The organism is Streptococcus oralis, assembly GCF_021497885.1.
Taxonomy (GTDB): Bacteria; Bacillota; Bacilli; order Lactobacillales; family Streptococcaceae; genus Streptococcus; species Streptococcus oralis_BQ.
This window is the reverse complement of record NZ_CP046523.1, coordinates 855,647-913,317: the sequence shown is the minus strand read 5'-3', so window position 1 is coordinate 913,317 and position 57,671 is coordinate 855,647. Positions and strand designations below refer to the sequence as shown.

The window sequence follows — 57,671 nt, the reverse complement described above, 5'->3', positions numbered from 1 at the left end:
GTTTCAGAAGGCTATCAATATCCTCATCACTTTGACTTGCTTGGCTATCGTCGCTACTGTTGTTAGCTGTGTTCGTGTTCGTATAGCCACTGCCGTGATTATTATAGGATGGGGTCCATCTATCTACATCGCTGCTGGTACTGTTGTTGTTGGTACGGCGATAAGTAGCAGTGTTTGATTGACCACTTCTACCAGATAGAAAGGCTTCTGCGGCAGCCAATTCGCTGGCTGATAACTCACTCTTAGGAATGTAATGGTAATGGTTGCCATGAGGAACGATATAAGCATCGCCAGTATCTTCAATGATATCAGAGGCATTAAAGATATAACCATCATCTGTGGTGTAGCGTCCCTGTGAACGTGCCAAGGCTACCGCACCATCGTTTGCTGAAGTTCCTCCTTCACGATGCTGACTATGCTCTTGTTTTTGCCGATTGATTTCTTCTTTTGTACGGACATTATCCGCATGGGCTGCATCCTTAAGGTAAACATAGTATTTTTCGTCCACCTTGATTACATAACCACCCTTGATTTCACTGACAATATCTTCGTCCTTGAGCTGGTAGTTTGGATCCTTCATCAGCAACTCTTCACTGATGATAGCATCATAAGGGACCTTCCCATTGTAATAATGATAGTGGTCTCCATGTGAAGTGACATAACCTTGATCAGTTATCTTGATGACGATTTGTTCGGCATTGATGCCTTCTTTTTTACTAACCTCATCAGGAGTTAGATTCTCCGTTTTTTGCGCTGCTTGTTTTCCATCAACGTAAGACACACGATTATTTTCCTTGACTATTCTAGCTTGATACAATCCCAACTCATAAGAACAAACACTTAAAATCAAGGCTGCCGCAGAACCTGCTAGATATTTTTTATTAATTTTCATCGAAACTCTCTTTCTTTTTGATATTTCTAGTTGCAATTCATTCCTAAATTGCAGAAACTCCTCTCTAGTGCTTAACTGGTTAATAGTTTACTCCTAAATTTGCAGCTTGTCAAGAATTTTATGAACCAGTTAAGTATTTTTTATTCTGCACCACTACTTTTTCTTTAAAAGGGGTCATATAATCCGTTTTCCTGAAACTTCTTTTAGAAATATCAAAAAAATCCCTACAACACAGTTGCAAGGACTTTTCGATTAATCAAAATTAACGTATTCTTTTTGAAGTTCAAGAACTTCTTCCATTGTTGAGCATTCTGTAAGGGCACGGTTTGCGTACTCTTCCATCTTAGCTGTGTCGAGTTTTTTCATCAGGCTACGTGTACGAAGGACAGATGTTGCTGACATAGAGAACTCATCCAAGCCCATTCCTACAAGAAGTGGAACAGCTTTTTGGTCACCAGCCATCTCACCACACATACCAGCCCATTTACCTTCAGCGTGAGCTGCTTTGATAACGTTGTTAATCAAACGAAGGATTGATGGGTTGTATGGTTGGTAAAGGTATGAAACTTGTTCGTTCATACGGTCTGCTGCCATTGTGTATTGGATCAAGTCGTTTGTACCAATTGAGAAGAAGTCAACTTCTTTAGCAAATTGGTCTGCAAGCATTGCTGCTGCTGGGATTTCGATCATGATACCAACTTGGATATTATCCGCAACTGCAACTCCTTCAGCAAGAAGGTTTGCTTTTTCTTCATCAAAGACTGCTTTCGCTGCACGGAATTCTTTCAAGAGCGCAACCATCGGGAACATGATACGCAATTGACCGTGTACAGACGCACGAAGAAGAGCACGGATTTGAGTGCGGAACATAGCATCTCCAGTTTCAGAAATAGAGATACGAAGGGCACGGAATCCAAGGAATGGGTTCATTTCATGAGGCATATCGAAGTAAGGAAGTTCCTTATCTCCACCGATATCCATTGTACGAACGACAACAGGTTTATCGTTCATTCCTTCAAGTACAGCCTTGTAAGCTTCATACTGCTCGTCTTCTGTTGGGAAGTCTTGAGAATCCATGTACAAGAACTCTGTACGATAAAGACCAACAGCTTCGGCACCGTTGGCATTGACACCTTCAACGTCTTTTGGAGTACCGATATTAGCAGCCAATTCAAAGTGTTTACCGTCAGCAGTTACTGTTTTAGCGTCTTTCAAGAGTGCCCATTCAGCTTTTTGCTTCGCATAAGCTTCACCAGCTGCCTTGAATTCTGCTGCTTGCTCATCAGTTGGGTTGATAATAACCTCACCAGTGATACCGTTAACGGCAAGGATGTCACCATCTTTAACGATTTCAGTGATGTTGTTTGTACCCAATACAGCAGCAATTTCAAGTGTACGTGCCATGATAGCTGAGTGGCTTGTACGTCCACCGATGTTGGTTACAAAAGCTTTAACAAAGTTTTTGTCCAATTGAGCTGTATCAGAAGGAGTCAAGTCGTGCGCAATCACGATCACTTCTTCATTGATAGAAGCTGGGTTTGGCAATTTTTTACCAAGGAGGTTTGCCAATACACGTTTTGTCACGTCGCGGATATCCGCTGCACGTTCTTGCATGTATGGGTTGTCTTCCATGCCCTCAAAGATAGTGATAAACATGTCTGTTACTTCTTTCAGACCTGCTTCTGCATTCACTTTCTTCGCACGGATTGTTTCCTTGATTTGGCTAATCATTTCTGGGTCAGCAAGAACCATTAAGTGAGCGTCAAAAACTTGAGCTGCTTCTTCACCGAGCGTACCTACTGCTTTCTCACGGATAACAGAAAGCTCGTCTTGTGATGCTTTTAGAGCGACATCAAGGCGAGCTTCTTCTGCGTTTGTATCTTCGACTGTAACAGTCTCAAATGACAAATCCGGTTGAACGAGTAGATATGCTTTTGCAACTGCAACACCATCAGATGCTGCGATTCCTTTAAGCATTTCTGTCATTTTCCTTATGCCAATCCTTCTTTTTCCATAGTTTCAGTGATAGCAGCGATTGCGTCGTCAGCATCTGCACCTTCAGCTGAAATTGTAACGTCAGCACCTTGGCCAACACCAAGACTCATAACACCCATGATAGATTTAAGGTTTACTGATTTACCTTTGTACTCAAGAGTGATATCTGAAGCAAATTTGCTAGCTGTTTGAACCAACAATGTTGCTGGACGTGCGTGAATACCTGTTTCTGCCACTACGTGGAAATCTTTAGAAGCCATAGTTTGACTCTCCTTTAAGTGTTTTCTTTTTGAGTTATATGTGATAACCCTTACAAGATTGTATTATATCATCTTCAAGATAATTTTTCAAGTATTTTATGGACTTTTACTGAAAATGAAATTACTTCTTTTTCTATTATAATGAGCACTCTAGCAATTAAATAGCATATCTAAACACTAATTGTTCAAAAATGTTATCATCAAAATTCAATTTTCAAAGCTATTTTCTCTTAATATCAATCAGAAGACAATCCTAGTAAATAATGAAAAAATAATACTATTTAGTTATAATTAATATAACTCAGCCAACCTATTATTTGAAAAGGCTTCATCAAATACTGAAATTCTAAAACCTACTCTTACCATCAACAGTAGAGAATTTATTCAATTTGCTACTTAAAGTAAAATAGGCTTGTAGCACCTAACAGTAAAAATGTAGATATATCTAAGTAGTATAAGTAGAACTAAAACTTTGATTGATTCCATTCAAATAAAGTATCCAACCAATCAAAAACGACATTATGGGCGAGTCTTAAATTATTGACTTGGCAATGAGCGTCCGCACCACTTTCCGCCTCAAATACTTGAAGTTTAGTTTGTTGATTTTTAGATTTAAGTGATTCATAAATTACCTTAGTTTGATGCTGCAGTTCAGCACCCTCACCCTTTCCCATGATAAACAGGCATGGGCATTGAATTTTTTTATAATCTACATTCTTTGCATAGTTAAATACATCATCAATAGCACTCTTAAAATCAGAAGTACCAAACTGCCATGCATACTTTTTAAGATTCAAATTTGCTGATTCATTCAAATTTCCAGCTAATTTTAAAATGGCATTTATTAACCAACTAGGTGCTTTCAAACTTGATCCGAATTCTTTTCTGAAGAGCTCTGCAACGTCGTAAATAGGGGTACTAGCAATCCAAGCATGAATTCTTGGATCCTTTTCGACAGCTTGTGCGGTAAAATATCCCCCTCCGCTGACACCATAAATGGCTAAATAATTTAGTTTAGGATTTCTATTTTCCAACCAGTCTATGCATAATGAAATTGGAATAGAGGCATCCACACCAAAGATTAGCCCTCTACTAGGATTGCTCCCTTGACCAGGAAGGTCAACCATTAAAACATTATAATTTCGTATCCATCCAGGATATCCTGCAAAATAAAATAAATCTTCGCGATAAGTATCACCTCCACCGATCATAATCAGCGTTGGGCAATTATCACCGCTATGAAGATAATAACCAGGCAAGTAGGAATCCTGATAAGCAATAGTTAGTTTTTCAATCGGTGTACCTAGTGAATGAATTGCACTAGAGAACGCCTTCTCCATTTGACAAACGATAGGTAAGTATTCGGCAGAAAATGGATCAGTAAACTGGATTGCCGATCGAAGTGAGTAGGTCTGTGCGAGATAATACTGCGCCTTTGTTTGTTCACTCAAACCTAAATTACTAACCTTTTGTTCAAGATAGTTCACATGTGATAAAAACTCATTTTTCCAGTCATCAGGTTTTGGTGAATTACCTAACTTTTGAGCAAGATAATACAGCTCTCCATGAGAGAAGCCAAAAACTTCACCGATTCCTAGCAACCAATTAAAGAAAAAATCCGTATCCCCATTCTTAAAAAATACACGAGTAGATTGCCGTTTTAAAATAACCTCGTTTTCTTTCACCACGCACCTCCTGATTTGCATTCTTTCATTTATTAATCTATTAATCCTATTTCCCTAACAACATTATACTATATATTTCCACAGTAAGTATAAGTTTCTAAAGTGAATAACTCTATTCTAATAGTTTTTGCATATTCAACATTTATCTAACTCATCTACTGTCTTTTATATTTTTTAAATAGTCTATATACCTAAATATCGTAATCGCTATAAACTCTTTTCATAGCTTCATTTTTAAATTTATTCCTATCTATAAGTTCTATGGTCACTACTAGTATACCACATAAAGCGAATACTTCCCAAAAATTACAGTTATATACTCTCTATCAAGAATACGAAATTCATAATCTATTTGGATGAATGCAGTATAATCTAACATCTTCATTTTAGTTATCTTTTAAATATTTTAATACAAAATATAGGGACATCTTGTGCAGAGACTTTCTTTTTTTCATTAATATTACAGTTTCAGTTTTGTTAAAGCATTGTCTCCGCTAAACTTATTCATGCTCTTACGATTTTTGCCATTTTCAACTTCTTTCAAAAACCACTATATCTTGTATTTTAATTTTAAAACTGTAACTTTTAGGCACAAGATTTAGTTTAAAAAGTTTGACAAAGTTTTTTTTTCTGATATACTAAGAAAGTAATCAAATTTTATGAGGAGTTACGAAATGGTAACGGTTTATTCTAAAAATAATTGTGTACAATGTAAAATGACCAAACGTTTCTTGGATAGCAACAATGTCGCTTATCGTGAGATCAATCTCGACGAGCAACCAGAGTATATCGACCAAGTTAAAGAGCTTGGTTTCAGCGCTGCTCCTGTTATCCAAACACCAACTGAAGTCTTTTCAGGTTTCCAACCAGGAAAACTGAAACAATTAGCATAATCTTAGTACATCATCCAGAAGAAATTGCTTCTAGGGCTAACTTAGAGGCCTTTCTTTTGTAATTAGATAAGGGAAATTTTATGGGATTAAAACATCTTGAGGACGTGACTTACTTCCGTCTCAATAACGAAATCAACCGTCCTGTCAATGGACAAATCATGCTTCATAAAGATAAAGAAGCCTTGGATGCCTTCTTTAAAGAAAATGTGGTTCCAAACACTATGGTTTTTGATTCAATCACTGATAAAATCAACTACCTCATTGAACACAACTACATTGAAACAGCATTTATCAAGAAATACCGTTCAGAGTTTTTGGAAGAATTGCATCAATTTATCAAGGACCAAAACTTTCAATTCAAGTCTTTCATGGCTGCCTATAAGTTCTATAATCAATATGCCTTGAAGACTAACGACGGGGAATACTATCTTGAAAGCATGGAAGACCGTGTCTTCTTTAACGCACTATATTTTGCAGATGGTGATGAAGCGATTGCGACTGATATTGCCAATGAAATCATCCACCAACGCTACCAACCTGCTACTCCTTCCTTCTTGAATGCTGGACGTGCTCGTCGTGGGGAGTTGGTATCCTGTTTCTTGATTCAGGTGACTGATGATATGAACTCTATCGGACGTTCCATCAACTCAGCTCTTCAACTTTCACGTATCGGTGGTGGTGTGGGAATTTCCCTCAGCAACCTTCGTGAAGCCGGAGCTCCTATCAAAGGTTATGAAGGTGCTGCTTCTGGTGTCGTACCAGTTATGAAGCTTTTTGAAGACAGCTTCTCTTACTCAAACCAACTCGGGCAACGTCAAGGTGCTGGGGTTGTCTACCTCAACGTCTTTCACCCTGACATCATCGCCTTCCTTTCTACTAAGAAAGAAAATGCCGATGAAAAAGTTCGTGTGAAGACTCTTTCACTTGGTGTAGTGGTACCAGATAAATTCTACGAATTGGCTCGTAAAAATGAAGAAATGTATCTCTTTAGCCCATACTCTGTAGAGCTTGAATATGGTGTGCCGTTCAACTATATCGACATCACTGAAAAATACGATGAATTGGTCGCAAATCCAAACATCCGCAAGACAAAAATCAAAGCTCGTGATTTGGAAACTGAAATTTCTAAATTGCAACAAGAGTCTGGTTACCCTTATGTAGTCAACATTGATACAGCCAACCGTGCAAATCCTGTTGATGGAAAAATCATCATGAGTAACTTGTGTTCTGAGATTCTTCAAGTTCAAGAACCAAGCTTGATCAACGATGCTCAAGAATTCCTTCAAATGGGAACAGACGTTTCATGTAACCTTGGATCAACAAACGTGGTCAACATGATGACCTCACCTGACTTTGGTCGTTCTATCCGCGCTATGGTTCGTGCCCTTACTTTCGTTACAGATAGTTCGCACATCGTAGCTGTTCCTACTATCGACCACGGAAATAGTTTGGCTCACACCTTTGGCCTTGGTGCCATGGGACTTCATAGTTACCTTGCCCAACAACTGATCGAATATGGATCAGCTGAGTCAGTTGAATTTACAAGCATCTACTTTATGCTTATGAACTACTGGACCTTGGTGGAATCAAACAATATAGCCCGTGAACGTGGTATCACCTTCCACAACTTTGAAAAATCAGACTATGCTAACGGTAGCTACTTTGACAAATATGTGACAGGCGAATTTGTTCCAAAATCAGACCGTGTTAAAGAACTCTTCAAAGATGTCTTTATTCCAAGCGCTGCTGACTGGACTGAACTTCGCGAAAAGGTTCAAGCAGATGGTCTTTATCACCAAAACCGTCTAGCTGTTGCTCCAAATGGTTCTATCAGTTACATCAACGATGTTTCTGCTTCTATCCACCCGATTACGCAACGTATCGAAGAACGTCAGGAAAAGAAAATTGGTAAAATCTACTATCCTGCTGCAGGTTTGTCAACAGATACTATCCCTTACTACACTTCTGCTTACGACATGGATATGCGTAAGGTGATTGATGTTTACGCTGCTGCGACTGAGCACGTGGACCAAGGGCTTTCACTCACTCTCTTCATGCGTAGCGACATTCCAAAAGGTCTTTACGAATGGAAGAAAGAAAACAAACAAACGACACGTGACTTGTCAATCCTTCGTAACTATGCCTTTAACAAGGGTATCAAGTCTATCTACTACGTCCGTACCTTTACAGATGACGGTGGGGAAGTTGGTGCTAACCAATGTGAAAGCTGTGTGATTTAATTTTTATCTGAGGCAACCACATTTTCTCAGACTACTGATTAAGTTACCCGTCAGACAAAACTTGATAAGTATCTTAAATACTATGAAGAACTAAAAAGTCGGTCTTCCGACTTTTTGTGCGATACTCTTCTCAGACTATGATAAAATAGAGATGATTTGACAATCGCATTATTACATACAGAAAGAGATTTCAAATGGAAACTTACTACAAAGCCATTAACTGGAATGCCATCGAAGATGTCATCGACAAATCAACTTGGGAAAAGCTAACGGAGCAATTCTGGCTCGATACGCGTATCCCCTTGTCAAATGACCTAGACGACTGGAGAAAACTATCAATCAAAGAAAAAGACTTGGTTGGAAAAGTCTTTGGTGGTTTGACCCTTTTAGATACCATGCAATCTGAAACAGGGGTTCAAGCGCTTCGCTCAGACATCCGTACACCCCATGAGGAAGCTGTTTTTAACAACATTCAGTTTATGGAATCTGTCCACGCAAAATCCTATTCTTCTATCTTTTCAACCTTGAATACTAAGGCTGAAATCGAAGAAATCTTTGAATGGACCAACACTAACCCCTACCTACAAAGAAAAGCGGAAATTATCAATGAAATCTATCTCAATGGTAGCCCGCTAGAAAAGAAAGTTGCCAGCGTTTTCCTTGAAACCTTCCTCTTCTACTCTGGTTTCTTTACACCACTCTACTATCTCGGTAACAACAAACTGGCCAACGTTGCGGAAATCATCAAACTGATCATCCGTGATGAGTCTGTTCATGGAACTTACATTGGTTACAAATTCCAACTTGGTTTTAACGAATTGCCTGAAGAAGAGCAAGAAAAACTTAAAGAATGGATGTACGACCTGCTCTATACCCTCTACGAGAACGAAGAAGGTTATACTGAAAGTCTCTATGACGGTGTTGGTTGGACCGAAGAAGTTAAAACCTTCCTTCGATACAATGCCAATAAGGCCCTTATGAACCTAGGACAAGATCCACTCTTCCCAGATTCAGCTGATGATGTCAATCCTATCGTCATGAACGGTATTTCAACAGGAACTTCTAACCACGACTTCTTCTCTCAAGTCGGAAATGGTTACCTCCTTGGTGAAGTTGAAGCCATGCAAGACGAGGATTACAACTACGGTTTGGACTAATTTGACCAAACATTCAAAATATCATGGTTTGTTTAAAACAACCATGGTATTTTTGTTTTTGTTTTATTTTGTTTTTTTATTTGATTGATTGAGCGTTTTATGGTAAGATAATAATAGTAGAAATCGAGGTGATAAGGATGCTAAAGCAAGAAAAACTAGATAGTATTCTAGAAGCAGTAAACACAAAAGGCACCATTACTGTAAAAGAGATTATGGATAGTCTTGATGTGTCAGATATGACAGCCCGTCGATACTTACAAGAATTGGCAGATAAGGATTTGCTGGTTCGTGTGCACGGTGGCGCTGAAAAACTTCGTACAGGTTCTCTCTTAAACAACGAACGCTCAAATGTCGAAAAACAAGGCTTGCAGATTGCTGAAAAACAAGAAATTAGCCGTTTTGCTGGTCATTTGATTGACGAAGGAGAGACCATTTTTATCGGCCCAGGAACAACCTTAGAATGTTTTGCTCGTGAGCTCCCTATCGATAACATTCGTGTTGTAACAAACAGTCTTCCTGTTTTTCTCATCCTAAACGAACGAAAACTAACAGATTTGATCTTGATTGGTGGAAACTATCGCTCTATCACCGGTGCTTTTGTGGGGACACTTACCTTGCAGGATTTGGCAAATCTTCAGTTTTCTAAGGCTTTTGTTAGCTGTAATGGCATCAAGGATAAGGCTATTGCCACCTTTAGTGAGCAAGAGGGAGAGGCTCAACGAATCGCCTTGAATAATGCCAATAAAAAATACTTACTGGCAGATCACAGCAAGTTTAATAAATTTGATTTTTACACTTTCTACAATATCTCTGATATTGATACCATCGTTTCAGATTCCAAACTGAGTCAGGAAACATTTGAAGATTTGTCGAAACAAACAACCATTCTTTTATCAAAACCATAAAAAATCCCCTACCTTTCTGGTGGGGAATTTTTATGGTTTTAGTTTTACTCGATAATCTGTGTCTCAGCTAGTTTCTTGTACCAGTGAGCCGATTTCTTTGGATAGCGCTCCTGGGTTTCAAAATCAACATAGAAGAGGCCATAACGCTTTTCATAGCCATTTGACCAAGAAAAGACATCCATCAGCGACCAGATAAAGTAGCCTTTGACATTGACTCCATCAGAGATTGCATCTGCAATCACTTCCATATGTTTCTTAACATAATCAATCCGTCCATCATCGTAGACTGTCCCATCCACAAACTCATCTTTGTATCCGAGACCATTCTCAGTGATGTAGATTTTCTTGTAGTTCGGGTAATCTTTCTTCACGCGCATGATTTGATCATACAAACCTTGAGGATAGATAATCCAGTCCCAATCCGTACGTGGGACATAGTCAGGCGCCACTCGACGTCCAACACCCTTAATCTGATATTTAGAGCTTCCCTTTTCACCCTTTCCATTGTGGATGATTTCCGTCTCTCCGTCAAAGGCTTGCATCCAATCACTCATGTAGTAGTTAATTCCAAGGAAGTCATTCAGGTCTTTTGCAGCTTCTAGCACAGCGAAGTCTTCTTCACGCAGATCTAAACTTCCACCATTGACTGCTAAGATATGGTTGACACCTTCCATTGTTTCTTCGGAATATCGTCCTAGATAAGTCGCATCCAAAATAAATTTATTGTGAATAATATCTTCTAACTCGGCTGCACGAACATCTGCTGGATTATCTGGATCCAGAGGATACTTAGTAGGCAGGGCATGAACCACACCAATTTCACCTTTATAGCCTTTCTCTTTGTACAATTTTACCGCGCGTGCATGAGAAACCATCATATTGTGGTGCGATTGGAAAACTTTGGCAAGGTCGTACTGAATACCAGGAGGGAATTTACCAACCAAGTATTGACCATCACCGATTGGTCCAATTTCATTGAATGTTGTCCAAAAGTTAACTTCAGGAAATTCTTCAAAACAGAAGGCTGCATAATCCACAAAGTGATCAATGTTTTCTCTATTCAGGAAATCTCCGTTTGAATGAAGTGCTTCTGGCGTATCAAAGTGATGAAGAGTCACGAAGGGCTCAACATGCCGTTTGTGACACTCTGCAAATAGATTATGATAGAACTCAACTCCCTTGTCATTGACTTTCCCATAACCAGTTGGAAAGATACGTGACCAAGCGATTGAAATACGGATACCATTAACACCATACTCTTCTGCAAGTTTGAGATCAACTGGATATTTGTGGTAGAAATCACTGGCTGGCTCAGCAGTGTACCAGTAGTTATCCTTAAGATATTTATCCCAGGCAACTGGGCCTTTTCCATCAGTATGTGTAGCGCCTTCTGCTTGATAGGCAGCTGTTGCGCCACCAAAAATAAAGTCTTTTGGAAGTGTTTTTGTCATTTGATTCACCTTTCAAGAAATAGAAATGAGATGGGGGTATAGTTGGGAGGAGTTCCTCCATCTCACTTCTTCGCTATTTACATTTTATTCTTCGAACTGCGCTTGAACAAAGGCAAGAGCGCCTTTTCCATCACGAGTCAGTTTAATGTATTGGCCACCTTCTGTCTTAGCAAGTTTGATACCAAGTTTGTCGGTTTCTGCTTTCATATCTTCAAAGTTAGAAGCTACCTGAGGAGCAAGGATAACCAGATCAAACTCAGGCAACATTTCACGGTGAGCTCCATAGCCACCAGCTGCTGCTTTAACAGGAACTTTGTACTCTGCAGCTGCCTTGTTCAGAGCATTTGCAAGGAGACCACTTGTACCTCCTCCTGCACAGAGAACGAGAACATTTGTTTCTTCTGTGATTGTGTTTTGCGCTGCTTCTACACCTGCTTTTTCAAGAATAGCATCTGCTTTGGCAGTATTGAAGTTTGCTGCTACTTTTTCTTTCAATTCATCATTGGCTTTACCAGAACGCTCCTCTTCGAGGATTTGTTCATCATAAACCTTGAGGAATGGGTAGTAAATGGCTACGTCAACAAGGATTAACAAAGCAGCAAGAACAAATGACAAGAATTGGAAGTTTGTACCGAGAACAATACCGAGCGGACCTGGTGTTGTCCAAGGAAGGTTGGCAGTAAATGAGTTCATGCCAAGCGTCTCAATGAAGAATTTAAAGATCCATACGTTGGCAATTGGCGCAAAGATAAATGGAATAAAGAAAATCGGGTTCAATACAAGCGGTGCACCAAACAAGATTGGTTCATTTACACCAAAGAAAGTTGGAACTACTGAAGCACGTCCGATTGCACGGTTACGTTTTGATTTTGTTAACCACATGAACATGAATGGAACAACCAGTGTCGCACCAGTACCACCCATGGTAACGATAAACATTTGTGTACCAGAAGTAAGAATCTTGTCAGCGTGCATCCCTTGTTGGAGAAGGTTCAAGTTGACTTCGGCATTGGCATAGGTAATAGCCGCGATTGCTGGTTCAACGATAGATGGACCATGAATCCCAACAAACCAGAAGAAGGCAAAAGCACCAAAGATAATAGTAATACCAAGATAGCCATCAGCTGCAGAGAATAATGGTGCAAAGAATTTACCGATTGATTCAGCTACGCTTGCACCAACAAAATGACGAGCTAGTAAATCAAGAGCATAAAGAGAAACCACTGATAGAGTGAATGGAATCACATCTTTAAAGACTTGTGAGATATTTGGTGGAACTTCGTCAGGCATGCGAATAGTGACATTGTTCTTAACACAAACCTTATAGATGGCTACAGTAACAAAGGCTGCAAGGAAGGCTGAAAGCAAACCTTTTGTCCCCAAGAATCCAGAAGCTAGACCATTTTCGATAGGATCAGCTGCTAACATCAACAAACCAACAATTGCTGCTAACAGTGTTGACATATAGTTGATTTGATTGGTTTTCTCCATGCTACGGTTTACTGAGTCGGTCAATGATTTAGCTGTTGTACCAGCTACCAAGAGAGCCAGAATACCCATAGAATAGCTATAAGGTTTCATCAGAAAAGCTACAACTTCATCAGACCATTTAAAGCCCCATGAGTTTGGTACAAAGGCAATCAAGATAAAAATACTTGAGAAGAGAATAACAGGCATACCTGCAATGAAACCATCACGAATAGCACGAAGGTAGATATTACGAGATAATTTCTCAAAGAAAGGTTTTCCTTTCTCAATAAATGCAATTAGTTTATTCATTATTTAACTCCTCTCTTGTACAGTTCAATTAAATGGTGCATCAAATCTTTTAACAAAATAGTTGTCATCAAGTGGTCTTGGCCATGCATCATGGTTACACTATAAGCTAAGTCCTCACCTGAAGCTTCCTTAGTCAATAGACTTGTTTGCGCGTGGTGAGCCTCTGCAATACAGCTACCAGCTTCCTCTACCAGAGCGTCCGCTTTTTCAAAATCACCAGCTTCAGCAGCCTTCAAGGCTTCCAATAGTTTTGAACGAGCATCACCAGCATAGGCTACGATTTCAAAACCTAACAATGTTACTTCTTCTCTATTCATGATAGAATTCTCCTTATATAGTTTTAAATAAATTTTTATGACAATAAACGTTGGATATGTAGAACTAGATAAACTCGTTCACTTTTATACAAATCAAGACCCGTATGTTGCGTAATCACATCATAGATCTTGGAACCAATCTCGAACGCTTTTGGATAGGATTGTTTAATATGATCTTCCATATCCAGAAGTGATTGGTTATCATCTCTAGAGCGGTCTAAATAATCCAGGAAATAATTCAAATGAATCATAAAGCGATCATAGAAATGATTATTCTCTTTGGTTCGTTGAATTGCATAACCCTTTAGCACTTCTTCAACATTCCTGAGAATTTCTTTCCTCTTATCAATAGACTCAACCATTTGGACTTCATTCTCACCCTCAGCATTGATGAAATGATAAGCAATCCGAATAATTTCGTCCTCAGGAAAATGATCCGCTAGCTTCTGACGGTAAATTTCAAATGCTTCATTTGCAATTTGAAAAGCGACAGGATACTTAGTGGAAATATCTGGCAGATTACTATCCTTGTACCTTCCTTGTGCTAGAGCTTGGTAAGAACAGTAAATATGATCTGTCAAGGTTACGTAGAGATACTCTTGAATCGGATAATGATATTTCTTTGATAGCTTATCAATGATTTCATAAGTCACTGTGATAAAATCAAGCGGAACATCTTTGAGGAGAGCCATAAAGTTTTCTCTTGACTCTTCGGTCTTCATCCGAAAGATTTTCTCAACCTGCTGTTCAGCAATCAAATCCCCCTTCTTCTTTCCAAATGCAATCCCCTTACCAATCACAATCACTTCTTCTCCTTTATCATTTCTGACAAGCGAGACATTGTGATTCATTGGATTTAGAATTCGATACATGTCAACCTCCTTTTATATCTTAAAGGTATATTAGTACAAAAAATGACCACAAATGAACTAGAAAATCAGCCGATTTCTAATTCACCTGTGATCATGCCTAATATTACTTAGTAACACTCACCTTGTATTAACTTGTGATTTAAGTATAGCACAAGTAAGTTTTTTTGTAAACCTTTACATTCAACTTTTTTAAAAATTTTTATTTAGATCAATGTTCCTAAGATTAGGAGGGGGAAAACTTATACACGTTCAGTCCATGAAGTCGCTGTTGTTTGAAGAACCTTGTTGAGTTCGTCAATGTTCTCAAATCCAGTTGTACGTAGCCATTCACGAGCTGCTGCTTCACCGTCTTTGATGTAGGCTTCAACTGATCCCGCCCATGTAGCACGGCCACAAAGAACTCCGTTGAAGTTTGCGCCTGATTCGTGGGCAAAGACAAGGGTTTCTTGGAAGAGTTTAGCTGACACACCTGCACTCAAGTAGATGTATGGCAAGTTAGTTGCTTCATCTTGCGCTTTGAAGAAGGCTGCTGCTTCTTCACGTGTATGAACGATTTCACCATCGCCAAAGCCTTCAACGTATTTGACGTTGACTGGAACTTCCACTTTCAAGACATCGATGTTGAAGCGTGGGTCTGAGAAGACCTTCATGGCACCGATAACCTTGTGTGGTTTCACTTTTGCGTATTCTGCAGAACCTGCGTCAGCGATTTTTTCATCGTAAGCCAAGATTTCAAGGAAGAATGGAATGTCTTCCGCCACACACTCAGAGCCAATGCGTTCGATGTAGGCTTGTTTTTGTTGGTTGAGTTCGTCAGAGCTGTCTACATCGTAGTAAAGCAAGAACTTAACAGCATCTGCACCTTGTTCCTTGATGCGTTTGGCAGACCAAACATCCAAGCAGTCTGGCAAGCGTTTGGTACTTGTTGTGTCGTAGCCAGTTTTTTCATAAGCAAGGAGAAGGCCGGCGTTGGCATCAAGCGCTTTTGTAGCTGGAAGTCCATACTCTGGGTCAAGAAGCATAGAGGATGCGTATTTTGTCAATTCATCCGCTACCAAGACTTTGAGTTCTTCCATTTGAGCCATAGTTGGCTCTTCTGTTTGGTATTGAGCCATGAGACGTTTCAAAGCACCACGTTGGTCAAAGGCAAGAGCTGAGATGATGCCGTTTTCATCAGAGAGTTTTTGCAAGCATGCACGTTTATTTTCTGTTAAAACCATTTTATACCTCTTTTACTATTAATTGATCATATAAAGCTTGATAGTTGGCCATATTGACATGACCTGTCATCTTTTCTTGAGCATTGAGCATACCAAGGACATTGGCCTTGATAAGAAGTTCTTGATCAGATTCCTTATGAAGAAGGCCTGATGAAATACCTGCAACAGTAGAATCTCCAGATCCGACAGGATTAACTACCTGAATTCTTGGAATATCTACCTTGTAGAAAGTATCCCCATGTTTTGCAAAAGCACCATTTGCACCAAGTGAAACGATTATCCACTCAATCCCTGCAAATAGAGGCTCTTGAAGAACTTCTTTTAATTCATCCAAATCCTCAGAAACTTCTTTCCCAAGAAGCTGAGACAATTCTTCGTTATTTGGTTTGATTACTGTTGGTTTATGTGGTGATTCAAGAACCGCCTGAAGGGCAGCACCTGAGCAATCCAGAACAACTGGTTTTCCTGCGCGATTAGCAAGTTCTACTAAGCTTGCATAGTAGTCAACTGGAAGACCTGCTGGCAGACTACCAGAGATGGCTACTACTTCCACAGTGTCAAGAAGATTTTCGAAATGAACCAAGAAGTCTTGCCCTTCTTGTTCTAGAACTTCAGGCCCTTTTTCAAGGATTTCTGTTTGGTTGTCTCCGTGTAGAATAGCGATACAGTTACGAGTCTCTCCTTGAATTGAGAAGAAACGTTTCGTTACTTTATCGTCGATGTGTTCTACTAAAAACTCACCAAGTTTGCCACCAACTAAACCAGTAGCAAGAACAGAATCACCAAATTCTGAAAGAACTCGTGTAACATTGAGACCTTTACCACCAGCTGTCTTGGTCACGTCCACCACACGGTTGACAGTGTCAATTTTCAATTCATCCAAAGGATAAGAAATATCAATGGATGGATTCATTGTGACTGTTAAAATCATGCGTCACCTCTTAGTCGTGGTATTCACCGCGATCCCATTTTTCAAGGAATTCTGTAAAGAAGTTTGCATCTGCTTGATGAGCATTGTGAGTTTCAACGTGCTCAATTTTCGCAATCAATTTTTTGTTTTCTTCTGATGGTTTGTATTCAGCATTGATGAAAGCTTCAATGATATCGCACATAAGCAATTCACCAGTGATTTTACCACCAAAACCAATAACGTTGGCGTTCAATTGTTCTTTTGCATAAAGAGCTGTTGTCATATCACGAACCAAGGCAGAGCGTACACCTGGGACTTTGTTAACAGCGTTGTTGATACCAACACCAGTTCCACAGATACATACCCCAAGATCAGCTTGACCGCTTGTAACGGCTTCACCAACTTTTTTACCAAAGATTGGGTAGTGAGTACGTGTGTGGTCATAGGTACCAAAGTCGATGACTTCATATCCTTTTGATTTCAAAAATTCTGAAACCGCCATTTTTTCATCTGTTACGATGTGGTCACATCCAATTGCAATTCTCATTTTTATCTTACCTTTCTTACTGTAATCTAATTAGCACATTTTGTTCAACATATCAACACGAATTTGGTGACGACCACCGTCGTATTTGCCGTTAACAAAACCTTTAGCAATATTTTTAGACAATTCATCACCAACAAGTTGTGCACCCATAGTGATCATACGTGAGTTGTTGTGTCCACGAGTCATATAAGCTGAACGTTCGTCAGATACTTCTGCAGCAACCATTCCTTTGATTTTAGTTGCGACCATGAATGGACCAGCCCCATAAGCATCAATCACGATACCAAGATTTTGTTCTTCTTTGTTTACTTCTGCAGCAACAGCAAGAGTCACATCAACAAAGTCTTGACCTTCAGCTGTAACATCCACAACGTGGAAATTTTCTTTTTCCAAGAAGTCTTTCACAACTTCTTTCAATCTCAAACCTGCAGCATCTGCACCGATAACAATAGACATATTGTTTACTCCTTTTTATTATTCTAGGCCAGTAAAGACTTTTGTAACTAGCAGTTTACCTACAAAAGACTTTCTAGCAGTTTATTGACAAATTTGATTGAATGAGATGAATAACACCTTATCCAAGTCTAGGAAATCAGTTTCCTAGAAACAAACTTTCTCCGCGAAAGAGAATATAACAAGTGATTATTTGTTTGTTGCAAACATCATTTGTTGTTTACAAACATAATATACTCCTATTTTCAGAAAAAGTCAACAGTAAATGTTTGTTTTTGTGTTTTATTTTTTAATCTAAAAGATTTCAATATCAAAACCAATTTGATCCACTTGACCGGGTTCCAAGAGACGAACGTTTTTCTTATCTTCTAAATGATCTCCTTCTTCAAGAGATGTTGACAAGCCAGACCATGGTTCAAACGCAATGAAAGGTCCCTTATTCAAAGTTGACCAAATGATGAGATTTGAGAACTCTTGGAAGTGTACTTTTAATCCCTTCTCATGCTTGCGCGAACGAAGGGCAATTGTTCTGGATTGCAACTCATCCAAAGTCACTGCATCTGTGCTAAACAAATCATAGCTAAGGTCTAATTCTTTTTGCCCATCCAACAATGGACTTCTATCTTGGAAGTCTAACATTCCTGTTTTTGGGAAAGGCCGGGGAACAGAGCAAGTCTCTTCTTTCTCAAACTCTAAATAGTAATCTTCATAAGTTTCGCCATCCAGCAGAGGGCAATTAAACCCTGGATGTCCTCCTATAAAGAATGGCATTACTTTATTCGTTTCTTTATTGAAAATCTTGTATTGAGTACGAACAGTCTTGCCAGTCACTAGATAAGTGATTTCAAGGCGGAAATGATAAGGATAGTTTTGATAAGTATTCTCATCATCTTCGATAGCAAAAGTAACACTGTTTTCTGTCTGTTCAACTAATTCAAATTCTTTTTTACGGACCAAACCGTGACGAGGAATGTTTCCTTTCGTCTCCGTTCCATCTGCGTGACTGTAGAAGGCTGTATCCTCTCTCAAAGAGCCACAGATTGGAAAAAGTACTGGAGCTTGCCCACTCCAATAGGTGGCATCTCCTTGCCACAGATACTCAATGCCATCTCGATCCTTGATTGATGACAAGGCGCCACCTAAGGTTTTAAACTGAACCGTTAACTGATCTGATTTTATTTCAATTACCATAATATTCTCCAACTATTTTTAGATCTTTATATAAAAAACTAGGTTGTCACTCCCAATGTCGGAAATTGACAACCTAGTTTTCACAATTTACATTTTATAGGAGCGAATTATTTAGCATTTGCTGCGTATTCTTCGTTACGTTTGATCATTTGTTTTCTATACCAAGCAAAGATACCTACATAGAATACAAGGAAGGCTGCTGCACCAAGGATTGCTTTGATATCACCTGTTGTAGCATTACCGATTGCCCAACCAAATAGTTTTTCGATTGGTCCTTCAAGAGTTGAGTGAGTGATCAATTGAGTTTGGCTCACACCTTCTGGGAAGGCACCTACACCTTTCGCAAGTTCAGTTGCAAATGGAGCGATAAGAGTACCTGAAAGAAGGAAGAGTGGCAACAAGAGTGTTCCGAAGATGATCATACGGAGCAATTTACCACGAGTAACAACCAAAAGAGCTGGAGTTACACCCATAGCGATGATACCTGCAAGTGGCAAGATACCATTTCCGACGTTTGAAAGAAGCACTGCTTCTACTAGCATGATTGGAGCAAGTACGTTGGCACAAGCCCAGATTTCAGCACGACCAGCGATGAAAGGCCAGTCAAGACCGATGTTGAATTTACGTCCTTGAAGACGTTTAGTAGCAACGTTTGTAATACCTTGTGAAAGTGGTTCTACGGCTGCGATGAACCAAGATCCGATAAGTGAGAAGAGCTCCAAGGAGACACCGGCAGTCAAACCAAGGCTCAACCAACCTTTAATAACAAGTTCCCATTTATCGGCTCCTTCTACACCAGCAACTGGGTGTGGAGTTCCCATCAAACCAATAACAATACCAAGAATGAAACCAATGAAGAATTTTGATCCCCAGAAACCGATTTTCTTGTTCAATTTTGCAGCATCAAAGTCGTATTTATCAAGACCTGGCAATACTTTATCGAAGATCTTATCCAAAACCATGATAACTGGGTTCATCATGTAGTTCATGTGAGTTGAAGTCATTGGTGATGAACTTGGTGCATTAAGAAGGTCGTCGAATGTTGGTTTCATCAAGTCAGAGTTGATGATTTTCAAAACACCTACAAGCACAACTGCTGCAGTTGCGATGAAAAGTGAAACTCCTTGGCTAACTCCATTGTTGTCTGCGTACCATTTGATCAGAAGACCAGTGATTGACAAGTGCCAGATATCGAAGATATCGACATCAAGTGTGTCCGTTTTCTTCATAGCAAGCATCACAACGTTGACAATCAACATCACAAGCAAGAAGTAAAGTGTCCATGCAGAACCCCAAGTGATCGTAGCAAGTGGTGCCCAACCAACGTCAGTGATGTTCAATTGAATACCAGTGTTTTCAACGAATTTCGCAAGAGATGCTGAGAAAGCTCCGTTGAGCATACCGATGATAGCACCGATACCAGTAAGAGCGATGGCAAGTTTGATACCACCTTCAAGCGCTTTGGAGAATTTCACTCCAAAAAGTAGAGCCAATACTGTCAAGATGATCAGCATGATGATAGGACCACCCATTTCCAAGACTGGCTTGAAAATCTTATTGGCTAGTTCGATAATGACATCCATAATAGTTCCTCCCTTTATTTTTATGGAATCTTACAAAATAATAATTAGCTTAGTCCGTGTTCTTTGATAGCTACCTCAATATTGTCAAATACAGGAGCGCTCATTGCTGGAATACGGAACAAGATTGGTCCAGCTTCAATAACTGGAATACCTGGTTCAAAGCCAAGATCTGTTGCAGCGATTGGTGTAAAGATATCGTAGCCTTTCATAAGGTCTTCATTCACATCTTTTACCATAACTGCATCACAGTGAACATCGTAACCACGATTTGAAAGCTCTTCTTCAAGAGCACTTTTAATTTGGTGACTTGAGTTAACACCTGCACCGCAGGCAGCGAGAATTTTGATCATTTGGATTTCCTCCGATTTTATTTTTTAATATACAAGATTAAGCTGTTGCTTCAGCAATGTAAGCATAAAGTTTTTCTGGTTCCGAAATTTTTGATAGATCTTCCAGATGTCCATTTCCTGTGAAAAAGTCCATCAACTGAGCCAGAATATTTGTTTGACTTGAACTTGAGTTGTTAATGATAAAGAAGAGTAGGGATACTTCTACTTCCTTATCAGGAGCAATCATATTGTGAAAAGTTACTGGTTTTTCTAATCGAACAACCACCACTTTCTCGGCTAGATTATGAACAATATCTGTATGAGGAATCGCTACATTTGGCAAGTCCTTTCCCAGAAATTCCATATCTAAGCCAGTCGGAAATGACTTTTCACGCGTGATCAAGGCTTCACGATAAGTTGGAGTCACGATTTTTCGTTCTTCCAATAAGGTTGCTACCTGATCAAAGAGTTGTTCTTGATTATCCGCTTCTAAGCAAAACACGAGGTCTTTGTCAAAGAAATGATCTAATCCCATAACAGTTTCCCTTCTTTCAATTAACTTTTACGTTATAAGTATAACACTATATGAAATCGTTGTCAATACTTTTTGTTTTATTTTGTTTCTTTTTTGTTGATTGTGTTTTTTTAATTAATTACAATCATTATCAAACAATCTTTTTAAATTCTATTTTCGTGCATTTCAAACAAAAAAAGACCAAAATAGGTCTTTTTGTTACTGATTCTAATGTTATTTAGTTAATGGAAGATAAAATTTCTTCTAGCTTTTGATAGTCCTTAACACTATCGATTTCATAGATGCTGTTGCCTTCTAATTCTTCGACATACACATCTAATTCTTTGATATTGTCTTTAACCATGTTGTCCCAATAGAGATCAACAAATTCACCACTTGCGTATGCTTTGTCAATAAAACCAACAATCTTTTCAGCAGTTGGAGCATCCCAGAATGAAACCCCACTCAAAATACGGCCAGCCTTGCTATCAACGATGATGTCTTGAACTTTATAGTCATCACCATAAACCAAGAACCATTCATTCTCACAGTCTTCACGATAAACACTGAAATAGGTTGAACGTTTAAGATCGTTTCTAAACATATTTTTGAAAAGATAGTTATCCGCATCAATCACATAGCTGTTAGCCAAGTCTTCTTTAACGAGATAAAGTGAGTAAAAGTTGTTGTAATCAGCATACTTGTCGTTAAAGACTAAACGAACACCATATTTTTCTTTTAGGTAGTCAAATTGTTCTTTGAGGTAGCCAACAACGATGATAATCTCATCAATTCCTCTTTCTTTCAAGAATTCAATTTGGTATTCTACCAAGGGTTTTTGGTTGACCTTAACCAAGGCTTTGGGGGTATTTTCAGTCATAGGACGCAGACGAGTTCCCAATCCCGCTGCCAAGATAATTGCTTTCACGCTATTCTCCTTTATTCTTTAATAATAATATAAACACCAGCCATGACAACAAGCGATGTAATAATGGTTACCATATCGAGTGGTGTACCTAAAAGCATTGCTGAGAACAATACTGTCCAAACGACATAGCTTACGTTCAAACCAGTTGCTTTTGCTGGTTGTAGCCGATTGATTGCAATGTAATAAGCCAAATAAGAAATCATATTACATGCTGCAAAGACTAACATCAAACCGAGTAATTGTCCATCTGCTACTTCTGCAAATGAATGATGAGAAAAAAGGACAATGACAAGGTATGACAAGAATGAGGTTACTTGACGGATTAGGAGTGCTTCAATTTCACTTAATTCACTTTCCATGGCGTAGGAACTAAGGACACTTTCACTTCCCCAGGCGATGGCACAAACTAATGCACAAAGAATTCCGATATAAAAAGAATTAACCTGCTCAACTTTGTAAGTCTGGGCAATAATACCTGCGATAATCAACAAAATACCAAACACAGTATTCTTAGATACCTTGTGTTTCAAAATGAAAAATGCTAGTAAAACAGAAACTGCTGGGTAGATAGCTGATACTGAAGATGCAAGAGAACTACCGATATACTTAACCGCATAAAGATTGGCCTGCATTCCTATTGGTCCAGCTAGCAAGGCTCCGATAATAACACTGACATTTCGAATATTTAGAAAAATCGAGAGTCGAACTTTTCCTTCTTTTACCAAAAGAAAAGCTAACAAGATAAAGATACTCAAGAAATCATGAGCAGCCGCCACCACAAAGGGAGAAAGATTTGTAAAAATCGAAAAGATATAAGAACTAATTGTCAGACCTAGCCCCCAGAAAATCCCTGAGAGCAGACCGAAAGAGACACCATTTTTATTCTTCATCCAAACCTCCATAATAGGTCAAACCATCAACAGCTCTTTTGTAACGACTCGCACCATAATCTCCAAAGTCAGCCCCTTGAGCCTCTTTATACACTGTCCACAAACTCCAAATGGTATCTTGCAAGATTTTATAGATTCGAATCTTCTCGCGAGATACAGGTGTTTTGTCACTCTCATAGTAGGAAAGGAAGTTTTCTTCTTCCTGATTTGTAAATTCAGACTCTAAGAAAAGAGCTGCCAAATCCCACATCGGGTCATTCATAGAAGAGTATTCCCAGTCGATCAAATACATGCGTCCTTGTGGTGATTCGATAAAGTTTTCTGGTACCAAGTCGATATGACAAGACTTTCTGTCGACACCCAAATCAGCCAACCTTTTCTCTAGCGAAAATACATCTTTTCTTACAGCTTCATAGTTGGCGTAAGGGATATTTCCCTCAATCAGGGCTTCGTATTTTTTGATTTCCTCAAAAGGAGCAAACTCTCCTCTTAGTTCTTTACCTGATGCATGAATGGTCTGTAGAATCGGGGCAATCTTTTCAAACTTGGTCTTGATTGATGTTGAATCAAGAGTTACTGCTGATTCGATGTACTCATTAACCTTAATCCCTGACTCAATATCAAAGAGATAATTCTTGACATCAAGATTCAAATCTTTCAACAATTCAAGGTTGTATTTTTCATCTTGACGATTGATGAGCTTTTCAGTTCCTTTTCCGAAAAACTTAACAATATAGGGTTTGGAGGTTGTTTTAAGCAAGTAGTTTTGATTGGTCATACCGCCTAGCTGTTCAACACTGAGGACTTCCTCTTCTTCAGATAGCAAAGAAGAAATTTTTTCTTTGATGAGTTTCTCCACAATAGCCTCCATCTCCTACACTTCCCACTTAAATACTGTTTTAAAAGCAGTATTTAGGTCTGTAGCAAAGACACGGTGAATGTCCTTGATTTCTCTCACTGGTTCTTCAACATAAAGGATATTCTTCAGACGATTCGCAAACTTTTTAACTTCCATCATTTGAATGGCCTTCTCAAAATCGACGCGTCCTGAGCGAGATGAACCTACTAATAACAATCCTTTTTCCAAAGCATCTCGTGTATTGATATTAACCTTGTATTCGCTCACTCCCATCATGAGGATCGTTCCCTGTGGACGAATATAGCGAATCAAATCATTGATAGCTGGACCTGTACCATCACCACCGCAGCATTCAAATCCATGATCAAAGGTCAAATCCTCGGGAATGTTATCCGTGATGTAGCACTCTTTTGCAAAAGAGAAAAGCTCCAATTTTTCCCAATGACGGCCAATCACGATAATCTCTGCTTCTGGTAGAGTGTAATTGATAATATTGGCAACCACAAAGGCCAAACTTCCATCTCCGATAACTGCGATGCGCTCTCGCTTGCTGTGGGCAAGATTCAAGAATCGATCCATGGCATGCATACCAACACTTACAAACTCGGTAATGGCTGCAACTGTGTCCTCAATGTCATTATAAGACACAACACGATCTTTTGGTAGAGAGACAAATTCTCTCATAAAGCCATCATAACCACTAGATAGGAAGTAGGTCCCTGTCATGTAGTTCTCGTAGAACTCCTTGTCACTCTGCATAGGCGGTTGATTTGGAATCATAACTACCTTTTGACCGACCTCATAAGTCCCAGTTGGATCTGAAATAACAGTTCCACAAGATTCGTGTATCATCGCCATAGGAAGCTTTTTAGCCAATATCTTTGGATCACGCTTCCCTTGATAGTAACGTTGATCCGCATGACAAACCGCCATATAATTTGGACGAATCAGGATATGATTCTCCTGATCAATGTCCTCTTCTTGGTATTTTACATTGATAAACTTTGGTTTGGTCAGTTGATAAATTTGATTAATCATATCCTTAGTCTTTCTCAATCATGCTTTTCGCGATTTTTAAGTCTGTTACAGTTGTGATTTTAAGGTTTGAGTATTCCCCTTTAGCTAGGGCAACATCTTTCCCTTTGATGACAAAAATCTTACATGCATCCGTCAGGATTTCCTTTTCTTGATCAGATAGGGAACCATACAAATCCATGAAATCCTTGCAGCGGAAAGTCTGAGGTGTTTGACCTTGATAAAGGTGAGCACGATTTGGAATATCAGTGATAAACTGCCCATTAGTGCTTTCAACAATGGTATCAACCGCTTCTACTACTGTGTCAACTGCATCATGATCTTGAGCGAGCTTGATATTGTCCTGAATCATGCGAAGTGTGATAAAGGGACGAACAGAGTCGTGGGTAATCACGATATCTTCTGGAGTAATTGGACGGTAGGCATCAATGGCTTCTATAATCTTCTCGATACTGCTATTACGATCAGCACCACCCTTGGTAATGATGATACGATCCTTGTGAAGAGAAAGATACTTGTCAACCAAGTCCTCAGCGTGTGATACCCAATCTCCATGAACTCCAACTACAATTTTTTCAATGCTTGGCTCCAAGACAAATTTTTCGATTGTGTGAATCAAAATAGGACGATCACCCAACTCCAAAAATTGTTTTGGTAAATTACTGATTCCCATGCGTGTGCCAGTTCCTCCGGCTAGGATTCCTGCATAGATCATATATTTTCTCCTTTGTTTATTCTAAAAAACTCATTACCATCTATTATATCACAATCTGCCTCTATAATGAAGAAAAGACAGAGAGTCATTTAGTTGAATCCACTAACTATTTCGGTCAAAAAGTGAACAATACGAAACTAAATCTGAAAAGTTCATAACAAATTAAGAAAGAAAAATAGATTATCCTCTATATTTCCTTTATAACATTCGGTTAATATAGAGTTCTTTAGAATATAATATAAACCTTAAAGAAAACTTAAACACATTTTTTAGAATACAAAAACAAGCTAGGAAACTGTTCAAATTTGTCTCGATAGCTACAGTTCCTAACTTTCTTGTTTTTATGTATGATTATGGAATAGATTACTTTTCCTGATCTTGGTCACCAATTCCTTTAACTGCCTTTTTAAATTCAGACAGCATTTTACCGATTGATTCACCAAGTTCTGGTAACCGTTTTGGTCCAAAGATTAAGAGTGCCCCTAAAACAATGATAATCAATCCTGGAGCACCGATATCACGTAAGATTCCCATTCTTTTCTCCTTTCATTTTTTTCTTTACAATACTCTTGCTAATTGCAATACTAAGCTCATAGAGCGAGATTAAAGGAACAGTCATAGCTAGATCGCTGATAAAATCAGCAGGTGTCAAAATAACAGCTAGTACCAATAAAATAAAGTATGCATAACGGCGATAGGTAACTAAGAACCCTGGTCCAATCAAGCCAATCGACGTTAGAAAAGCGATGATGACAGGCAATTCAAAGATGAAACCCAAGGGTAGGGTTGTTTGAAAAACAAAGGCTAAGTAGTTCTGCGCTGTTAATTGAGTTTCAAATAATCCTTCCCCAAGACCTAAAAGCACTTGAAGTAAGGCTGGTGTCACAAAGTAGAATCCAAAGGCCAGTCCAAGTAGAAAGCAAATAAAACTAGCTGGAATATAGACAAAGATTGCTCTTGCTTCTTCTGTTTTCAATCCTGGTTTGATAAAACTCCAAATCTGATAAACTGTAAAAGGTAGCGTAATGGTAAAGGACATTAGACTCGCCAAGCGCAAATAAATCCACAGAATGTCATTTGGACCTAATACAATCAACTTTTGATTAAAGGACTGAGTCAGATAGTAATAAAGCTGATCAGCAAACAATAAAGCTCCGCAGAAAACTATAGAAAAACAGACTATAACAGCAATGAATCTCTTTCTAAATTCTACCAGATGTTCAACGATTGTCAATTCTTTTGTATCCATCTACTTTTCACCCTGTCTCAATGTGACAACCAAAACAATTATCAAAAAGACTAGTTGACTTCCTAAACCTTCCCAACTTGGATAGATGCCCAATAGGTCGATAGTTGGGAAACTTGATAGCAGGTGATTTGGTGCCATATTTGTCAGCTGCAAAGCATGCACACTAACTCCAAGCATCTTGAAGGCAAGAGCATAAATCATCCAAGTTAAGATAAAGAAGACCTTATGAGGTAGGAAGAATTGACTCGCCTTGTTCATCAGAAATGCAATAATCAGCAAGACTAACAAGGCTAGAGAAATACCTAGGATAAACTCAAAACGAGATATTTTCGGTAAAATCCCTACGTAAAATAGAATGGTCTCTGCTCCTTCACGGAAAACAGCTAGAAAACTAAGAGCAAACATGGAAATGAATGAACCTGTCTTGGTCACAGTTTTCATCTGCGAATCCATAAAGTCATTCCATTTTTTGATCGAGGATTTACTGTGAAGCCAGATACCAATCAAAATCATCATCACTACCGCAAAAATACCAACAGATCCTTCGATGATTTCGCGATTGACCCCTGATGTTACTGCAGGAAAGGCAATTTGTAGTATAAATGCAATCACTAGACTCGCAACGATACCTGTTAGGGCTCCACCGTATACCCACTTGAGTCCTTTGCGCATCTTGGCTGCTTTTAAAGTTGTGACTAGAGCCATGACGATTAAGAGGGCCTCTACTCCTTCACGTAAGAGAATGAGCATAGCATCAAAAGCATTGTAGGTAGCACTAGTGTCAATTTGAGATAAATCTGCAATCAGTTTTTCTAATTTTTCTTGATATTCCTTCTCACTTCCCTTAACCATGATTACAGGGCTTTCACTTTCAACTCGGGTGTAGAGGGAAGGATTGGTCGTACTAACAGAACCTTCAACAGTTGGCCATATAGTAATAAACTCTTTCATGGCAACTGTCCCTGCCGTCGGGTTTCCAGCTTTAAATTCTTCCAAGGCTTTTTTGAGAAGGGAAATGCCATCTTTGAGACTTAGATTAGAGGAACTTGTCGCCACTTCTTTGCCATCTACGAAGTTATCAATGGCAGTTTTTAAGCCATTAAAAGAAGACTGGATAGCATCATAATCTGTCGGCTCCGTTTCAATGCTACTCCGTAAGAAAGAAATAGCTGTTTCTACTTGACCATAATGAGCTGTACTGTTGTCACGGACAACACTCTCATTGATCGTCCAAGTGGAATTCATCTTTTTATAGGCTTCTCGAATTTGCTCTATGTCTTTGGAAGAAATTGCCTTATCCAAAGTCTCAAAACGTGGTCTTAAGCGACTGACAAGTTTTTCCTTTTCAGCATCAAGATCTACTGGATTTTGCTCTTTTTCAAAAGCTAGAAGGGCAGAGGAGATCTGTGTCAGATTTTCTTCACTAATCTCCCCTGACAGGTCAAGTTTTTCCTTGACAACCTTTCCAGCATCTGAATCAGCATGTTCTACTGTTTCAAAATCCATTGCCATTTCTCTAACTAGGGCCTTGGCTTCTGCCTGATTTCCGTTTTTTAAAGCCTGAGAGGCATCCGTAATCTTTACAAAATAAGAACTCAGACTTTCCTTCGCACTAACAGGAGAAATAGTTAACAAGAGAACAGACAAAGCCAAGAAACAAATGCTAGTCTTCCAATAATTTCTGACCAATATAGCCTCCTTTCTCTACTCCACCAAAGCAGGCAAAAAGACCGCTACCGATGTGGGTTACATACTCATTCATCTTGTCTGTAGCTCCGAGGTTGGTTTGAACCTTGACAAAATTGTCTGGATCTTTCTGGAAAGAGATAAAGAGTAAGCCTGTGTCAAATTGTCCAGTCTTATCATCAATGCCATCTGAGTATGAATAGGAACGTCGTAAGAGTGGCTTATCTACCTCTTTGGCTAATCGAACATGCGAATCATTTGGTAAAAGACTCAAATCTACTTCATCAAACTCATTCTTCTTACCAAAGGGAGCACCACTTTCCTTATAACGACCAAAGGTATTTTCTTGCTCTTCAAGATTGGTTCGATCCCAAGTATCGAGAAACATTTGGATGCGACGAACGGCCATATAGGATCCATTTTCCATCCAGTCCTTGCTGTCGGCCCAGACAACACGATCAAAATCCTTTTCTTTGGTCACATTGGCTGTTCCATCTTTGAAACCAAAAAGGTTGCGTGGTGTCTCCATACGATCCCCAATAGCAGCAAATCCAGATTGGCTCCAACGGAGGGTCACTGCATTTCTCCCTTTACGGATAAGATTGCGAATAGCATGAAAAGCAACTTGCTCGTCATCTGCACAGGCTTGGATAACAATATCTCCACCAGTATATTTTTCACGCAGTTGCTCCTTTGGAAAGGGGGGGAAATCCCTAAAAAGTTGAGGACGCTTGTGCTCCAAATTCATCTTTTTCAGGAAACTAGCAGACACACCAAAAGTCAGCGTTAAACGATGAGGATTTAGCCCCACTGTTTCTCCAGTATCGCTAGGAGGCAAGAGGGCATTCTGACCATCTTTTTTGACCAATTCTCCTTCTACCAACTTGGCACTATAATCCGTCCAATCCTTAAAAAGCTGGATAATCTTATCTTTATCTGTCGTATGCAAATCTAGGACAACAAAATAGATATTCTTCTGCATAGGGGTCGTGATACCCGCTTGGTGTTTCCCATAAAAGTCAATCTTTTCATTACCGTCCGAGATTTTTTCCTGCTTGTCTAGCTTAGGCGCTAAAAAAGCGGAGGCACCAGAGAGACCAAGTGCTAGACCAGCACCTCCAATACCCGCTTTTTTTAGAAATTCTCGACGGTCCATTTTTTTCTCAAAAAACTTTTCGTCTTTCTTAGTCATACCGCTTATTCTCCATCAAGAAATTTGCCCATTTGTGATAGAGGTTCACCAAGTTTTGTCACGGCTTCAGCCAATTCCTTGGTGTCTTCTTTGGTTAAGTCTGTATAAAGTTTGTAGTGTTCCTTATCTGTCATATGTTTGTCCAACAAGCTATTAACAGATTTGAAATCAGCTTCTAATTCTTTAACTAAAGCAGCATCTGATTTTTCTAGTAAAGGTTTAAAGAGTTGAAATATCTTTTCAGCTCCCTCGATATTAGCGCGGAAGTCGTACAAATCTGTATGAGAGTAGATTTCCTCTTCACCCGTAATCTTGCTTGTCGCCACTTCGTTAAGCAAGTCAACTGCTCCAGTCAACATAATCTTGTGATCTACTTCAACAGTCGCTACCTTAGCCTTCAACTCTTTGATATCATTGACAAGCTGATCTCCATAACTTTCGATCCCCTTAGTTGTGTTTTCTTCCCAAAGGATACGCTCGATACGGTGGAAACCTGACCAACCTTCCTCTGTCTTGTTTTCGTCCATATAGTCTGCTAAACGGAAGTCAATCTTGACATCTGACTCACCAAAACTCTCAGCGATTGGTTCTGAACGTTCATAAGCCATACGAACAAGTGGATAAGCTTTCTTGGCTTCCTCCAATTTTCCGTCTTTCAAAAGCTGGACAAATCCTTCTGTATCCGTTAAAAGCTTATCAATTTGTCCTTGAACAAAAGTCTTATAATCTGCGGTTGCCTTATCAAGTAGTTTTTGTTTGTCATCTGATAAAGCTGTCACCTTAGAGGAATCACTTGTCTCGGTTGATTTTTCAAAACGGACTGCACATGCTGTCAATAGCAAAGCAGAAGATAAAAGGACAACACCTAGTTTTTTCATTAGTTACTCCTATTGGTTCAGGAAGCCTGAATTTATTTTACGTTCCATTATGACATCCTTTCCTTAGTTTTTCAACAAATTGTCAGAAAATTTAATATTGGAGAATTTGAAGTAGCATTTTTCGGCAGAATTAGAAAAGCGCTTAAAAATTAGAATTGTAGAACTTTTTTCAGATAGTTTAAAAAGATTGTTTTCCCCTACTCTTTTCTCTATAATGGAGAGAAAGGAGATGACTATGACAGAAATAAAACATGAAATTGATGCAAACTTTGCAGGCCGACTCAATATCCTGCGCGCGGGTGTTCTGGGTGCCAATGACGGGATTATTTCCATCGCTGGAGTCGTTATCGGTGTTGCCAGTGCGACGAGCAGTATCTTGATTATCTTTTTATCAGGATTGGCCGCTATCCTCGCTGGTGCTTTTTCTATGGCAGGTGGCGAATATGTCTCTGTATCCACTCAGAAAGACACGGAAGAAGCCGCTGTTGCCAGAGAACAATTGCTCTTGGATAAGGACATCGAATCTGCAAAACAATCCCTCTATGCCGCTTACCTTCAAAATGGTGAGTGTGAAACGTCCGCCCAACTCTTGACCAACAAGGCCTTTTTAAAAAATCCACTCAAAGCCTTGGTCGAGGAAAAATACGGTATCGAGTACGAAGAATTTACCAATCCTTGGCATGCTGCCATCTCTAGCTTTATCGCCTTTGTACTGGGAAGTCTTCCTCCTATGCTTTCGATCACTGTCTTTCCAAGTGACTATCGCATTCCTGCTACTGTTTTTATCGTGGCCCTTTCCCTTCTCGTCACTGGCTATACCAGTGCTAAATTAGGAAAAGCTCCTACGAAAACTGCTATGATCCGTAACCTCTGTATCGGACTTCTCACCATGGGAGTAACCTTCCTCTTAGGACAACTCTTTAGTATCTAAGATAAAAGAAATACCTCGACCAGCATCGAGGTATCTTTTTTACATTTGCACAATCTTGCGATAGCTTCTTGAGGTAATCATAAAAATTAAAACATAGACGATGAGGAAGATTGCACAAATCGACAAAGTGACAGTCAACATCATGGTTGCATCTAGTACCCCAATGACTTTTAGGATGAGGCTAAGCATGTGATAGGCAAAGGCAAGGTGTAGGAAGGCAAATAGCAATGGGAGGAAGAAAACAGTTAGGACCTGTTTGTTGATGGTTTGCTTGATTTGCTTTTGATCGAGACCGACTTTTTGCAAAATGATGAAACGTTCACGGTCTTCATAGCCTTCAGAGATTTGTTTGTAGTAGATAACGAGGACTGTTCCCACCATAAAGATGATAGAAAGGAAGATACCGATGAAGAAGACTCCACCAAAGAGAGCACTCATCTGAGCACTACTATCAGCCAGGTTACTTCCATAAACATAGCTTCCTTCTTTGTTTAATTCTCTATTAAAGTTGTTAACGAATTTTGAATAGTCATCTGCAATTTTAAGCTGCTCGTCCTCGCTAGCCGTTACATTCATACCACCATAGTATTGATTAAAGATAGAAGAATTAGGATGTTGGTCAAGAAAGGCTTGTAGGTCAGGAACAACCAGATAGTTATAGTCCGAAGTTAGAATATTGTACTGATTTGGGACATGTTCAAGAATAAAATCCTTTTTGATTTCTTCCTTGATTGTGTAGATCTGGTCATTCAGAGTCAGTTCTTTTTGTCCTTGAAGTTCTTTGTTTTTAGTAAACAATCCAACTTCCTTACCTGAAAGTGCAAGTTTTTGCCCCGTCATATTCTCATAGTCTTTTTGGTCAAAGACCATAAAAATAGTTTTCGGTTGAACACGATTTTGACCTTTCTCAAAAATTGTCAATTTTGTACCTTCTTGATTTGCCACACCAAAGTTACTGTATGTAAGGACTTCTTTCTTTGTTACAGTCAATCCCTTATCGCTAGCATACTGGTTCAAGAGTTTTTCTATGTCTTCTTTTTCAACATTCTGTCCTGTTATCCCAAAATCATGTGGATTCATGACCTTTTTGAAAGTTTCTGAAGCCTTGAAGACGCTCGTTGTAGCAGACATAGTCACCAAGACCATGGTTGAGAGAATAGCAATCGTCGCCAGACCAACCGCATTTTTCTTCATGCGGAAAATGAGATTGGACACGGAAATCATGTTATTAGGTTGGTAATAGTAACGCTTATTTTTCTTCAATATTTGTAGGAAAACTGTGATCCCTGCATTAAACAAGAGATAGGTACCAAAGATTACCAACAAAACTGCTACGAAGAAAATCAGAACAGCAGAAAGTGGGTTTTCGACTGTTATTGCTAGGTAGTAACCAGCTGCTAGACTGATTAGACCTAGAATGGTTTGGAAACCTAAGAATCGTCCTTTTTTCTCACCACTGGCTTTTTCACGAGAGAGCTGAAGGGCATTCATGCGTGCGATGCGAAATGCATTGATAAAAATCAAACCTAGGAAGATAGCGCCAAAGACGATGAGAACTAAAATAAAGACGATTGGTTGGAAGGTTGAAACGAGCTCTACCTTCATTTTCATTAACTTCAGAAGAAGAGCAAAGATTAGTTTATCAAAGAGGGCTCCTAAGCCGAGACCAGCTGTCAAGGTTAAGGAACCAAAAATAACAAGCTCCTTAAAAACCATACTGATTAAATGGCGCTTTTCAAGACCCAGCATACCATATACACCCAGCTCCTTTGAGCGGTTCTTCATGACAAAACTATTGGCATAAAGGACAATAATTCCAGAAGCGATGGTAACAACCACCATACCGAGAGCCAGGGTCATAGAGATAGTTTCTCCCCCACGGATCTTGCCAATATTAGGATTAAGTGACAGTGAGTAAAAGAGATAGGTGATGGTCACTGCTAAGAGAACAGCAAGGGCAAAGGGATAGTAGAGTTTGCGGTTTTTGATTAAGTTTGACACCGCTAACTTATTAGTCAATCGGAACATACTAATTCACCTCGCTTGCCATAACAGTCAAAGTATCAGAGATTTCTTGGAACATCTGACGCTCTGTCTTGTCTCCGCGGTAGATTTGGTTGTAAAGAATGCCGTCTTTGATAAAGAGAACGCGCTTGGCCCTGCTGGCTGCCGCGGTTGAGTGAGTTACCATAAGAATGGTTTGGCCTCGTTCATTGATTTCATCAAAAACATCTAGAAGAGCTGCTGATGATTTGGAGTCAAGGGCTCCTGTTGGCTCATCTGCAAGGAGAATTTCAGGTTCAGTGATGATGGCGCGTGCTACTGCTACCCGCTGTTTTTGACCACCTGAGATCTCGTAAGGGTACTTCTCTTGCAATTGGTTGATGCCCAAATTCTCAGCTGTTACCACCAATTTCTTCATCATCTCAGTGATAGGTTTTCGAGATAACACTAGCGGAAGCAAGATATTGTCCTTAACAGACAGGGTATCTAGCAAGTTAAAATCTTGAAAGACAAATCCCAACTTCTCACGACGGAAACTCGAAGCCTGTGAATTCTTAATAGTGGCTGTGTCTGTTCCGTTTAAGTAAACCTGCCCGCTAGTCGGTTTATCCAGCATAGCTAGGATGTTGAGCAGGGTTGACTTTCCTGAACCAGACTCACCCATGATAGCAACGTAGTCACCCTTCTCTACGGTAAAGTGAATATCTTTGAGTGCCTCTACTTGGTTGCCTTGAAAACGTGTTTTATAGATTTTTTGAACGTGTTTTACATCTAAAAGTGTCATGATTTTCTCCTTCTTAATATCCCATCAATTGAAACTGTGCTTGCATCATAGCGCATCCCAGTTGAACACGCTCGATATCTTTTTGGCTTGGTTTTCTTCTTTTCTTTTGTAAGATTCTTTTCATGATGTTGCTCCTTTGTTCATTATGAGTCTAGTTTATCGTAAAAAAAGGCGGCCTGCCATAACCTAACCTTACAAAAGAGACTTTAATCTTACATTTTTGTAAGATTGAGGAATTTTTTTGAAAATGGCTACTATAGGGAGTCCTGTCATTGCTTGTTTTATTCTTAAAAAAATAGTAAAATTAAGTTATGAAAAGGCTTTCTTTAACATCTTGTAAAAGAATTGGCTTTCTGCTAATTATTTTTAAAGGTGCTAAACTATCATTCGTATCACTGCTATAAGGAGGGAGGTTCAGCTCCCTCTTTTTTAGAAAGAGGTTCCTATGAAACGTGTTTTTCTCTTCATCAGCAATCTTCTTTTAACTTTCTTCCTCATTGCGACTCTGTCCTTTTGGAAAGAAGCTCTTCCTCAACGCCTATTTCCAGGTGTGGCTGTACACAGTGGACAAGCCGATTATACTACCCTCAAACAAGAATTAGACAGTCTTGCTAGGAAACATAATAGTCTCATCGCAAGAACCATTTGGGAAGTAGATAGTGATGGAAAATCACAAACTTACTACGAAGCGTTTGGAGATGGGCAACTCCCAGACTGGATGCCTCCAGCAAGTCAAGAAAGCATTCACAAAAGCGATCTTCTCAACAACTACAATATTATCAGCGGATCCCTAACTAGTCAAGAATTGGCCACTCATCTGAAAGAACTTGGACTAGAAAAAGCGAATGCATTTGAAAATGACAGAGTATCCTTTGTATTTGCCCTCTTTACCCAACCTAATCAACTTACCAGTATGTTAATCTTTTTGCTGACTTTCTTAGCTTTGATTGTTATCGGTCAGATTCAATCTCTCTCTCAGTCAGGGATTCGGTTGATTTCTGGAGAACGACTGAGCCATCTCTTTTTTCGTTCTCTCGCAAGAGACGGACTTGATATCCTTCTTTTTGGTCTACCTGCTTTGCTGATAGCAAGTGTCTTGCTCATTTCCCTAGGATATCCTTATGAGGTTCAAACTTTTTTAGGAATACTTTTTATTCTTTACAATAGCCTACTTTTCTTACTTAGCCTCCTAATTGCCCTTCTTTTTACCATTTCTTTGAAAAAAGTTCATCTCCTCTCTATCATCAAAGGGAAATTACCAATCAAGTCAATCCTACGCATTCTCTACTTTGGTCAGGTACTTGCCATTCTACTGGTTATTGTAGGATTTGGACGTATGTCTACTTACTATCATATACTTGAGAAAAATGAGGCTGGACAAGCTACTTGGGAACAACGCTCCAATGTTGTTACTCTTCAAACAGGGCGTTCCAGTCAGATGAAAAATTTAGATGAACTGCAGACAAATGCTGATAAATGGTTTGACTTTATTCAGCATGCTATAGATAATGAGAATGCCTTCCTTATTAAACATAATCTAGTTGAGCAAGCTCTTAAGCAAGCTACCTCAAATCATAATGAAACTGAAAATAACCCTTATGGTGTGGAAGGAAAAAATATTCTCTATGTAACACCTAACTACTTCAAAAAAGAAGGTATAAAGTTAACATCAGAAACCTTTCAAAAAATCAACACCCTCAAAGATGGACAGATTCTTGCCATACTCCCAGAAGAACTACAAAAAAATGAAAAAGATATAAAATCAACCTTGCAACAAGAGTTAACCAACCGATTATACAGTAGCAAGTCTAATCAAACTGTCGAAGTTAGTATAGCTTATACCAATCAAAAAAATGATGTATTTCTCTATAATACCGCCCATATTGCTTATGATCAATGGTTATCAAATCCCATCTTTCTTGTGCTTTCTCCTAAAGCACTTGGCAAGGCTTCCTCCATCTTCTGGTTTACAAATCTAGAATATCTCTATTTTACAGACCTCCACCAGACACAAGAACTTTTGAAACACTATCAACTTGATCATATGGTCTCAAAGCTATCGTCTGCTAGGGAAACCTATCTCCAGTTAAATCAAAAAATTAAAATCGAAATTTTTAGTAACTTAGCGAGTGCTATGTTTGCTATTTTGACTTCAATTTTGCTGTTTACAAGTTTAAATCTGCTCTATTTTGAAGCCTTTCGCAAAACCATATTCTTGAAAAAAATCGCAGGCTATTATTTCTTTGAATTACACAGTAGATATATCACTTCTCAAATAATAGCTCTCTTTCTCGGAAGTGGTCTAGCTTTCATTATTTCTAAGAATATCTGGATTACCCTGATCCTATTTTTCAGCTTTTCAAGTTTAGCCGTTCTTCTATTGAAAATCTGTGATAAGAAGGAAAGTAAAACCTATGCTAGCATCATCAAAGGAGGATAGTATGATTGAATTACAACATATTTGGAAACAATTTGGTTCTCGTATTATTTTTTCAGACTTGAATCTGAATTTTCAAAGTGGTATGGTGTATGCTTTGATAGGAGACAGTGGTTGTGGAAAAACCACTTTGCTCAATATGCTTGCAAAACTAGAGACTTTCGACAAAGGAGAAATAGTTTACAAAGGAAAGCCTTTGACTTCACTAAAAAATGAGGAATTCTATCGTAACGAGCTAGGTTATCTCTTCCAGAACTTCGGACTATTAGAAAGTCAGACCATTCGAGAAAATCTTGAGCTGGGACTGATTGGCAAAAAACAGAACAAGAAACAAGAAAAAGAGAGACTTCTTCTTCAAGCACTACAAGCTGTCAGACTAGATTATCTAAGTCTCAACCAAAAAATCTATGAATTATCTGGTGGTGAAGCTCAACGCTTAGCGCTTGCTAAGATTATCCTGAAAGATCCTCCTTTGATTTTAGCTGATGAGCCTACCGCCTCGCTAGATCCAAAAAATTCCAAGGAAATTATGGAAATTCTCCTTGAACTTCGTAATGCTAATAGAACAATTATCATCGCAACTCACAATCCTAGTATCTGGAAAATGGCTGATCAGGTAATTCATCTCTCTCAAGATGGAAAAGAATATACTTAAATACCAAAATCCCTTGTGGCTAAATAACCACAAGGGATTTTCAGTCATTTATGCTGCTTCTTTTAAGTAACATAGTGCAAATAATAAATACTTCCTGTTAAATCTCACCAAAACCAGCCATCATCATCATTTATTGGTTGGGCTTCTTTGATTTTTCGTGGTCCTGTTCCATACATTTCCGCATCAATCTCTTCCTTAGTTGGCAGGATAGAGGCAAGGATGATGTAAATAATCACACCGATTCCAAAATTTGCCACAGTGAAAATGGCGAAGAGAAAGCGGACTAGGGTTACATCAAGTTTCCACTTGTCTGATAGGCCAGCTAAAACTCCTGACACCATGCGATTTCGTCTCATTTTATAAAATTTTGTATTCATGATTTGTTCCTCTTTCGGTATTCTTACAAGTAGTATAGCATAAAACGGGAACAAGAACATCAGTCCTTAGGCCGATTTAAGATAACGAGTTTACCTCGGCAGACGCCACAGCGATAGCGTTTCGTGTCAATCTTTCTCTTGCGTTGATAGGTTTGTTGGCAAGATTGGCACTGATAGACTAGGTAACTATCCTGACTTTTCAAAGGTGGTACAAAGCGTAGTCCATCCACCTCTTTCAAAAGTTCCTTGAAATCTCGGTCCTTATGTCGATACCCCTTTTGCTGAAAATAAAGGTGATAGTGACAGAGTTCATGGCGCACGATTTTGCGAAAGACTTCCAAACCTAGTTCATTATAAATCTTAGGATTAAAATCCAAATGCCCATCCTTAGGGAAAAATCGTCCACCTGTCGTTCGCAGACGAGAATTCCACTGGGCTTGGTGCGTGAAAGGTCTACCAAAGTCTTCGAGGGAAACAGATTGAACGTACTCAGTTAGATTCATCTGGAGCTAGGAGCGACAGATTGACTTTTTCACGTTCGGTATCGATTTTCTTAACCCAAACCGTTACCAAATCTCCAACAGACACCACTTGACTAGGATATTTGATAAATTTGTGACTCATGTGGGAAATATGGATCAAGCCATCCTCGTGAATCCCAATATCAACGAATGCACCGAAATCAACAACATTACGCACCACACCTTCTAGCTTCTGGCCGACTTTTAAGTCTTTGATATCCAAGACATCTTGACGAAGCACAGGTGCATCAAAGGAATCACGGAAATCTCGACCTGGTTTGAGAAGGTCTGCAATGATATCTTTAAGCGTTTCTGGACCAAGGTCTAGTTCTTGCGCCATTTCCTTAACTGAAAGCGACTTAAGCTTGTTTTGTGCTTCTTCATTTAAGTCCTTGATATCCAAGCGTTTGAAGAGCTCCTTAACCGCAGCATAGTTTTCTGGGTGAACTCCCGTATTATCAAGGATATTGCTACTTTCTGGGATACGGAGGAAACCAGCAGCCTGTTCAAAGGTCTTGGCACCCAGACGAGGAACCTTCTTAATTTGGGCGCGTGAAGTGATTTTTCCTTCTCCCTCGCGGTATTTGACAATATTTTCAGAGATAGTTTTATTAAGTCCAGCTACGTGGGAGAGAAGTGCTGGGCTGGCTGTGTTGATATTGACACCGACTTGGTTAACCACGGTATCCACGACAAAGTCCAGACTTTCAGACAGTTTCTTCTGACTGACATCGTGCTGGTATTGCCCGACACCGATTGACTTAGGATCGATTTTGACCAATTCGGCAAGGGGATCCTGTAAACGTCGGGCAATAGAGATAGCAGAGCGTTTTTCAACAGTTAATTCTGGAAACTCCTGACGAGCAAGTTCACTGGCAGAGTAGACAGAAGCGCCACTTTCATTGACGATAACATAGCTAACCTCAGGAAAATCTTTCAGAACTTCCGCAACAAAGGCTTCGCTTTCCCGACTGGCCGTCCCATTTCCGATAGCAATAATTTCCACACCGTATTGACCAATCAAGTCCGCCAAATCTTTCTTGGCTTCTTCGATTTGACGAGCTGAGGCTGGTTTAACAGGATAGATGACTTGGGTCGTCAGCATTTTTCCTGTCGCATCAACGACAGCCAGCTTGGCACCTGTACGAAAGGCAGGGTCAAAACCTAGAACCACACGCCCTTTCAGCGGAGCAACCAATAGGAGATTACGCAGATTGTCAGAAAAGAGTTGGATAGCTCCTTCTTCTGCTTTCTCAGTTAATTCTGTCCGAATGCGTCGCTCAATAGCAGGCAAGACCTTTTTCTTAACTGACTGTTGAACAACTTCATCTATATAGGCATTTTTCACCTTAAAACGAGCAGCAAAGAAAGATAAGATACGGTCTGTCGCATGTTCAAAGCCAACCTTCAAAATACCTAGTTTTTCCCCACGATTGAGGGCCAAGGTACGATAACCCTGCATGTTGCCAACGGTCTCTGAAAAATCATAATAAATCTGAAAAACTTGTTTTTCATCGAGACTTTCATCCTTGACTTGCGAAGTGATTTTAGAGTGTCTAAACACTTCCTGATAGGTCAGTGAACGTAAAGTCACATCTTCCGATAAGGCTTCGACCAAGATATCAACCGCACCAGCCAAGGCTTCTTGACCAGTCGCAAAGCCTTCACAGACAAACTTCTCAGCCTCTTTCTCTAAGTCAGCTACATTCTGCAAAATCAAGCGAGCAAGAGGAAAGAGTCCAGCTTCACGGGCAATGGTTGCCTTGGTCCGACGTTTTTCCTTATAAGGAAGATAGAGTTCTTCTACGTCTGCTAATTTCTCAGCTGCCAAAATAGCTGCTTCCAATTCCTTGGTTAGTTTGCCTTGTTCTTGAATCTTAGCTAAGACAGCTTCTTTACGGTCGTTGAGATTTGTCAGACTTTTATCCAAGTCGATAATAGCCTTAATCGCCACCTCATCCAGACTACCAGTCATGTCCTTCCGGTAACGCGCGATGAAGGGAATTGTCGCCCCTTCTGCCGTCAGACTTAGAACAGTATCGATTTGCTTTAAGGTCACTCCCAAATCTTGGGAGATTTTTTCATATTTTTTATCCATAAACCTATTATACCATAAGGGACAAGGCTTGTTTCACCTTACCTGTTTTTACCTCTTTGATTCTCAAAATAAAAATAATCCCTTTTCCGCAAAATAATAGTATAATAGAGGTAGAATTTAGAAAAGAGGTAGGCCCATGGCTGTTAAATTTACGAAAACTGATGACTTGGACAAAATGTTTGAAGAATTTGCCAAACTTCCAGACTTAACACAGGTCACTTTCCCAGATGATAAAGATAAAAAAGAAAAAGTTGAGAAGAAAAAATAGATGACGATTTTCCAATCTCTTCCTCCTAGTGTATTACAAGCAGGGGCTATTTTTCTCTCCATTATCATTGAAGCCCTTCCTTTTGTTCTGATTGGGAGTCTCATTTCCGGCTGGATCGAAGTCTATATCACACCTGAAAAAGTCACTGAATTTCTCCCTCGCAATCGTTGGGGGAGGATTTTTTTTGGTACCTTCATCGGCTTTCTCTTTCCTTCTTGTGAGTGTGGAATCGTCCCGATTATCAATCGTTTTTTGGAAAAGAAAATCCCCAGCTACACGGCAGTTCCCTTTCTGGTGACTGCTCCCATCATCAATCCTATCGTTCTTTTCGCTACTTATTCTGCCTTTGGCAATTCAATAAAGCTTGCCTTCTTGCGAGCTCTGGGAGCGATTGTGATTGCTTTGGTGCTGGGTATTTTTCTAGGATTTTTCTGGAAGGAACCCATTCAAAAAGAGAATCATATCTATTGTCATGAACATGATTTTTCTCATTTGAAGCCTAGTAGAAAAATTCTTCAGATTTTTGTGCAGGCTATTGATGAATTTTTCGATATGGGGCGTTACTTGGTCTTTGGCTGTCTCTTTGCAGCTATCGTTCAGGTCTATGTTCCGACTCGGATCCTGACCTCTATCAGTGCTAGTCCACTTCTTGCAATTCTCCTGCTCATGTTACTAGCCTTTCTCCTCTCACTTTGTAGCGAGGCAGACGCCTTTATCGGCGCTTCTCTCCTCTCGAGCTTCGGCCTAGCGCCAGTCCTTGCTTTTCTGGTCATTGGCCCCATGCTTGATATCAAAAATCTCCTCATGATGAAACACTATCTCAAAGCGCGCTTCATCTGGCAATTCATGGGCATCGTGACTCTGCTTGTCTTGCTTTATTCTTACATGATGGGGGTGATGTTATGATTCGATTTTTCATTCTATTGGGCTATTTTGCTCTGACCCTTTATCTACAGCTATCTGGAAAGCTCAGCCACTACATCAACCTCCACTATTCCTATCTAGTCTATATCTCCATGGTCCTTTCTCTTCTGTTGGCTCTGGTGCAATTCTACATCTGGATTAAGAAAATCAACTCTCCCAGCCATTTAGAAAGTCGTCGAGCTAGACGAATCAGTATCCTTTTACTGTCTCTACCTCTCTTGATTGGAGTTGCCTTTCCGACAGTAAGTTTGGACTCGAGAACCGTATCTGCCAAAGGCTATCATTTCCCGCTTGCTGAGGGAATCGATACAGCTATTCAGGCAAGCGAAGGTACATCCAGTCAATACCTCAAACCCGATACCAGTACCTATTTTTCCAAGTCTGCTTATGAAAAGGAAATGCGGACTACAGCTGATAAATACCTCTCCCAGCCAACCATTCAGGTTACAGACGAAAACTATATGGAAGTCATGGAAGTTCTCTATGACTATCCACAAGAGTTTGAAGGAAAGAAAATCGAGTTTACAGGTTTTGTCTATAACGATCCTAGCCATCCAGATAGCCAGTTCCTCTTTCGCTTTGGAATCATCCACTGTATCGCAGACTCTGGTGTATATGGACTCTTGACCAAGGGGAACTCACGCCAGTATCCTGATAATACTTGGATTACCGCTAGGGGAACCCTGACCCTCCACTACCATAAAGAACTCAAACAAAAACTCCCAACACTGGAAGTTGAGAGTTTCACAAAAGTAGATAAACCAGAAAATCCTTATGTCTATCGTGTCTTTCAATAAAAAGTAACCCGACAACAGACAAATTACTTTTTAAAGTAGTTTGTCTTTTTTTGTTCTCCTAGTTCAACAAAATCAACAAACAACCTTTCAAACAATAGAAAAAGTCCCAAGAAATAAGATTTCTCGAGACCATAAAAATGTTAACAAGATAGGGTTGACAATCATCACATATCATAGCTTAACTGCAATAGAGTTGTGATAGAAAACGTTGATTTACTAGAAAAATAAAACTCATATTAAACTGAATATTTCAGTTTCTTACTGGCATAAAGCTATTTGAGTTTAATTTAACAACCACTAACCTCTATTAACGCCACCAAATGCTGAGCCAAAAACGGAAGTAGAATCCTAAGAACATAATGTGCACCTCCTTTTAAAAAACGTTTTTCCATCTCAACTATATTATATATTTTCTTGTGGAGAATTGCAAATTTTTTCAGTCAAATTACTAGCTTTTTTCAAAAAAATATGATAAAAGACAAAATTTTTGTATAAACAAAGTATAAATTTCTAATTATCTTTTTATATTTTCTTAAATGCTCGTAAAGCCTTATTCTATGTGCTTTCGAGTATTTTTACTGTAGGAAGATACTTCACGTTTCTTTGCATATTTCCTCATGTCTTAGCTGTCAGAAGTGGTAAATAAGTAGTAAATTCATTTGTACTACTAAGCAACAAGACGCTCCTGTTGCTTCTCTTTATTCAAGCGTTTCATTTCTGCCATTGCAGAATCGAATGTTGCATGTGCGTAATAGTTCAGCGTCATGGCTATATTAGCATGTCCCATAATGTACTGTAATGCCTTTGGATTCATTCCTGCATTTGCATAGTTGGTACAGAATGTATGTCGCAAACTATGTGGAGTGATGTGTGGCAATTTATCCTCGTTATACTTATTGTATTTCTTAACAAGACCTTTCATCATGCCGTTGTAATCACTTGCCACTTTTGGATAGTTCTTTCTATTAAGAAAGAGGAAATCACTATATCCATCAATCTCAACACGCTTATCATTCTTTCGATTCGCTAACACTCGCTTAAATGCTTGATAGGCTTCTTCAACCATAGGAACTTGACGTTCGCCACTTTTGGTCTTTGGTGTTTCAATGTAGTACCCAATTTCAGTATCTCTCAATAGCTGATGGTCTATATTGACAAGACGATTCTCAAAATCTAAATCTGGAAGTGTCAAACCACCAAACTCTGAAATACGAAGACCTGTTTTTAAGAGTATCAGAATTTCATCATAATTTTTGCTGTAGGTTTTATCAGCTTTTGCAAAGGCTAACAGTTTTTCTTCCTGTTCTTCTGTTAGTACGGTCTTAGGGACAGTATCATCATCAAGAACTGCTTTCAGTTGAAAGTCAAATGGATTCTTCCGAACACAATCATCTTGTATAGCAATATAGAATGAAGCCTTTAAAGAACGTTTGTAGTTATTGATGGTTTGATAAGCATAACCATTTTCACTCATTCTAATAGCCCATTCTTTAGCGTCTGATGGCTTAATACTGTCAATACTTCTTACACCTAACTTGTCTTTCTTCAAAATATCCATAAGATATTTGCGTCCAGTTTCAGTGTTTTTTCTAACCTTTGGTCTTTGAGCGTTCTGTTTTGCGTAAAGCTGGCAGAGTGTCATTTTCTTTCCTACAACATCAATACCATCATGAATGTCTTTCTGTAACTCTGCGATTTTCTCTCTAAGTGAGATACAATCACGCTTTCCTGCTGGTACTCGGTCTGTAGCCACAAGTTTCCACGAGTAAACAAATTGCGGTTCTCCAAATGAATCTATATATTTGTATAAGTATCTTCCGTCTTTTCGTTGGCTCTCTCCAGTCTTTAAGATTCGACCTTTATTGTCACGTCTTTTTTCTGACATGGCATTTGCTCCTTTCCTTTATGGAAAGAGCCTTGATACGACTTAATACTATTTTATCATATACAAGACCCTTTGGCGACGCTAGATTGCGTCCAATGTATCTATAATTTTTTCAAATTGTTTTCGTTTAATCTGAATACGATTGCCATTCATAATCAGCCAATTTGCATTTTTATTTTCCTCTGCCAAGCGTCGTAGCTTGTTTTCGCCAATACGAAAATATTTTGACGCTTCTTCAATGGTTAGGGTATAACGTTCCCAAATAGGAATGTCAGTCTGCTTCATAAAATCCTCCTTTCCAAATCACTTATTTGGATTTCATAAAAGTTGTTTTACCAGCAATCGAACAGCTTTAGCAAAGCTCACGGGAGTTCCACCCCTGCATGGTTCTCATGTAGCCATACTCATTGCCTGCGACGGTTTTATCACGCTCGGACTATTGACTGTATGGGAGTATCATTATCACGATAAGAATGTCGTTGCAGGCAATCCTGCTAAAGATTGCTTCTCGGATCACTAACATGAATCGCTCGCTATCTTTATAAGATAGGTCATGGCGGTTAGTTCCGTTGGCTCTTTTCTTATCGAAACGTATTCGATTACTTTTATTCAGTTTTCAAAGAACAATGGCTCGTTAGCCTATCAAAACACATTGAAAGCTCAATATGCTTTGGTGGAATAACAAACCTCCCTGTTCGGGAAGCGTGGAATGGTTTAGCACGCTTCCACGAAAGGAGAGAGGATATTACTTAATTTCAAATGACAAAATCTTTGTAATCAGTCTGGTTTCCATTCTTCCACGTAAGACTTCATCAACGACCATACTTTGATTGCCATATTCATCTTTCATAAGTCGTAGGGAACGCTTCGTTATGTACCCTCTGTAATGATGTAGAATCTGGTTAATCGCTTCGGTATCGCCATCTGTTGCCTTTACAATGAGAGGAAAGGGAATCATAGGATATTGTGTTTTCATTCTTCAAATTCCTCCATAAACTTTTTAATTAAGGCTAGTCCACTGGTTCTATGCCGATAGACAGTAGAACGGTTCAATTTCAACAGGTCTGCAATTTCTGAATCGCTCATGTCCATAAAGTAAAACAGCAGTAGAATTTCACGTTTCTTGTCTGGCAACTCACGTAATGCTTCACTCAACAAATCATTTTCAACGCCTACTGATAACCCATTGAGTGTAAAAATCTGAAAGTCAGTTGAATAGTTATCTGTTGTCGCAAACTGGCTAACAAGATAATCGCCAACATCCGAAAAGGACACCTCACGCTTTGCAATCCTTGAAAGATAAAGCATATAATTCTTTCGCTCGTCTTCCATAGCACGTTTACAGATATAGTCAAACTGATTTTCTATTGTGGTCTGAAAAGAAGATGGTTTCATGTTTCTCACCCCCTTTCTGTCTAGGAAAGGAAGTGAGCCTTGCTCGTTTATCTCCTTTCACTCTTAGTCCCAATGTGAAAGGGGGATTTGTTGCATTACTGATAAATAAACTTTGTAAAAAAGTTCTGAATAGCCAAAAAAGCATATAAACAGATTTATTTCTCTGTTTACATGCTTCTGTTATTCTATCTATATGATTTATAAAACCACATTGGTGGACGTACTTATCTATTGCAGATAGACGACTTTTTTTGACAAGAACCCAATGTAAGGAAATTTATTGTATATGATGTACTTCATGGCGACGTTGACCTCCAACAAACCGCCATTTGGAAGTAATATACAATATTTTAACAGCGTAAATAGCACTACCATATAACGGTTTTTTTTATTGGCGTTTAGTAGTGCTTTTTATTAAATATAAACCTATAAACCATATAACACGTTTTTCTATACCTGTTTTTAATTCAGTAGGAACAATAAAATGTATAGAGGTGGTCTACTATGCGTAAAAAAGAAGATAAATATGATTTTAGAGCCTTTGGTTTAGCCATTAAAGAAGCTCGATTGAAACGAGGTTTAACTCGTGAACAAGTGGGAGCATTGATTGAAATTGACCCACGGTACTTAACTAATATTGAAAATAAAGGGCAACACCCCAGCATACAAGTTCTTTATGACCTTGTATCGTTACTTCATGTTTCCGTTGATGAATTTTTCTTACCTGCTAATAACTTGGTAAAAAGCACCCGACGATTACAGATAGAGAAATACATGGATAGCTTTACAGACAAAGAACTATCCTTAATGGAATCTTTAGCCAGCGGTATCAACGAAGCAAGAAACATCGAAGACTAATTAAAAGAATCCATACATAACGGAAAGAGCCGATAAAATGAGATTGTATTAATCTCATTTTATCGGCTCTGCGTCTTTGCGTCTGGCTCTGTAATCACAGTTACTTTGAACTGCTTTATTTCAATTAAATTTTCTTGTCTGCATTTCGGACAATAGAGGGGGAATTTTTTTAATTCAGTATCTTCCCTTATCTTTAATCGTGTTTTATTTCCACATACAGGACACAATATCCACTTGTAGTTTATAATAACTATCTCCTCCTTTACACTTTAATTCAAATCTTTATTAAAAAATATTTCATCTTATTTAACAAGAAACCATATTTATATAACAACATAAAATACACTAAGTTATTTTATTGAACATATATCGTACTTTATCTATCCGACTATTTGGACGACGGGGCTGGCAAACAGGTTCACCGGTAGTAACATGGTACCCTTTTAACTCTGTTAAACAAACACTACGTCCATTTGTAAAGAAAGTTAAATCACTACGATATTCTTGAATACACCGAGCAGGGATTTCTCCACTAAGAATGACCTCATTATTTTTCAATTGAGTGTCTACGATGTTCGCACAATATTTAGGAGCATCGTTGTATGCTCGTGAAAGATATTCCTGTGGCGCATAAATTTTAAAACTAAGATATGGCTCTAACAATTCTGTTCCAGCTTTTTTTAAGACTTGTTCCAATACAATAGGAGCAAGCATCCGAAAATCTGCTGGGGTACTAACAGGGCTATAGTATAAGCCATACTTAAAACAGATTTTACAGTCCGTCACATTCCAACCATACAATCCTTGTTCACAGCCATAGCGTATCCCCTCCATAACTGCATTTTGAAACGATTGATTTAAGTATCCAAGAGAAACCGAGCTCTCATACTGCATTCCACTTCCCAACGGAAGCGGTGATACAGATAAACCAATGGAAGCCCAGAAAGGATTTGGCGGCACTTCGATGTGAATGGTATATTCTGCATTTTTTAACGGTCTCTCCATATAAATGACTGTAGGCTCTTTTAGTTCTATCTCCACATGATACTTTTCTTGCAACAGTGCACTAATCACTTCCATTTGTACTTTCCCTAAGAAAGAAAGTATAATTTCATGTGTCGTAGAATCCACGTAATATCGTAGAAGCGGATCACTATCTGAGATTTCCAAAAGGGCATCAAGCAACATTTCTCTCTGTTCAGGTTTACTCGGTTCAACAGTTGTTTGTAGTAGAGGGTGCGGATTTTCAATCTTTTTTCTCTGTGGCAATAGTTTTGTATCTCCAAGAACACTATTTAACTTCAAAAACTCATTTTGCAAAATAACAATTTCTCCAGAATAAGCTCTATCAATCTTACATAATTCACCATTTATTGAAGTATACATTTCTGTAACTTTTATTTTTTCTTTTTCTGATACTCTAACCGAATCTCGTAAATGTAGTACTCCACTATAAAGGCGTATATATGCAAGACGTTGTCTTTTTTTTGTATATTCAATTTTGAAAACATTTCCGCAAAGTTCAGACGGACCTCGATGTGTTGATGAATAAAATTTATTAGTAATAACTTCTATAAGGTTATCAATCCCTATATTACTTTTTGCACTTCCATGATAAAGAGGGAACAGAGAACAATTCTGAAATCTTATGCTTTCCTCTTGTTCGAGTTCCAATGCTTCTAATGATTTACCGGACATATATTTCTCTAAAAGGTCATCGTTTCCCTCTATTACCGTATCCCATTGTTCAGATTCGGTAAAGTTCGTCACACACATATTAGGATACAGTTCTACCTTCTGTTTGATTACAATTTCGGCAGAAAGTTTCTCTTTAATATCCTGATAAACCGTTGATAAATCAATTCCATTTTGGTCAATCTTATTGATAAAAAAGATTGTGGGAATCCCCATTTTCCTAAGTGCATGAAATAATATACGAGTTTGTGCTTGTACGCCATCTTTTGCAGAAATCAGTAGAATTGCCCCATCTAAAACTGATAATGAACGATATACTTCTGCTAAGAAATCCATATGTCCTGGCGTGTCTATGATGTTCACCTTCGTATTTTCCCACTGAAAAGAGGTTATTCCTGTCTGAATTGTAATTCCTCTCTGACGTTCTAAAAGCGTATTATCCGTCCTCGTTGTACCTTTGTCCACGCTTCCTAATTCTGTAATCGCTCCACTGTTATATAATAAGCTTTCTGTTAAGGTAGTTTTTCCTGCATCAACATGAGCTAAAACTCCAATATTAATAATTTTCATGTGATTTTCCTCCATTCAAAAACCCAAAAGGGCATAAAAATCCCAGTGATAAATACTTTTATCACTGGGATTTTTATGCATAACCATAGGCATACAAAGCATACAGATATTCTCCGGATACTTTAGAATCACATGATAAAGGTATTCTTAAACTGGGTACAAAAAACTAAGCCCTCCTAAAAAAGGACATCCAATTATTTGTTCCCACTATCAAATTGACAGTTTATTTAAGAATACCTTGCCGCATATTTATTAACTCCTTTTAAATAGATACTTAAATAATAGCACATAAGAGCATATTTGTAAAGGAATCTCCAATTTTTTATCAAAGAGAGTACGTGATTACAAAATAGCTGTAATAATGTACCAATATTTGTTATTCTATAATCTTCCAATTACTCCCGTTCTTTTCAAGTACCAAATCAAATTGAGATACCTGCGTTGCTTTGGTCTGCTGGTCGATATACTCCACTGTCAGCGATACCGTGACTTGATTATCCTTACGATTGTGAATAGGATTTACCAGTTCTTGAAAGATGTACTCTTTTCCGATTGGTTTTAATATCCCGTCATTCACATAGTAGGAAAGTTCACTGGCTGTCGCTGTAGGATAGAGCTTGAAGAACGTCGTTAAAAACTCATTGATTTCATTGGTTGTAATGGAATCAACCGTCCCCTCACTTTCAATGGCTTTTGGTTTATAACTTGATTTCTTAGGTATGTTGGTAATGGTCGGATTCTTAACCAGTACCATATTTCCAGAACCATCTACATAGACACTCACTATATAAGCAGAGTGGACGGTCTTTGTATTTTCTCCCTCTGTAATGAGCTGGTCTACACTGTAGGTTACATTAAACTCATTGTCGCCAGTTGGCTCTACCGTCCATATCTGAAATCCTCTTACAGAAGACGATACAGGAATATCTTTGCGTACTGTATCAACATTGAGAGCTTGAAGTTCATCTGTCAGATAGCCTTTTAGACTTTCCATTCGATTATCAATGGACTTATCGGATTGCTCCCATGAATAGTAGACTTTCGCAAAGTTCTCTACAAAATTTTCTACATGATGAGTATCAACGTATTCCTTTTCTATGATAGTTGTTTCGTGAATAGTATGAGTATCTATAGCTGTAAAGTGCTTGAATATCGCAAAGCTGAAACTAAGCCCTAAAAGTACCCACAAGGCAATCACAACCTTTTTATGAGGATTGACCTTATAGTAGACACGAGGTTTCTTTTCCTTTGGTATCTGTTTTTCTTTATTCTGATTTTTTCTAAATTTCATCATTAAATCTTCCTTTCTCATTGTTTGATTCGTCCTGCTCCCACTAAATGCTGTTGCCAGTAGGGGCTTGTTAAGTCGGCATAACCGATTGGGTCGCCTGCATGAAACATACGGTTATTGCCAAGGTATATCCCAACATGAGTAATATAAGAGCCAGCGTTATAGGTAGAATGAAAGAAAACCAAATCGCCAGCTTGTGCTTCCGATAGTGGGATATGCTGGGTCACATCATATTGCTGTTGTGCGGTTCGTGGTAAGTTAATTCCAGCTTTTCCATACGTCCATTGTGTCAGTCCGCTACAATCAAAAGAAGTAGTCGGGGAAGCTCCACCGTAAACGTATCGCCAGCCCCCATTGATAGGTATGGCTATGGGATTGGGGTAAGACACTTTTTCGCCACCTGAATACTCTTTTGAGAAACTTTGAGCCAGTTCAAAGGTATATTTATTTCCACGATTAGCCACATACCCTAAGAAACCACCACCATAATTGTAGGACTGGATAACCGATTCTAAATCTACACTGAGCCTTTCGCTACTGGCTAATAATTCACTGAAATACTTCACACCTTGCTTAATGGATTCTTCTGTACTCAATGAATTAGGTGGAAGACCGAGGGATTCCGAGGACTGCATAACATCTTCCGCAGTACCGCCCGATTCCACCTGTATAATCGCAAGAAGTATGTTGACATATTCTTCAACGCCATATTCTTTGGCATATTTTTCTACCATAGGCTTATGAGCCAGCACTTCTGCGGAAACATTCACACCTCCATAATGAATATTGGAAATTCCGCTGTCCTGTTCATCTGAAAATAAAATGGCAACAAACAGAAGCAGTGAGAAGACCATCAAGAATAATCCAGAACCACCAATCACTAAAGTTTTCAACTTCATGGTTTCTTACCGACTTTCTTAATGGTGGCGGTTTTGATTGGTGGTCTACTTCTTGTATTTTGTAGTGGTACTCTTTGAACAGTAGACGGACGTTCTTTTGTGATTGGACGTTGTGAAGTTCTATCTGCTGTAGTGGTTGAAGTTGCTGGCTTTTGAACGGTTTTTTCTTGAACGGTATTGCCTTGGCGTTCCACTTTTGGACTTGAAAAATCGGACTTAACTGCTGGACGCTCTTGTTTGGCTTGTTGAGATTCCTTATATGAAGTCTGAATATTAGACTGTTTTGAGGTCTGTTCATCATGATATTGTTCTTGTCTTGTAGTCGGTCTTTCATGAACAGAAGAAGCAGGCTGTTTTTTCTGTTTGACCTGTTCCATTTCAGAGCGACGCTTCGCAATGGTTTTTCGCCTTTGTTCCTGCTGTTCCTTGCGTCCACTGGCTCTGTCCGCTTTGGTTTGAGAAATACTACTGGTTAAATCACGGACATTCTCTTTTACTTTGGATTTTCCTTGATATACTGCATATCTTGCATTGGTCGGCAAATCTTTAACCTGTTCTTTCAAACCACTAGCAGTGTCTACCATTCTGTCTTTGGTATCAGCTACTGTACCGATGGTTTGACCGATACGTTTTCCAAGTGTTGATTTTTCCTTTCCGTCTGGTCGGGAGTGATCTGCTTGTGTCCTTGCAGAACTCCCCGAACCCGACTGTCCTTTTTTACCTGTAACAATGGCAGACCCAGCCCCTAGAGTAGTCATGGAACGTCCAAGTTTCCGCTGTAGACGGTGCATGTGAGCGTGCATAAGCATACGAGGTTTTCTCATCACACGACTTCCCACACTTTGAGAATCGTTACTCTGTAGAGAAAACATACTCATTAAATCGCCCAGCTTGAAGTAGATTCCTGCAAAGGTCACAATCTGTAGAAAAGCAATCAAAAAGAACGGATAACCAGCCGATAAGGTATAGAGCATGGTTGAAATACTAAATGCTGTCGTAATAATCAATGTGATTCCAGCTCGTGTCAAAATGGTATTAAAGAGCTTTGTTATGGCTCGTTTTGACATACCATCAAATGATGGAATCATGCTTAAAATAAAGCTCACAGGCAGAAACATAGCATAGATGATAAAAAGTACCTGCGAGAAAATCATGATTCCTGTTAATAGGAATACAAATATGGAAATCCCAATATTGAAGACAAATAGGAAGAAGACTGTACCTAAACGGTTAATGGTCTTTGTAATGGTTAGATTGGTATTGCTTCTGTCTTCAATTTCTTCCGCAACAATTTTTTCTCTGTCTTCGCCATTGTTGGAATCTGGGCTGGTGGAGAGCAGGCTTTCCACACGGTCAATACCGATACTTTCAATGTCTGAACTGTTGTATTGAAGCAGTAGCCACGGTTGCTGAACCTGTATGGAAAACAGGCTATCTCTGATTAAGTCCACGCTGTCCTTGCCTTGACTATCGGAATGGGGCATGACAATCTTCGTGCCAAGTGATAAACTGGCATTACTGATGTCTGATGAAAAGTCATTGATTTTTTTAATGTAGTCGGGAGCGTAGGCAATAAAGGAAGCCGATAGGATAAACACCAGCACAAAATTCATAATGGCATGAATTGCCTTTGTGGTTTCTCTCTTTATCAGTCCCGTATAGGCAACATAAACCCCAAGAACCAAAATCAAGAGTAAGAGGAATCCAACATAGAAACCCTCTGTTGAAAATCCGTTTGCACTCACACCAGCTAAGGTCTGCATATTCTTACCAATGGAATCTGCTGTAGCGGAAATGAAGTCTAAGGAATAGGCTTCCTGTACTAAGTAACCTGTCGCATTGGAAACATACAAACTGATTGTCCAAATAAAATTGGTAATGGCATATAGTCCATACATGACCTGTTTTCCAATCCCGTCCGACCAGTTCCACGGAAGCCAGCCCCAGCTATTATCCACATAAAAATCCAGTTGATAGTTTTCAAGTGGGTATCGGCTGTATTCATTTGCCACATTGACCGTATCATCTACCAAGCTCGCAGCTTGAACCACCGTTCCCAGCATGGCTAAAAGAAAAATGGCAATCACAAGTGTGAAAGCCACTGTCATTGCCACTTTACCTAGACGTTTCAGCGTCCAGTTTGATTTTATTCTGTTTACTATTGATGGTTTCACATTTACACCTCTTTTCGCACAGGTGGTCTGGTATCAAAGGCATGGAGCAGTTCTTCAAATACAGGGTGGAACTGTATCACACCGACACGACCATATAAATCACTGATAAGGCATTGCCCGTTTTCCAAATCACGCAATCGCTTCTGATTGTTTTCGTCCTCTGGGTCTACACCAAAAAAGGCTAAGGTCTTTTTAATCTCGTTAAGGTCAGTGGAACGAAATGCAAATTTTAAGCCGAGGTTATTTTTCAGTTTTTCATCTAAGAGGTCGTCTGTATTTTGGGTCACGAAATATACCCCAGCGTTCATAGCACGACCAGCCCGAACCAGCTTCATAGATAGTGTTTTTCCTTGTGCTACCTGTAAAAAGCTCCATGCTTCGTCTAAATCTACAATCTTGAAAATGCTTCGGTCTGTATGGATAAAGTCTAAAGCAAAGGTACTAATGACAATCAGCATAGCAACGGATAAAAGCTCCATAGTGGTATATTCCTCAAAGGAAGTTTCCTTGTCGGGAAGTACCAAGTCCGCAACCTGTATAATGTTCAGTTGTTTTTCTAAGCTGATAGACTGCTCCACATAACCATTACTGAATAATAAATGTGCAAAGTCATAGTCTGTAAAACTTTCGATATGGTCGGCTATACTGGTACTTAGTGGCGTATTCTCAACCCGTAATTCCTCAATCACTTTCATCAACCCTCGTACTTCACTATTGGTTACTGCACGAATGGCTTTTCTAAGGATTGGGAAGCGTTCCCCATCACGAGAGGAAATCCCCGTAAGGAATGTCAGAATATCAATAGCCAGTGATTCAGAATCTTTGGGATTTTTCATAATCACATAAGGGTCAAGTAAGCCTTTGTTTTTCTCATCAGAAGTCAGAGTGACGATATTGATTTCATGGGAAATCTCTGGCAAGGTTTCTTTCCATCTGCCACGTTCTGCTTTTGGGTCTACAATCACTGCTTGTGCCCCATAAAGCACCGCATAATAGACGATAAGGTTATTCGCAAAGGATTTACCACCACCCAGCGAACCAACAAAAGCCGACGCTAACGCATTGGTTACTGAACCCTTAACCCCTTGACTGGCAAGAGCAGGTTTCAGATAGACATTGCGTCCAGTATCTAAGCTGTAGCCAACATAAATCCCCTCATTTTCCCCCAGCATTTGAGTAGCACCAAAACCTAAACCAGCGAGGAAATCAGAGGTCACGTATTGAATATAATCATTCATATAACGCTTGCTGGCAGGTAAAAATTCTTCATGTAAGCCGAGCATATCCCCAAATGGTCGTACCAGTTTTACGCTTAAATCGTCATAAAAATCTTTCACTTCATTACAACGACGTTTGAGTTCGTCAAGATCATTTGCTGATACCCTTACCACATAAGACAGCTTGTACATAGATTCCTTGCTTTGGTCTAAATTGGTTTCCAGCTCATTCACACTTTCCAGAGCTTCCGCCACATTGGAGCTGGTTTCATTATCACTTTGCCAAGCGTGGTTATCCAAGTCTTTCAGTTCTTTCTTTTTATTGCGGACAGTAGATAGGGCTTTACGATTCGCTACAATTTCCACATTCATTGACGTATCAATCGGGAATGTAAATTGCTGTTGCTGGTAGTAGAAGATTTCAGAGGACGGGAAGTCCAGTTCTCCGACAATGCTGTTAATGGTAAAGTAAGCTACATAGACGGTTTCATCTTCCTGCTGGATTTTCAAATATCGCTGTTTTTCTTCCACCAAACAGCGAGTAGGCTTAATCAAGTCATAGTATTTAATCAGCGTTTCATTATCCAGCTTTTTCTTTGATAGATGGTACTCATACTCTTCATAGGCAGTGCCTGTCTGTCCGTAAAGGTGTTCAATCAGATAGCCGAAGTCGTCCTTATCTAACCTGCGGATTTTGAAACGACGAGAGATTTTATTTTCTAAGAGCTTTTCCATCTTCTGAAAACGCAGGATTTCATCATTACTCATACTAACAAAATCGCCCATCAGCTTATGGTTCACATCATAGACAAAATCAGACAAAGCATTTTTTGCTTCAACGGTAAGACTTTTCATAGAAAACTCCTGATCGTTGAGAAGCAACTTAAAGCCGATAAAGAAACGGTAGTTCACTTGATTTTCGCCAATCATGGATATTAAAGCGTCTGTCTGTTGGTCGATTTTGTCATAGGCAACCGCTTTGAGCTTGCCAGTGACTTCATTTTTGGAACGCTCTTGTGCAGAACGTATGCTGGATTCTGTACTGATTTGTAAAGCATGAATTTTGCCATCACGATTTTGTGCGATAAGCTGTCTGAAAGAATCATGCACTTGTATTTTCTGTTCTGGACTTAGAAATGAGTAATTGTAAGGAACAAGCTCATAGTAAGCATAACATTCCCCGTCTTTATTCCAGACGAGATTGTTTTCAATGTATTTAATTGGATATGCCATAAAATTCACTCCTAACTGCTGTAATGGCTTCTTGTGGCTGGTTTCTGCCAAGCGTTACTTTTTTTCCTGCATAGGTCAGCTTTGGTCGCAGTGCATAAGCAATGACAGACTTCAAAAATCCATAAGGCTTTTTACCATCAAAAGTTTTTGTAGACATAAACCATGTGAAAGCCACAGGAATCCCAAAGTATTTGAGAAATGCTCCCTCTATCATGGAAAGAGGGGGCAAGTTGCCAAGTATCATCACTGCAAAGAGTGACACGACAAACCATGTCATTTGCGTAAAGGTTATGGGAAACGGAAGTCTAAAATCATTGATAGAATACAGTACCTTTTCCACAGACCAGATACTGGTATAGCTTCGTATTTTCTTCATGTAATCAATCCTTTCATAAAAATGGGGATAGTCTTTTGACTACCCCGTAAACAAGAAAATCTGCCAGTAAGAATGTACCGACAGATTTAATAGACGATTTCAAAAATCCCGTGATTGGTTGAGATAAACGTTCCCGAAAGGTCTAAATCCCGACCATAGGATTCATAATCAATATAGTTTTGAAGACTGGCTGGCACTTCGCCTAAAGCACCCGTTTCTTCAATGTAGTAGCGTGCCACGTCAGACATATCATCACAATCGGAATGAATGATAATATCTTCTTGATGTTCGCTTAATTCTTCAATACTTGAAAAATGAGTGAGCAGAGCAGATAGCTCCGATTGTAGTTCTTCTGGCAACTCCGATACCATTTCCCATAGGCGATTGAGTTCGCCAATGGAAGTGTATTCGTCAACCGTAAAGGGTAACTCGTAGTCATGAATGGCGTATTCCTCATATTCATCATTCAAGCCGATTTTCTCTTTGACTTCCTCAAAGTCAATGGGAAAGGTAAACCACGCACCGACCAATTCGCCCTCATTGTATTTGCCTAAATTCGCAATATAGACTTGCATATCGTCCATATATTCACGTCCTTTCTTTGTAGAGATTCAAAAATCCCTACCGCACTTCGTTTGGTGTACTATTCCTTTGCGGAACATAAGAAAACCACTTATATTCCACAAAAGAACGGTTTTATTTAAGCACCAATAATGCGATTGAATAGCTCTAGTAAAATGTCTTTTACTCCAGCAGCGTTGAAGACTAAGCCAACCGCAATAATCGCAATAATTAAAAAGCCAATCAGTTTGCTAAACTCACGCTTGAAGCCAAGATACAAGCCAATCACAACGATTGCTAAAAGCACCAGTGATTGAGCGTTTGATAGAAACCAGTTATAAAGGTTTTGTCCAAAATTCATAAAAATGTTCTCCTCTCTATATTCAATGAATTTGTATTTGAGTTATTTTTTTGGGGTATACACTTTCTGGTATGGATAGAGATTCCATGCCAGATTTTTTTATACAAAAAAGAGGACATTTGCTGTCCCCTCGTTATACAATCAATTCACCACAAAAATCATGAAAGAAGGTTAAACAAATGTCCCATAATGATTCTATCCTAAATATTCTTGGAATTAAAGATAAAAATATTAAAATTATTTCTGTTGAAGAAGCTGAACACAACAACGATTCTGTTAAAGAGTATATAACGCTAATAACAGCTACTCTTTCTTATCCGATTAATCGTTGTCGTAACTGTGGCTTTCCCACAGTTAATAAGGATGGCTTTCGCAAAACTCATGTACGACTGGCAAGTTTAAATGGGAGAAGATATGAACTAGAGCTTCGTAAACAACGCTATAAATGTAAATCATGCCATACTACTTTTGGTGCTATTACTAATTTAACCAAAGAAAATCAAACCTTATCCAGTGATCTCAAAAATCAAATCATGCTTTTAGCTCGTAAAGGCTTATCTGGTCAGCTTATTGCTGAAATGTGTCACTGCTCTCCTAGCAGTGTTCGTCGAACAATCTTAGAGCGCATGGAACCACACTATCGTGTGGCTAAGTTGCCTAAGCATCTATGTTTTGACGAGTTTCGTTCAATTAAGTCTGTGATGTCCTTTATCTGTTGTGACGCTGAAACCCACC

The 57,671-nt window shown here is 39.1% G+C and carries 57 protein-coding genes and 1 pseudogene (2 of these 58 running past the window's edge); 13 read left to right on the top strand and 45 right to left on the bottom strand.

Features of this window, described 5'->3' with window-relative positions; all coding sequences use genetic code 11:
* The 4 genes from GOM48_RS04615 to GOM48_RS04600 all read right to left on the bottom strand — a co-directional run.
* Positions 1-892: the beginning of a pneumococcal-type histidine triad protein gene (locus GOM48_RS04615; protein ID WP_235098614.1), read on the bottom strand. The gene continues 1,634 nt to the left of window position 1, outside the view; 892 of the gene's 2,526 nt are visible here — the first part of the coding sequence; it begins with the start codon at positions 890-892; its stop codon lies beyond the left edge, outside the window.
* Between the two features lie 252 nt (positions 893-1,144).
* Entirely contained in the window at positions 1,145-2,878 is a 1,734-nt protein-coding gene (ptsP, locus tag GOM48_RS04610) for a phosphoenolpyruvate--protein phosphotransferase (protein ID WP_235098612.1), read from the bottom strand.
* 5 nt (positions 2,879-2,883) lie between these two features.
* Positions 2,884-3,147 (bottom strand): phosphocarrier protein HPr, encoded by a 264-nt coding sequence (locus tag GOM48_RS04605; RefSeq protein ID WP_000146948.1) that lies wholly within the window; start codon positions 3,145-3,147, stop codon positions 2,884-2,886.
* A 464-nt stretch (positions 3,148-3,611) separates the two neighbouring features.
* The gene (locus GOM48_RS04600) at positions 3,612-4,832 is read right to left on the bottom strand and encodes an alpha/beta hydrolase family protein (RefSeq protein ID WP_000662008.1); all 1,221 of its coding nucleotides are present in this window, start codon (positions 4,830-4,832) and stop codon (positions 3,612-3,614) included.
* Positions 4,833-5,506: 674 nt separating this feature from the next.
* On the opposite strand from GOM48_RS04600, the gene nrdH reads away from it, so the two are divergent.
* The 4 genes from nrdH to GOM48_RS04580 all read left to right on the top strand — a co-directional run bounded on the left by nrdH (position 5,507) and on the right by GOM48_RS04580 (position 10,027).
* Entirely contained in the window at positions 5,507-5,725 is a 219-nt protein-coding gene (gene nrdH, locus GOM48_RS04595) for a glutaredoxin-like protein NrdH (RefSeq protein WP_000259240.1), read from the top strand.
* An 80-nt stretch (positions 5,726-5,805) separates the two neighbouring features.
* Positions 5,806-7,965 carry a class 1b ribonucleoside-diphosphate reductase subunit alpha gene (gene nrdE / locus GOM48_RS04590; RefSeq protein ID WP_235098610.1) on the top strand — a complete coding sequence of 720 codons (2,160 nt, stop codon included), beginning with the start codon at positions 5,806-5,808 and terminating at the stop codon, positions 7,963-7,965.
* A 194-nt stretch (positions 7,966-8,159) separates the two neighbouring features.
* On the top strand, positions 8,160-9,122 hold the full coding sequence (nrdF, locus tag GOM48_RS04585) for a class 1b ribonucleoside-diphosphate reductase subunit beta (protein WP_061416911.1): 963 nt from the start codon (positions 8,160-8,162) through the stop codon (positions 9,120-9,122).
* Between the two features lie 137 nt (positions 9,123-9,259).
* The gene (locus tag GOM48_RS04580; protein ID WP_235098608.1) at positions 9,260-10,027 is read left to right on the top strand and encodes a DeoR/GlpR family DNA-binding transcription regulator; all 768 of its coding nucleotides are present in this window, start codon (positions 9,260-9,262) and stop codon (positions 10,025-10,027) included.
* Between the two features lie 44 nt (positions 10,028-10,071).
* Here the strand turns inward: GOM48_RS04580 and lacG are convergent, their stop codons facing one another.
* The 22 genes from lacG to efeO all read right to left on the bottom strand — a co-directional run bounded on the left by lacG (position 10,072) and on the right by efeO (position 30,625).
* On the bottom strand, positions 10,072-11,478 hold the full coding sequence (gene lacG, locus GOM48_RS04575) for a 6-phospho-beta-galactosidase (RefSeq protein ID WP_235098606.1): 1,407 nt from the start codon (positions 11,476-11,478) through the stop codon (positions 10,072-10,074).
* Positions 11,479-11,562: 84 nt separating this feature from the next.
* A complete protein-coding gene (locus GOM48_RS04570) occupies positions 11,563-13,257 on the bottom strand; it encodes a lactose-specific PTS transporter subunit EIIC (protein ID WP_235098604.1) in 1,695 nt (564 codons plus the stop codon).
* Positions 13,257-13,574: a PTS lactose/cellobiose transporter subunit IIA gene (locus GOM48_RS04565; RefSeq protein WP_001078331.1), complete on the bottom strand. Its 318-nt coding sequence runs from the start codon at positions 13,572-13,574 to the stop codon at positions 13,257-13,259. Before GOM48_RS04565 ends, GOM48_RS04570 begins: the two co-directional genes overlap by 1 nt.
* 35 nt (positions 13,575-13,609) lie before the next feature.
* Positions 13,610-14,446: a PRD domain-containing protein gene (locus tag GOM48_RS04560; protein WP_235098602.1), complete on the bottom strand. Its 837-nt coding sequence runs from the start codon at positions 14,444-14,446 to the stop codon at positions 13,610-13,612.
* A 239-nt stretch (positions 14,447-14,685) separates the two neighbouring features.
* Entirely contained in the window at positions 14,686-15,666 is a 981-nt protein-coding gene (gene lacD, locus GOM48_RS04555) for a tagatose-bisphosphate aldolase (protein WP_235098599.1), read from the bottom strand.
* Position 15,667: 1 nt separating this feature from the next.
* The gene (locus GOM48_RS04550; RefSeq protein ID WP_235098596.1) at positions 15,668-16,597 is read right to left on the bottom strand and encodes a tagatose-6-phosphate kinase; all 930 of its coding nucleotides are present in this window, start codon (positions 16,595-16,597) and stop codon (positions 15,668-15,670) included.
* Positions 16,598-16,607: 10 nt separating this feature from the next.
* Positions 16,608-17,123 carry a galactose-6-phosphate isomerase subunit LacB gene (gene lacB, locus GOM48_RS04545; protein ID WP_001216921.1) on the bottom strand — a complete coding sequence of 172 codons (516 nt, stop codon included), beginning with the start codon at positions 17,121-17,123 and terminating at the stop codon, positions 16,608-16,610.
* A 30-nt stretch (positions 17,124-17,153) separates the two neighbouring features.
* The gene (gene lacA / locus GOM48_RS04540; protein ID WP_235098595.1) at positions 17,154-17,579 is read right to left on the bottom strand and encodes a galactose-6-phosphate isomerase subunit LacA; all 426 of its coding nucleotides are present in this window, start codon (positions 17,577-17,579) and stop codon (positions 17,154-17,156) included.
* A 291-nt stretch (positions 17,580-17,870) separates the two neighbouring features.
* Positions 17,871-18,767 (bottom strand): aldose 1-epimerase family protein, encoded by an 897-nt coding sequence (locus tag GOM48_RS04535; protein ID WP_235098593.1) that lies wholly within the window; start codon positions 18,765-18,767, stop codon positions 17,871-17,873.
* A 107-nt stretch (positions 18,768-18,874) separates the two neighbouring features.
* Positions 18,875-20,350, bottom strand: a complete 1,476-nt coding sequence (locus tag GOM48_RS04530; protein WP_000382511.1) for a PTS galactitol transporter subunit IIC — start codon at positions 20,348-20,350, stop codon at positions 18,875-18,877.
* A 44-nt stretch (positions 20,351-20,394) separates the two neighbouring features.
* Positions 20,395-20,700, bottom strand: a complete 306-nt coding sequence (locus GOM48_RS04525) for a PTS sugar transporter subunit IIB (protein ID WP_061388572.1) — start codon at positions 20,698-20,700, stop codon at positions 20,395-20,397.
* A gap of 37 nt (positions 20,701-20,737) precedes the next feature.
* Positions 20,738-21,214 carry a PTS sugar transporter subunit IIA gene (locus tag GOM48_RS04520; protein WP_000521968.1) on the bottom strand — a complete coding sequence of 159 codons (477 nt, stop codon included), beginning with the start codon at positions 21,212-21,214 and terminating at the stop codon, positions 20,738-20,740.
* A 217-nt stretch (positions 21,215-21,431) separates the two neighbouring features.
* On the bottom strand, positions 21,432-22,121 hold the full coding sequence (locus tag GOM48_RS04515) for a sugar phosphate nucleotidyltransferase (RefSeq protein WP_125448450.1): 690 nt from the start codon (positions 22,119-22,121) through the stop codon (positions 21,432-21,434).
* Positions 22,122-22,132: 11 nt separating this feature from the next.
* Positions 22,133-23,011 (bottom strand): DMT family transporter, encoded by an 879-nt coding sequence (locus GOM48_RS04510; RefSeq protein ID WP_038805329.1) that lies wholly within the window; start codon positions 23,009-23,011, stop codon positions 22,133-22,135.
* Entirely contained in the window at positions 23,001-23,870 is an 870-nt protein-coding gene (locus tag GOM48_RS04505; RefSeq protein WP_235098591.1) for a phosphotransferase family protein, read from the bottom strand. The genes GOM48_RS04510 and GOM48_RS04505 overlap by 11 nt, the downstream gene beginning before the upstream one ends.
* A gap of 15 nt (positions 23,871-23,885) precedes the next feature.
* The gene (locus GOM48_RS04500) at positions 23,886-24,908 is read right to left on the bottom strand and encodes a ribitol-5-phosphate dehydrogenase (RefSeq protein WP_038806078.1); all 1,023 of its coding nucleotides are present in this window, start codon (positions 24,906-24,908) and stop codon (positions 23,886-23,888) included.
* 4 nt (positions 24,909-24,912) lie between these two features.
* Positions 24,913-25,620 carry a 2-C-methyl-D-erythritol 4-phosphate cytidylyltransferase gene (locus GOM48_RS04495; RefSeq protein ID WP_084946027.1) on the bottom strand — a complete coding sequence of 236 codons (708 nt, stop codon included), beginning with the start codon at positions 25,618-25,620 and terminating at the stop codon, positions 24,913-24,915.
* Positions 25,621-25,983: 363 nt separating this feature from the next.
* Positions 25,984-26,154, bottom strand: coding sequence for a twin-arginine translocase TatA/TatE family subunit (locus tag GOM48_RS04490; RefSeq protein WP_038806076.1), 171 nt, complete (start codon positions 26,152-26,154; stop codon positions 25,984-25,986).
* Positions 26,138-26,869: a twin-arginine translocase subunit TatC gene (tatC, locus tag GOM48_RS04485; protein ID WP_235098589.1), complete on the bottom strand. Its 732-nt coding sequence runs from the start codon at positions 26,867-26,869 to the stop codon at positions 26,138-26,140. The genes GOM48_RS04490 and tatC overlap by 17 nt, the downstream gene beginning before the upstream one ends.
* Positions 26,870-28,558 (bottom strand): FTR1 family iron permease, encoded by a 1,689-nt coding sequence (locus GOM48_RS04480; RefSeq protein ID WP_235098587.1) that lies wholly within the window; start codon positions 28,556-28,558, stop codon positions 26,870-26,872.
* Positions 28,533-29,747, bottom strand: a complete 1,215-nt coding sequence (gene efeB / locus GOM48_RS04475; RefSeq protein ID WP_235098585.1) for an iron uptake transporter deferrochelatase/peroxidase subunit — start codon at positions 29,745-29,747, stop codon at positions 28,533-28,535. Before efeB ends, GOM48_RS04480 begins: the two co-directional genes overlap by 26 nt.
* Before the next feature lie 5 nt (positions 29,748-29,752).
* Positions 29,753-30,625 carry an iron uptake system protein EfeO gene (gene efeO, locus GOM48_RS04470; protein ID WP_235098583.1) on the bottom strand — a complete coding sequence of 291 codons (873 nt, stop codon included), beginning with the start codon at positions 30,623-30,625 and terminating at the stop codon, positions 29,753-29,755.
* A 235-nt stretch (positions 30,626-30,860) separates the two neighbouring features.
* On the opposite strand from efeO, the gene GOM48_RS04465 reads away from it, so the two are divergent.
* Positions 30,861-31,556: a VIT family protein gene (locus GOM48_RS04465; protein WP_235098581.1), complete on the top strand. Its 696-nt coding sequence runs from the start codon at positions 30,861-30,863 to the stop codon at positions 31,554-31,556.
* 39 nt (positions 31,557-31,595) lie between these two features.
* Here the strand turns inward: GOM48_RS04465 and GOM48_RS04460 are convergent, their stop codons facing one another.
* A complete protein-coding gene (locus tag GOM48_RS04460; protein WP_235098579.1) occupies positions 31,596-33,584 on the bottom strand; it encodes an ABC transporter permease in 1,989 nt (662 codons plus the stop codon).
* A 1-nt stretch (position 33,585) separates the two neighbouring features.
* Positions 33,586-34,344: an ABC transporter ATP-binding protein gene (locus tag GOM48_RS04455; RefSeq protein WP_235098577.1), complete on the bottom strand. Its 759-nt coding sequence runs from the start codon at positions 34,342-34,344 to the stop codon at positions 33,586-33,588.
* A 445-nt stretch (positions 34,345-34,789) separates the two neighbouring features.
* On the opposite strand from GOM48_RS04455, the gene GOM48_RS04450 reads away from it, so the two are divergent.
* Entirely contained in the window at positions 34,790-36,784 is a 1,995-nt protein-coding gene (locus GOM48_RS04450) for a DUF1430 domain-containing protein (protein WP_235098576.1), read from the top strand.
* A 1-nt stretch (position 36,785) separates the two neighbouring features.
* Entirely contained in the window at positions 36,786-37,436 is a 651-nt protein-coding gene (locus GOM48_RS04445; protein ID WP_235098574.1) for an ABC transporter ATP-binding protein, read from the top strand.
* Between the two features lie 104 nt (positions 37,437-37,540).
* Here the strand turns inward: GOM48_RS04445 and GOM48_RS04440 are convergent, their stop codons facing one another.
* The 3 genes from GOM48_RS04440 to GOM48_RS04430 are packed head-to-tail and all read right to left on the bottom strand — an operon-like array spanning position 37,541 to position 40,432.
* Entirely contained in the window at positions 37,541-37,813 is a 273-nt protein-coding gene (locus GOM48_RS04440; RefSeq protein ID WP_235098572.1) for a PspC domain-containing protein, read from the bottom strand.
* A 59-nt stretch (positions 37,814-37,872) separates the two neighbouring features.
* Positions 37,873-38,316, bottom strand: a complete 444-nt coding sequence (locus GOM48_RS04435) for a SprT family protein (protein ID WP_235098570.1) — start codon at positions 38,314-38,316, stop codon at positions 37,873-37,875.
* A complete protein-coding gene (locus tag GOM48_RS04430) occupies positions 38,303-40,432 on the bottom strand; it encodes a Tex family protein (protein ID WP_235098567.1) in 2,130 nt (709 codons plus the stop codon). The genes GOM48_RS04435 and GOM48_RS04430 overlap by 14 nt, the downstream gene beginning before the upstream one ends.
* Before the next feature lie 136 nt (positions 40,433-40,568).
* Here GOM48_RS04430 and GOM48_RS09755 point away from each other — a divergent pair, with 136 nt between their 5' ends.
* The 3 genes from GOM48_RS09755 to GOM48_RS04420 are packed head-to-tail and all read left to right on the top strand — an operon-like array spanning position 40,569 to position 42,421.
* Complete coding sequence (locus tag GOM48_RS09755) at positions 40,569-40,700, top strand: SPJ_0845 family protein (protein ID WP_000268696.1); 132 nt, start codon at positions 40,569-40,571, stop codon at positions 40,698-40,700.
* Positions 40,701-41,606 (top strand): permease, encoded by a 906-nt coding sequence (locus tag GOM48_RS04425; protein ID WP_235098565.1) that lies wholly within the window; start codon positions 40,701-40,703, stop codon positions 41,604-41,606.
* Positions 41,603-42,421 carry a TIGR03943 family putative permease subunit gene (locus tag GOM48_RS04420; protein ID WP_235098564.1) on the top strand — a complete coding sequence of 273 codons (819 nt, stop codon included), beginning with the start codon at positions 41,603-41,605 and terminating at the stop codon, positions 42,419-42,421. Before GOM48_RS04425 ends, GOM48_RS04420 begins: the two co-directional genes overlap by 4 nt.
* 667 nt (positions 42,422-43,088) lie before the next feature.
* Here GOM48_RS04420 and GOM48_RS04415 read toward each other — a convergent pair.
* Both GOM48_RS04415 and GOM48_RS04410 read right to left on the bottom strand, forming a co-directional pair.
* On the bottom strand, positions 43,089-44,306 hold the full coding sequence (locus GOM48_RS04415) for a tyrosine-type recombinase/integrase (protein ID WP_001291561.1): 1,218 nt from the start codon (positions 44,304-44,306) through the stop codon (positions 43,089-43,091).
* Between the two features lie 81 nt (positions 44,307-44,387).
* On the bottom strand, positions 44,388-44,591 hold the full coding sequence (locus GOM48_RS04410) for an excisionase (RefSeq protein WP_000814511.1): 204 nt from the start codon (positions 44,589-44,591) through the stop codon (positions 44,388-44,390).
* Between GOM48_RS04410 and GOM48_RS04405 the strand changes: the two genes are divergently transcribed.
* A complete protein-coding gene (locus tag GOM48_RS04405) occupies positions 44,575-44,826 on the top strand; it encodes a hypothetical protein (protein WP_001845478.1) in 252 nt (83 codons plus the stop codon). The genes GOM48_RS04410 and GOM48_RS04405 overlap by 17 nt on opposite strands.
* Positions 44,827-45,051: 225 nt before the next feature.
* Here GOM48_RS04405 and GOM48_RS04400 read toward each other — a convergent pair whose 3' ends face one another.
* Together GOM48_RS04400 and GOM48_RS04395 are read right to left on the bottom strand one after the other, a co-directional pair.
* Positions 45,052-45,282, bottom strand: coding sequence for a helix-turn-helix domain-containing protein (locus GOM48_RS04400; protein WP_000857133.1), 231 nt, complete (start codon positions 45,280-45,282; stop codon positions 45,052-45,054).
* On the bottom strand, positions 45,279-45,701 hold the full coding sequence (locus GOM48_RS04395) for a sigma-70 family RNA polymerase sigma factor (RefSeq protein WP_000804885.1): 423 nt from the start codon (positions 45,699-45,701) through the stop codon (positions 45,279-45,281). The genes GOM48_RS04400 and GOM48_RS04395 overlap by 4 nt, the downstream gene beginning before the upstream one ends.
* A gap of 504 nt (positions 45,702-46,205) precedes the next feature.
* Between GOM48_RS04395 and GOM48_RS04390 the strand changes: the two genes are divergently transcribed.
* Positions 46,206-46,559, top strand: a complete 354-nt coding sequence (locus GOM48_RS04390; protein WP_001227347.1) for a helix-turn-helix transcriptional regulator — start codon at positions 46,206-46,208, stop codon at positions 46,557-46,559.
* A gap of 59 nt (positions 46,560-46,618) precedes the next feature.
* On the opposite strand, the gene GOM48_RS04385 is transcribed toward GOM48_RS04390, so the two are convergent.
* From GOM48_RS04385 to GOM48_RS04340, 10 genes and pseudogenes are all read right to left on the bottom strand, one after another.
* A complete protein-coding gene (locus tag GOM48_RS04385; RefSeq protein WP_000336323.1) occupies positions 46,619-46,786 on the bottom strand; it encodes a cysteine-rich KTR domain-containing protein in 168 nt (55 codons plus the stop codon).
* A gap of 118 nt (positions 46,787-46,904) precedes the next feature.
* A complete protein-coding gene (gene tet(M), locus GOM48_RS04380) occupies positions 46,905-48,824 on the bottom strand; it encodes a tetracycline resistance ribosomal protection protein Tet(M) (RefSeq protein ID WP_000691736.1) in 1,920 nt (639 codons plus the stop codon).
* A 15-nt stretch (positions 48,825-48,839) separates the two neighbouring features.
* A pseudogene (locus GOM48_RS09910) lies at positions 48,840-48,887 on the bottom strand (hypothetical protein); the annotation flags it as partial.
* 313 nt (positions 48,888-49,200) lie between these two features.
* Entirely contained in the window at positions 49,201-50,136 is a 936-nt protein-coding gene (locus GOM48_RS04370) for a conjugal transfer protein (protein ID WP_001224320.1), read from the bottom strand.
* Positions 50,133-51,014: a lysozyme family protein gene (locus GOM48_RS04365; protein WP_006150747.1), complete on the bottom strand. Its 882-nt coding sequence runs from the start codon at positions 51,012-51,014 to the stop codon at positions 50,133-50,135. Before GOM48_RS04365 ends, GOM48_RS04370 begins: the two co-directional genes overlap by 4 nt.
* On the bottom strand, positions 51,011-53,188 hold the full coding sequence (locus GOM48_RS04360; protein WP_235098562.1) for a CD3337/EF1877 family mobilome membrane protein: 2,178 nt from the start codon (positions 53,186-53,188) through the stop codon (positions 51,011-51,013). The genes GOM48_RS04365 and GOM48_RS04360 overlap by 4 nt, the downstream gene beginning before the upstream one ends.
* Before the next feature lie 2 nt (positions 53,189-53,190).
* A complete protein-coding gene (locus GOM48_RS04355) occupies positions 53,191-55,638 on the bottom strand; it encodes an ATP-binding protein (RefSeq protein ID WP_000331160.1) in 2,448 nt (815 codons plus the stop codon).
* Positions 55,622-56,014, bottom strand: coding sequence for a conjugal transfer protein (locus GOM48_RS04350; protein ID WP_000723888.1), 393 nt, complete (start codon positions 56,012-56,014; stop codon positions 55,622-55,624). Before GOM48_RS04350 ends, GOM48_RS04355 begins: the two co-directional genes overlap by 17 nt.
* Before the next feature lie 86 nt (positions 56,015-56,100).
* Positions 56,101-56,598: an antirestriction protein ArdA gene (locus GOM48_RS04345; RefSeq protein ID WP_235098560.1), complete on the bottom strand. Its 498-nt coding sequence runs from the start codon at positions 56,596-56,598 to the stop codon at positions 56,101-56,103.
* A gap of 116 nt (positions 56,599-56,714) precedes the next feature.
* Complete coding sequence (locus GOM48_RS04340; protein ID WP_001009056.1) at positions 56,715-56,936, bottom strand: hypothetical protein; 222 nt, start codon at positions 56,934-56,936, stop codon at positions 56,715-56,717.
* A gap of 179 nt (positions 56,937-57,115) precedes the next feature.
* On the opposite strand from GOM48_RS04340, the gene GOM48_RS04335 reads away from it, so the two are divergent.
* Positions 57,116-57,671: the start of an ISL3 family transposase gene (locus GOM48_RS04335; protein ID WP_000019067.1), read on the top strand. It continues 692 nt past the right edge of the window; 556 of the gene's 1,248 nt are visible here — the first part of the coding sequence; its start codon is at positions 57,116-57,118; the stop codon falls past the right edge of the window.

Coding starts and splice junctions, on each gene's coding strand:
- ptsP (WP_235098612.1), bottom strand. CDS start 2,878: ATGACAGAAATGCTTAAAGGAATCGCAGCATCTGATGGTGTTGCAGTT.
- GOM48_RS04605 (WP_000146948.1), bottom strand. CDS start 3,147: ATGGCTTCTAAAGATTTCCACGTAGTGGCAGAAACAGGTATTCACGCA.
- nrdH (WP_000259240.1), top strand. CDS start 5,507: ATGGTAACGGTTTATTCTAAAAATAATTGTGTACAATGTAAAATGACC.
- nrdE (WP_235098610.1), top strand. CDS start 5,806: ATGGGATTAAAACATCTTGAGGACGTGACTTACTTCCGTCTCAATAAC.
- nrdF (WP_061416911.1), top strand. CDS start 8,160: ATGGAAACTTACTACAAAGCCATTAACTGGAATGCCATCGAAGATGTC.
- GOM48_RS04580 (WP_235098608.1), top strand. CDS start 9,260: ATGCTAAAGCAAGAAAAACTAGATAGTATTCTAGAAGCAGTAAACACA.
- lacG (WP_235098606.1), bottom strand. CDS start 11,478: ATGACAAAAACACTTCCAAAAGACTTTATTTTTGGTGGCGCAACAGCT.
- GOM48_RS04570 (WP_235098604.1), bottom strand. CDS start 13,257: ATGAATAAACTAATTGCATTTATTGAGAAAGGAAAACCTTTCTTTGAG.
- GOM48_RS04565 (WP_001078331.1), bottom strand. CDS start 13,574: ATGAATAGAGAAGAAGTAACATTGTTAGGTTTTGAAATCGTAGCCTAT.
- GOM48_RS04560 (WP_235098602.1), bottom strand. CDS start 14,446: ATGTATCGAATTCTAAATCCAATGAATCACAATGTCTCGCTTGTCAGA.
- lacD (WP_235098599.1), bottom strand. CDS start 15,666: ATGGTTTTAACAGAAAATAAACGTGCATGCTTGCAAAAACTCTCTGAT.
- GOM48_RS04550 (WP_235098596.1), bottom strand. CDS start 16,597: ATGATTTTAACAGTCACAATGAATCCATCCATTGATATTTCTTATCCT.
- lacB (WP_001216921.1), bottom strand. CDS start 17,123: ATGAGAATTGCAATTGGATGTGACCACATCGTAACAGATGAAAAAATG.
- lacA (WP_235098595.1), bottom strand. CDS start 17,579: ATGTCTATTGTTATCGGTGCAGATGCTGCAGGTTTGAGATTGAAAGAA.
- GOM48_RS04535 (WP_235098593.1), bottom strand. CDS start 18,767: ATGGTAATTGAAATAAAATCAGATCAGTTAACGGTTCAGTTTAAAACC.
- GOM48_RS04530 (WP_000382511.1), bottom strand. CDS start 20,350: ATGGATGTCATTATCGAACTAGCCAATAAGATTTTCAAGCCAGTCTTG.
- GOM48_RS04525 (WP_061388572.1), bottom strand. CDS start 20,700: ATGATCAAAATTCTCGCTGCCTGCGGTGCAGGTGTTAACTCAAGTCAC.
- GOM48_RS04520 (WP_000521968.1), bottom strand. CDS start 21,214: ATGGGATTAGATCATTTCTTTGACAAAGACCTCGTGTTTTGCTTAGAA.
- GOM48_RS04510 (WP_038805329.1), bottom strand. CDS start 23,011: ATGAAGAATAAAAATGGTGTCTCTTTCGGTCTGCTCTCAGGGATTTTC.
- GOM48_RS04500 (WP_038806078.1), bottom strand. CDS start 24,908: ATGATTAATCAAATTTATCAACTGACCAAACCAAAGTTTATCAATGTA.
- GOM48_RS04495 (WP_084946027.1), bottom strand. CDS start 25,620: ATGATCTATGCAGGAATCCTAGCCGGAGGAACTGGCACACGCATGGGA.
- GOM48_RS04490 (WP_038806076.1), bottom strand. CDS start 26,154: ATGGGAATCTTACGTGATATCGGTGCTCCAGGATTGATTATCATTGTT.
- tatC (WP_235098589.1), bottom strand. CDS start 26,869: ATGGATACAAAAGAATTGACAATCGTTGAACATCTGGTAGAATTTAGA.
- efeB (WP_235098585.1), bottom strand. CDS start 29,747: ATGACTAAGAAAGACGAAAAGTTTTTTGAGAAAAAAATGGACCGTCGA.
- efeO (WP_235098583.1), bottom strand. CDS start 30,625: ATGAAAAAACTAGGTGTTGTCCTTTTATCTTCTGCTTTGCTATTGACA.
- GOM48_RS04465 (WP_235098581.1), top strand. CDS start 30,861: ATGACAGAAATAAAACATGAAATTGATGCAAACTTTGCAGGCCGACTC.
- GOM48_RS04460 (WP_235098579.1), bottom strand. CDS start 33,584: ATGTTCCGATTGACTAATAAGTTAGCGGTGTCAAACTTAATCAAAAAC.
- GOM48_RS04455 (WP_235098577.1), bottom strand. CDS start 34,344: ATGACACTTTTAGATGTAAAACACGTTCAAAAAATCTATAAAACACGT.
- GOM48_RS04450 (WP_235098576.1), top strand. CDS start 34,790: ATGAAACGTGTTTTTCTCTTCATCAGCAATCTTCTTTTAACTTTCTTC.
- GOM48_RS04445 (WP_235098574.1), top strand. CDS start 36,786: ATGATTGAATTACAACATATTTGGAAACAATTTGGTTCTCGTATTATT.
- GOM48_RS04440 (WP_235098572.1), bottom strand. CDS start 37,813: ATGAATACAAAATTTTATAAAATGAGACGAAATCGCATGGTGTCAGGA.
- GOM48_RS04435 (WP_235098570.1), bottom strand. CDS start 38,316: ATGAATCTAACTGAGTACGTTCAATCTGTTTCCCTCGAAGACTTTGGT.
- GOM48_RS04430 (WP_235098567.1), bottom strand. CDS start 40,432: ATGGATAAAAAATATGAAAAAATCTCCCAAGATTTGGGAGTGACCTTA.
- GOM48_RS09755 (WP_000268696.1), top strand. CDS start 40,569: ATGGCTGTTAAATTTACGAAAACTGATGACTTGGACAAAATGTTTGAA.
- GOM48_RS04425 (WP_235098565.1), top strand. CDS start 40,701: ATGACGATTTTCCAATCTCTTCCTCCTAGTGTATTACAAGCAGGGGCT.
- GOM48_RS04420 (WP_235098564.1), top strand. CDS start 41,603: ATGATTCGATTTTTCATTCTATTGGGCTATTTTGCTCTGACCCTTTAT.
- GOM48_RS04415 (WP_001291561.1), bottom strand. CDS start 44,306: ATGTCAGAAAAAAGACGTGACAATAAAGGTCGAATCTTAAAGACTGGA.
- GOM48_RS04405 (WP_001845478.1), top strand. CDS start 44,575: ATGTCAGTCTGCTTCATAAAATCCTCCTTTCCAAATCACTTATTTGGA.
- GOM48_RS04410 (WP_000814511.1), bottom strand. CDS start 44,591: ATGAAGCAGACTGACATTCCTATTTGGGAACGTTATACCCTAACCATT.
- GOM48_RS04400 (WP_000857133.1), bottom strand. CDS start 45,282: ATGAAAACACAATATCCTATGATTCCCTTTCCTCTCATTGTAAAGGCA.
- GOM48_RS04395 (WP_000804885.1), bottom strand. CDS start 45,701: ATGAAACCATCTTCTTTTCAGACCACAATAGAAAATCAGTTTGACTAT.
- GOM48_RS04390 (WP_001227347.1), top strand. CDS start 46,206: ATGCGTAAAAAAGAAGATAAATATGATTTTAGAGCCTTTGGTTTAGCC.
- GOM48_RS04370 (WP_001224320.1), bottom strand. CDS start 50,136: ATGAGAAAGGAAGATTTAATGATGAAATTTAGAAAAAATCAGAATAAA.
- GOM48_RS04365 (WP_006150747.1), bottom strand. CDS start 51,014: ATGAAGTTGAAAACTTTAGTGATTGGTGGTTCTGGATTATTCTTGATG.
- GOM48_RS04355 (WP_000331160.1), bottom strand. CDS start 55,638: ATGGCATATCCAATTAAATACATTGAAAACAATCTCGTCTGGAATAAA.
- GOM48_RS04350 (WP_000723888.1), bottom strand. CDS start 56,014: ATGAAGAAAATACGAAGCTATACCAGTATCTGGTCTGTGGAAAAGGTA.
- GOM48_RS04345 (WP_235098560.1), bottom strand. CDS start 56,598: ATGGACGATATGCAAGTCTATATTGCGAATTTAGGCAAATACAATGAG.
- GOM48_RS04340 (WP_001009056.1), bottom strand. CDS start 56,936: ATGAATTTTGGACAAAACCTTTATAACTGGTTTCTATCAAACGCTCAA.